Below are 57,671 nucleotides of genomic sequence, written 5' to 3' on the forward strand. Positions count from 1 at the left end.
GTTATTAAATACTTTTTTTTGTTTAAAATAATTCCAAACCAATGGAAATGTGGTAATTGCAATTAACGTTAAAATTATTGTTTCAATATGCTTCTTTAAATCTATTCCAAATTGTTCTAAGAAAAGGCTATACAAATAATGCCCTGCAAAAACCAATAAGAAAGACCACAACAACGAACTTAACACATTATAAAACATAAATTTACTTTTCTTCATGTGAACAATCCCAGCAATAATGGGTACAAAAGTCCTTATAATGGGTAAAAAACGTGCAAAAATAATTGCAATTCCACCATGCTTTTCAAAAAAAACTTGAGACTGTATTAGATATTTTTTCTTAAAAAAGAAACTATCTTCTTTTGCATATAAATAATTACCACTTCTAGCTCCAAACCAATACCCAAAAATATTCCCTAAGGTAGCCGCTATTGCAATGAGCAAAGAAAGCACCGTTACATTAGATAAATCGCTAGAAATAATGAAAAAAGTTTTAACTAATTCACGATTATAAATACCCGACAAAAACAATAAACTATCTCCAGGCAAAAAGAACCCAGCAAAAAGTCCCGTTTCAGCAAAAACAATAAATAACACCATGTAAATTCCTATTGGAACTCCATTTATTTCCATCATTATATAAAATTCAGGATTAAAAAGTTTTGTCCAGTGAAAATCATTCATCTAATATAGATTTTGTTTCCCATTTATCAATTACTGCTGTAGCTAAAGAATTTCCTAAAACATTAGTCATACTTCTTGCCATATCGCAGAAATGATCTATAGGTAAAATTAATGCAATACCTTCAGGAGGAATGTTAAACATTGCACAGGTTGCCACAATTACAATTAAAGAAGCTCTTGGAACTCCAGCCACTCCTTTACTGGTTAACATTAAAACCAACAACATTGTTAATTGTTCTCCAATGCTCATGTCTATTCCATACACTTGAGCAATGAAAATACTTGCAAATGTCATATACATCATACTCCCGTCTAGGTTAAATGAATAACCCAATGGTAAAGTAAAGGAAACTATTTTATTTTGACAACCAAATCTTTCTAATTCTTCTACTAATTTTGGAAAAACTGCCTCAGAACTTGTCGTAGAGAATGCAATTAATAATGGATTTTTTATACGTTTTAAAAGCACAAGCAAACGTCTTCCAAGAAACATATAACCTACCAATAACAAAATAAGCCAAAGAATTACAATTCCAATGGTAAAATCGATAAGATAATGCGTATATAATTTAAAAATCCCAAACCCATGCTTTGCAACTGCTGCAGCAACAGAACCAAAAACACCAAAAGGAGCCACCCACATGATATAGGTTACCATTTTAAGAATCACATGAGATAAAGTATCCAAAAGTTTGATTATTGGTTTCCCTTGCTTTCCTAATGTCGCTAAAGCTACTCCAAAAAGGATTGAAAAAATTACAATTTGCAAAATTTCATTAATTGCCATCGCTTCAAAAATACTTTTTGGAACAAGATGTTTCACAAACTCTTCTACAGAAAACGCCTGCGTTTTTTCAATTATTTCAGTAGCTCCATCTAATTCTTTTAAAGAAATTTCAGTTTTTTTCCCTGGCTTTAATACATTGACCAAAACCATTCCTAATAGCAAAGACACTAAAGAAGCAGAAATAAACCAAGCCATTGCTTTACTTCCAACTCTTCCAACCATTTTCAAATCGCCCATTTTGGCAATTCCAACAACTAAAGTAGAGAAAACCAATGGTGCAATTATCATTTGAACCATTCTAATAAAAACAGTTCCTAATAATTTTACGTTTTTAGAGAAATCTTCCTGATAGGAAGGATAATAATAATGACTGATTGCACCGGCAAAGACACCCAAAATCAAAGCTATAATTATAGCAACAAAGAGCTTGTTATTTTTCACTGAAATAAATTTATTTTTCAGTAAATGTATATAAAAAAGTAATTCGTTATTCTAGTTTATCAACAGACTTTGCAACAATCATAGAAACAGCAGCATCACCTGTAACGTTTACGGTAGTTCTACACATATCTAACGGTCTATCTATTGCAAAAATTAACGCTAAACCAGCCTCTGGAATTCCCGCTTGAGCTAAAACGATAACTAACATTACCATACCAGCACCAGGAACAGCAGCACTACCAATAGAAGCCAATGTTGCAGTTGCAATAATTCCTAACTGAATACCAAAAGACAAATCCATACCAAAAGCTTGAGCAATAAAAACTGCTGCAACTGCCTGATACAAACTGGTACCATCCATATTAATTGTTGCTCCAATTGGCAATACAAAACTAGCCACTTCATCATCTACACCTAAATTATCAACCACTCTCTCCATGGTAACAGGAAGTGTTGCCGCAGAAGAACTTGTAGAAAAAGCCAATAATTGCGCTGGGGCAATTCCGTTAAGGAAAAACTTATGATTTTTCTTCGTTAAAACCCTAACCAAAAACAGATAAAAAACAATTAAAATAAGCAACCCTAAAACCACGGTAATTCCATACATCCCTAATGCTTTAAACAAATCGAAACTTGGAGATTCGGCAACTAAAGATGCTAATAGTGCAAAAACACCAAAGGGAGCGGCTAACATTATTAAATCAATCATTTTAAGAATCGCTTCATTAAAACCATCAAAAAAAGCTTTTACAGGAGCCGCTTGGTCTACTGGGATTAATATTAATGCAATCCCAAAGAAAATGGCAAAAAAGATTACTTGCAACATATTTCCATTATCAGCAGAAGCACCAATAATATTACTAGGAACAATATCTTCTAATGCTTGCAATGGCCCAGCTTTCTTTTGATTTTCTGCTGCTTGAATTTTTGAATTTGCATCATTAGAATAATTCCCTACTAGTTCTATTCTTGTTTCTTCAGAAATAAAACTCCCTGGCTTTATTATATTCACAACAGCTAAACCGATTGACACAGCAAAAACAGTAGTCAAAATATACAAACTGATAGTTCTACCTCCCATTTTTGAAAGCTTTGAAATATCTTTCAAATCGGAAACTCCTTTTATTAATGACGCTAATATTAGAGGAACTGCAATTAATTTCAATAAATTAATGAATATATTCCCAAATGGTTTTACCCAGTTTACAATAATTTCCTTTCCAAAATCAAACTGAATTAAAAGTACAGCAAACAAAACTCCGAATACCATTCCTAACAATATTTGCCAATGCAACGCTAATTTTTTCATTTCAGGTGTGTTTCAAATTTTAAAAACGTGAAAATAAGGATATTTTTTTAAATACCCCTTTAAAATCCATTTTCAAAAAACAAAAAGCAAATAACGAATCTACATATATAACTAAGTAAAGACCTTTAAAAATGCATTTACTATAGTATTTTAACTATTTTAATATATAAACTGTAAAAATATTAAAAATAAATTATATATCTTTGACACGCTAAAAAACAAAACTATACAAATTATGAAACAAAAATTTCTTTTAATTGCAGCAATTGCAATTACAAGTTTCTCGTTTGCACAAAACAGAGAAACGTTTTGGAAAAAAACCTCAAAAAGTGATGCAGCCGTCTTTGAAAACAAAAGCTCGCTTTCAAACACTAACCTTTTCACTTTAGACATTAATAGCCTTAAACAAAGCATTAAAAGTGTTTCCAAAAGAGTTAATTTTAATGAAACCTCAAACACTATCATCTCAATTCCGAATAGAGATGGCAAAATGGAACGTTTTTCTATATTGGAAAACTCAAACATGGAACAAAGTTTAGCAGATAGATATCCAGAAATCAAATCTTATGTTGGATATGGTATCGACAATCCAACCGCTACAATTTATTTTAGTATTTCTCCATTAGGTTTTCAATCTATGACTTTATACGCTGACAAATCAGCTGAATTTATTGAGCCCTACACCAAAGATTTAAAAACATATGCAGTCTATAGAAAAGCGGATAGAAGAGCAGCGTTTTCAAAATTTGAGTGTAGTGTTGTTGACCATGCTACAAACAAAGCAGCATCTACTACAGCTTTACGACCAAATGCTGACGATTCTAAATTAAGAACTTTCCGTCTAGCCATGTCAGCAACAGGAGAATATACAGCCTATTTTGGAGGAACAAAAGCGCTTGCTTTAGCTGCAATAAACACTACAATGACACGTGTGAATGGTGTTTTTGAAAAAGATTTCAGCGCAAGAATGGTATTAATATCGAATACTGACGCAGTAATTTATACTGACGCTTCTACAGACCCATATACTACTAGCTACAACAGCCAACTACAAAGCACCTTAACTTCAGTTATTGGTGACTCCAACTATGATGTTGGGCATTTATTAACAAAAGCTGGAAATAATGGTAACGCTGGATGTATTGGTTGCGTTTGTAATTCTGGAAAAGGTAGCGGGTTTACATCGAGCACCATTCCTGAAGGAGACAATTTCGATATTGATTATGTTGCCCATGAAATTGGACATCAATTCGGAGCAAATCACACATTCTCAATGAGCAATGAAGGAACAGGCGTAAACATGGAGCCCGGTTCAGGATCTACTATTATGGGATATGCTGGAATTACTAGTCAAGATGTTCAACCACATTCTGACGCCTATTTTCACGCAGCAAGTATTCAACAAGTAACAAACAATATCAAATCTAAAACTTGTCCAACAGTAACTAACACAGGGAATGCAGTACCAACTGCTAATGCAGGAAGCGATTACACTATTCCAAAAAGCACACCTTTCATACTTACTGGTTCTGGATCAGATGCTAATGGCGACCCATTAACCTATGTTTGGGAACAATTTGATAATGCAGCTAGTTCTGCAACAGGAGCTAGTTCTGCTGCAAGTGCAACAAGAACTTCTGGACCAACATTCAGATCTTACAACCCAACAACTTCACCTTCAAGAATGTTCCCTAGACTAGAAAGCGTTTTAGCAAACTCTTCTACAACAACTGGAGCAGAAATTACCGTTGAAGCACTGCCTTCTGTTGCAAGAACAATGAATTTTAGATTTACAGTAAGAGACAATAGAGCAGGCGGTTCTGCAAATAATAGTGATGATATGGTTGTTACAGTAAGCGGTGCTGCTGGACCATTCAATGTTACTTCACCAAACACAGCAGTTTCGTATTCTGGTGGTTCTTCACAAACAATTACTTGGAATGTTGCAGGAACAACTGCAAATGGCGTAAACTGTGCTAATGTTGATATTTTATTATCTACAGATGGCGGAAACAACTTTGACACTGTTTTATTAGCTGGAACTCCAAATGACGGATCACAAGCGGTTACAATCCCAAACATCCCTGGAAACCAAAACAGAATTATGGTTAAAGGTACAAATCATATTTTCTTTGATATATCTAATTCTAACTTTACTATTACAACTGGAACTGGAGGAGACACAACTGCACCATCTGCACCAACTAACCTTAGTGCTTCGGGAACAACACAAACAACAACAAACTTATCATGGACGGCTTCAACAGATAATGTTGGCGTAACAGGATATGATGTTTTTCAAGGTGGTACTCTAATTGGATCAGCTACTTCAACTTCTTATGCTGTAACAGGATTAAGCCCTGCAACTACATATAGTTTTACTGTAAAAGCTAAAGATGCTGCAGGAAATATTTCATCATCAAGCAACACTGCAAATGTAACAACTTTAACAGGCACAACAGACCCTGTATATTGTGACTCTAAAGGAAATAGCGTAGCCGATGAATATATTGGAAGAGTTCAATTCAATACCATTGATAATTCTTCTACTGGAAATAATGGCTACACAAACTTTACAAACATTTCTACAAACGTAAGCAAAGGAACTTCATATAACATAACTGTTACACCAACATGGACAGGAACAGTATATAGTGAAGGATATGCAGTTTGGATCGATTACAATAAAGATGGCGATTTTACTGATGCTGATGAGTTAGTTTGGAGTAAAGCAGCAAGTACTGCAACACCAGCAAGCGGAAGTTTTACAATTTCAAATTCTGCAATTACAGGATCTACCAGAATGAGAGTTTCAATGAAATATAATGGAGTGCCGACTTCTTGTGAGACATTCTCATATGGAGAAGTAGAAGATTATACGGTAAACATTGGTGCTGGCGTTCCAGATACTACAGCTCCATCAAGCCCAACTGCACTTTCTGCATCGGGAACGACTCAAATTTCTACAAACTTATCTTGGAATGCTTCAACAGACAACGTAGGCGTAACAGGATACAATGTTTACCAAGACGGAACTCAAATTGGTACAGCAACTACAACATCTTTTGCAGTTACAGGATTAACCGCTGCTACTACTTATGCTTTCACTGTTAAAGCTAAAGATGCAGCAGGAAACATTTCATCATCAAGCAACACTGCTTCAGTAACTACACTTTCTAACACAGTTACTTATTGTTCATCGCAAGGAAATAATACTAACGACGAAAGAATTTCAAAAGTAGTTTACGGTAGCATAAACAACTCTTCAACAGGAACAGCAGGCTATGAGGATTTTTCTTCAATTGCAACAACTGTTTCAAGAGGTAATTCTCAAAGCATAACAATCACACCATTATGGACAGGAACTGTTTATAGCGAAGGCTATTCGGTATGGATTGATTTTAATCAAGATGGTGATTTTACAGATGCAGGCGAGCAAGTTGTTACGATTGGTGCAACAAAAAACACTCCAGTTAGCGGAACAATCACAATACCAACAAGTGCAAGTTTAGGAGCAACAAGAATGAGAGTTTCAATGAAGTATAACGGTGTACCATCTTCATGCGAGACATTCACTTATGGACAAGTAGAAGATTATACTGTTAACATTACTGCATCAGGCAAAGAAGAAGATTCAGATTCTTTTTCACAAGGAAATGAAATTGTTATCTATCCAAATCCAGCAACAACTTTATTAAATGTTAATTCAATATCTAATGAGGCAACTTTTAGAATTCACAATCTATTAGGGCAAACTGTTTTAGGTGGTAAAATTTCAAACAATTCAATTGACGTTTCTAGATTAAATGCTGGAAATTATATCATTGAGATTACCGATAAAGAAAAAACAACGAGTAAACAATTCATAAAACAATAAACTAAATCAATCACTAAAAAAGGTCCTCTAAAAAAACGAGGACTTTTTTTTTATTTGACAAGCAACACTTACGTTAATTTTAAAATAATTATTTTTAGGCATTATTATATAATAACAAACAATATGAAAAAAATAATTTTAATCTTAATTAGCATGGCCGGAATATCCTTAACTGCTCAAGAAAAAATGACTCCAGAATTACTTTGGCAACTTGGAAGAGTATCTCCAATAAGCATCACAAATGATTCTAACAGCATCATCTATAAAGTTTCAACTCCTTCAATTGAAGAAAACAAATTAATTTCAAAATATTACATAATTCCCATTGAAGGTGGAACACCTAAAGAAATTAAAGATTTTGACAGCCTCATTAAAGACAAAAACAAATCTAAAAACGGTTGGACACTATCACATAAAGAAATCAAAATTCAAGATGTAGATGGCAAAGACTTCTATCCTAATTTAGACAAAAGCGATGTTCAAATTTATAATAATTTAGATTATCGTCACTGGGACACATACAATACAGGAAATCACAATCATGTTTTCATTACAAATAGCAAAAATGAAGAAATAGACATCATGAAAGGAGAACCTTATGATTGTCCACAAAAACCATTTGGAGGAGATGAAGACTACATATGGTCGCCTGACGAAACAAAAATAATATACGTTTCAAAAAAGAAAAGCGGAACAGCATATGCTACAAGCACAAATACAGACCTATATGAATATGATTTGGCATCAAAAACCACAAAAAACCTCACACAAAACAATGAAGGCTATGATGTAGCTCCACAATTTTCTCCAAATAATGACTTGACATGGCTACAAATGAAGCGAGATGGATATGAAGCAGACAAAAACGACATCATTGTACATCATAAAGGCATTGACATTAATTTAACTTCTAATTGGGACGGTACAGTTGACAGCTTTACTTGGAGCCCTAATGGGGAAAAAGTATTCTTCCTAGCTCCTGTAAACGGCACAAAACAACTTTTTGAAGTTAATTTTCCAGGATTAACTAAAATTGCAGTAAAAGTACAACAAATAACAGAAGGACAATTTGACGTTAATCAAATTATAGGATTCAATAACAACTCAATACTATTAACACGTAGCGACATGAATCATGCTAATGAAATATTTAGCTATAATTTAAAAAGTAAAAACTGGAAACAAATTACAAATATCAACACTACAACTTATTCAAAAATAGCTTTACCTAAAGTTGAAAAAAGAATTGTTAAAACCACAGACGGTAAAGACATGCTTGTTTGGGTAATACTCCCTCCAAATTTTGACTCAAAAAAGAAATACCCAACATTACTGTATTGTCAAGGAGGTCCACAAGGAGCGTTATCACAATTCTATTCCTACAGATGGAATTTCCAACTAATGGCATCGCAAGACTATATTATTGTTGCTCCAAACAGAAGAGGAATGCCTGGACATGGTGTCTCTTGGAACGAACAAATAAGCAAAGACTGGGGAGGACAAGCAATGGATGACTATTTAAGCGCAATAGATGATATTGCTAAAGAATCATATGTAGATAAAAACAGACTTGGTGCAGTTGGTGCTAGCTATGGAGGCTATTCTATATTCTATTTAGCAGGTATCCACAAAAACAGATTTAAAACTTTTATTGCTCATGCAGGAATTTTCAACACCCAAAGCATGTATGGAACAACAGAAGAAGTATTTTTTACAAACTGGGATATGGGCGGTCCATATTGGGAAAAAGACAATAAACTAACACAAAAATCATATAATGAATTTAATCCAATAAACTTCATAAACAACTGGAATACACCTATATTCATCATTCAAGGAGCAAAAGATTATCGTGTTCCAATTGGACAAAGTCAAGAAGCATTTCAAGCAGCACAACTAAAAGGCATCAAAAGTAGATTTATGTTGTTCCCAGAAGAAAATCACTGGATATTAGCTCCACAAAATGGTTTAGTTTGGCAAAAAGAATTTTTTAAATGGTTAAAAGAAACGCTTTAAAAGCGTTTCTTTTACAATAATATTTTGAAACATGATGCCTTTTGAAGAAATAGAATTGACTATAAAAACATTTCATAATTTAGGAATGACGATAGAGGCTGCTGAATTTTTAATTAAAACATACAAATTAGAACACCCTAATTTTGATTATTTTGAATTAGCAAAAGATGCCGAACCTGAATTCATACTTATGCTGACAATTGGAGCACTAGGAAAACCTCAAAGAATTCAAATTCCTAAAAACGTATTCAAATACCCTTTAAATTTAGTCTTGAACCTTTTGGCTCACGAAATGCTACATGTAAAACAAAAAGCTTCAGAAAACCTTATAATTGACAAAAACGAAAGAGAATGGCAAGCATATTATGAAATGATTTTTCACAAAGAGTTTCCGCTAATACCAAATTGCTCTGACTATCATATAAAATTCTTTGGTAGCAAAGCCCTTGAGTATTACAAAAGAATGGGAGCAGGTTCCGAGTTACAATTAAAATATGCAGATCAGAAAAGAGAAGTCGAAAATACAATAAGCTCTATAAAACCATAAAAGAGGCTGTCCAAAAAGTAATGACAGCCTTTTTTTGTTGTATTTTATCTCTAAAATTAGTATCTTAGAGTTGACACAAAAATACACAATGGCTAAGATAGTTTTTAAAAATCAAACAGGCAATTCTCCAGAGTTATTTCCTATCAATATTTTCGATAGAATACCGCAAAACCATCCAGTTCGCTTAGTGGAACAAGTTGTTAATCAGTTAGATATAAGTGAAATTTTAAAACACTATAAAGGTGGAGGTACTTCTGCTTATCATCCAAGAATGATGGTTAAAGTATTGTTTTATAGTTATTTATCTAATGTATATTCTTGCAGAAAAATTGCAAAAGCACTTCAGGAAAACATTCATTTTATGTATATTTCGGGTAATTCAACTCCCGATTTTAGAACGATAAACGATTTTAGGGGTAAAGTTCTAAAAAATCACATTCAAACTCTTTTTGCAGAAGTGGTAAAAATGTTGGTTGAAATGAAATATGTAAGCCTAGATGTTCAGTATATTGATGGTACAAAGATAGAATCTAAAGCTAATAAATATACTTTTGTATGGAGAGGCTCCGTTGAGAAATATAAAGAAAAACTAGAAATTAAAATTAGTCATATTTTATCGACTATTGAAAACAGTATTCAATCTGATAATCAAGAACTAAATATAGAAGAATTACCAAAGTCGATTGATTCAGAAAGTTTAAAAGAAAAGCTTTCGATTCTTAATAAAAAACTCAAAGAACCTACCAAAAAACAGGCAAGAGAATTGCAAAAACTTCAAGAGGAACATCTTCCAAAGCTTGAAAAATATGAAAAAGACTTGGTTACAATGGGAAACAGGAACTCCTATAGTAAAACAGATCCCGAAGCTACCTTTATGAGAATGAAAGAAGATCATATGAAAAACGGTCAATTAAAACCTGCTTACAATCCGCAAATATCTACTGAAAACCAATTTATTACACATGTTTCTATTCATCAAACAACAAATGACACTACAACCTTAAGTTCTCATCTTGAAGGTTTTGAAAAAGCCTATCAAAAACAGAGCAAAGAAATCGTTGCAGATGCAGGTTATGGAAGTGAAGAAAACTATGAAATGCTGGAAGAAAAACAAGCTGATGCTTATGTGAAATATAACTATTTTCATCAAGAACAAAAAAGAAAGATAAAAAACAATCCTTTTCTTGTTCAAAATTTATTTTACAACAAAGAACACGATTTTTATGTTTGTCCAATGGGTCAAATCATGCAAAAAACAGGAGTAGGAAAACGTGAAACCAGTACTGGATATGAATCACAAATTACATATTATCAAGCCAAAAGATGCCAAGGATGTCCTTTACGAAGTCAATGCCATCAATCAAAAGGTAATAGAATTTTATCAGTCAATCATCGATTAAATGAATTAAAAGAAAAAGCAAGAAAGCTACTAATGAGTGAAAAAGGACTAGAACATCGAAGTAAACGTCCAATAGAGGTAGAAGCGGTTTTTGGTCAACTTAAAAGCAATAATAAATTCAATCGATTCACAATGAAGGGATTAGAAAAAGTAACATTAGAGTTTTTACTAATGGCCCTTGGACACAACTTTAGAAAAATGAATGCATTCAAGGCAGACTTGCTAAAATTTGTTTTCAAAACCAAAATTCACACTTATCTAGCCTATTTTAAAACTAAAATTTGCCTTGTTAAAGTAACTCAAAGTTATTTTGCTATTATTTTTTCTTCAAAACAAAATAGCTTAAAAATAGCTACATAAAAAAAAGCTGTCCTTTTCGGACAGCCCCTTTACATTAATTTTCTGACTCTAATTTATCTTTCATAACAAAAGATTCCATAAATTTTGTGGTATAATTTCCAGCTACATAATCTGGCTCATCCATTAATTGTCTATGGAAAGGAATTGTAGTTTTAATTCCTTCAATAACAAACTCATCTAAAGCCCTCTTCATTTTATTGATTGCTTCTTCTCTAGTTTGAGCTGTAGTAATTAACTTAGCAATCATCGAATCATAATTCGGTGGAATTGTGTAACCTGAATATACATGAGTATCTAATCTCACACCATGTCCTCCAGGTGTATGTAATGTAGTGATTTTTCCTGGCGAAGGTCTAAAATCATTATATGGATCTTCCGCATTAATACGACATTCTATAGAATGCAACATTGGGAAATAATTTTTTCCTGAAATTGGAATCCCAGCAGCCACCATTATTTGTTCACGAATCAAATCGTAATCAATAACTTGTTCGGTAATTGGATGCTCTACTTGAATTCGCGTATTCATTTCCATAAAATAGAAATTTCTATGCTTATCAACTAAAAACTCAACGGTTCCAGCACCTTCATACTTAATAAATTCAGCAGCTTTAACAGCAGCTTCACCCATAGCATTACGCAACTCATCTGTCATAAAAGGAGAAGGTGTTTCTTCTGTCAATTTTTGATGACGACGTTGCACAGAACAATCTCTTTCTGACAAGTGACATGCTTTACCATATGAATCTCCAATTACTTGAATTTCAATATGACGAGGCTCTTCAATAAGTTTTTCCATATACATCCCATCATTTCCAAAAGCAGCAGCAGATTCTTGTCGAGCACCTTCCCAAGCCTTTAATAAATCTTCTGGCTTCCAAACTGCTCTCATTCCTTTTCCACCACCACCAGCAGTTGCTTTAAGCATTACAGGATAACCCATTTCTTTAGCCAACTTCTCTGCTTGTTCAAAAGATTCCAGCAAACCATCTGAACCGGGCACACACGGAACTCCTGCAGCTTTCATTGTTGCTTTTGCAGAAGCCTTATCCCCCATTTTATCAATCATTTCTGGAGAAGCTCCAATAAATTTGATGCCATGTTCTTGACAAATTTTAGAAAACTTAGCATTTTCCGACAGGAAACCATAACCTGGATGAATTGCATCTGCATTAGTAATTTCTGCAGCTGAAATAATATTTGCCATTTTTAAATAGGACAAATTACTTGCTGCTGGCCCAATACAAACTGCCTCATCTGCAAATCTAACGTGTAAACTCTCTGCATCGGCAGTCGAATATACGGCAACGGTTTTAATCCCCATTTCCTTGCACGTTCTAATAACACGAAGAGCAATTTCTCCACGATTTGCAATTAATATTTTTTTAAACATATCTTGATTAATTAGATAATTAGACAATAAATAATAATAGAACTTAGAATAATAACTTCATTAACTGAATATTCATTCTGATTTCTAATTTCTAATTCCTTAAGATGGATTTACTAAAAACAATGGTTGATCAAATTCGACTGGAGAAGAATCATCAACTAAAACTTTAACTATTTTACCTGAAACCTCAGATTCAATTTCATTAAATAACTTCATTGCTTCAATAACACAAACAACATCTCCTTTAGAAATGGTGTCTCCTACTTCAACAAAAACAGGTTTGTCTGGTGCAGGCTTTCTATATAAGGTACCAATGATAGGCGATTTAACTGTTACATATTTTGAAGTATCTTCTGAAGCTTGAACCACTGGTGTAACTGGTGTTGTTGGTGCCACTGGCTGAGGGGCAGCAGCTTGAGGCAAAGCTGACGACACTGGAACTTGCTGCACATAAGTTGTAGTTGCTTCTGGCCCTTCATTTGTAGTTTTTATGGTGATTTTAAAATCATCCATTTCTAATTTTACTTCTGTAGCACCTGATTTTGCTACAAATTTAATTAGGTTTTGAATTTCTCTAATATCCATACTATTTGAAATTTGGTTTAGTTTATTATTTTTTGTCATATGCCCATTTTAGATAAACCGCACCCCAAGTGAATCCTCCACCGAATGCAGCAAAAATGATATTATCTCCTTTTTTTAATTGACTTTCAAAATCTGACAACAACAATGGTAAAGTTGCCGACGTAGTATTTCCATAACGATGAATGTTGACTAAAACTTTTTCTTCATCTAATCCCATTCTATTTGCAGTTGCATCAATAATTCTTTTATTCGCTTGGTGAGCTACCAACCAATTTACATCATCATGCGTAAGATTATTTCGTTGCATAATTTTTTCACTAACATCTGCCATTCCAGACACAGCGTATTTAAATACTGTTTTACCATCCTGAAAAACAAAATGCTGTTTATTTTTCACAGTATCTTCTGAAGGTGGTAGAATTGACCCTCCTGCTTCAATCTTAAGGAATTCCCTTCCTACTCCATCACTTTTTAGTATTTCATCCTGAAGCCCTAATCCTTCATAATTTGGCTCAAACAATACCGCACCTGCACCATCACCAAAAATAATACAAGTAGCCCTGTCAGTATAATCAATTATTGAAGACATTTTATCGGCTCCAATTAATAATACCTTTTTATACCTTCCAGATTCAATATAAGCTGAAGCTGTAGAAATACCATACAAAAAGCTAGAACAAGCTGCTTGTAGGTCATACGAAAAAGCGTTTGTAGCTCCAATTTGAGTTGCCACATAAACACCTGTTGAAGCAACAGGCATATCTGGTGTTGCCGTTGCCATAATCACCAAATCAATTTCTTTAGGATCAATTTGAGCTTTCTCAATCAAATTTTGAGCAGCTTTAATAGCCAAAAAAGAAGTTCCTTGACCTTCTTCCTTTAATAATCTTCTTTCTTTTATTCCTGTTCTTGAAGTAATCCATTCATCATTGGTTTCAACAAGTCCTTCTAACACTTTGTTAGACAATACATAATCAGGAACATAAGAGCCAATTGCAGTAATTGCGGCTGTAATTTTATTCATAAAAAATATTTTTCCTCATTAAACAAAATACCCTTTTAACGAGTGGTGGAAATTACAAAAAAAAAATCAAACCATAGAAAAAATAGAGCTTGTAACCAAAGAAAAGTCTTATTAACAAAAAAACTCCCACATCGTGAGAGTTTTTCTCTATTCTTCCAAAGTTTTAAGCTACTGCTTCTGCTTTATCAATTACAACCTGACCTCTGTAATACATTTTTCCTTCATGCCAGTAAGCTCTGTGGTATAAATGCGCTTCTCCAGTTACTGGACATGTAGCGATTTGTGGTACAGATGCTTTGTAATGTGTTCTTCTCTTATCTCTTCTTGTTTTGGAGATTTTTCTCTTAGGATGTGCCATTTTACTATATTATTTATCCGTTAATAGTTTTTTTAAATTTTCCCATCTAGGGTCAATATTTTCTTGTTCTTGTTCTTCTACTTTTGGAGAAAATTTCTCTAATGTTTCCAAAGCATCTGTCTTTAAAGTACCATCTTTCACCCCTGGATGAATTCTTTTAACTGGCACAGAAAGGACTATACCTTCATATATATATTGCGAAACATCAACTTGAAACTCACCATGCGGTAAAACAAGCAACTCTTCATTTTCATTATTAAATTCCTCACCAAAATTAACTATCAACTTCAATTTACCTTTAATTGGCAAATCAAACAGCTCATTTGTTAAATCGCAAGGTAGATTTACAACTCCTTTGTAATCAAAATCAAGTTCGAGCATTGTGTTTTTTTTCTCTAACACAAGAACAACCTTAACATCAACTTCATTAAACTCGTCATAATCAAAGCAATCAAAAAAAGATCTATCCAATTGATAATCAAACTGGTGCTTTCCTATTTTCAACCCAGCAAACTGAATTAAATATTCTTTCAATTTTTTCATAACAACAGTTTCACCCATCATTAATGGGATGCAAAGATATAAAATTATTATAAATTCAAACCAGTTATAAACATTTTTTTGTTTACAACTCTATTTATCTCACTTTCAAAGGCTTTTTTGTCAACTCCAAATACTCTTTTCTCTTCTTGAAAATATCAACAGCTGCATAAACCGCTTCTCTAAATGACTCAAAATTAGCCAAACCTTTCCCTGCTATTTCATATCCTGTTCCATGATCTGGCGAAGTTCTAATTTTTTCTAGACCTGCAGTATAATTTACCCCTTTCCCGAATGACAAAGTTTTAAAAGGAATTAATCCTTGATCATGATACATAGCCAAAACAGCATCATACTTTTCATACTGTGACGAACCGAAAAAACTATCCGAAGAATAAGGACCAAAAACCATCATTCCAGAATCAAACATTTTTTTTACAGTTGGCTTTATAACCCTCTCCTCTTCATCACCAATTACACCATTATCACCACTATGAGGATTCAAACCCAACAACGCAATTTTAGGCTTAACCACCCCAAAATCTTGCTCCAAAGCTTTAATTATTGTACTAACTTTTTTTACCAACAATTTTTCAGATAAATTTTTCGAAATCTCATTAACAGGTATATGATCTGTCAATAAGCCAACCCTAAACTTATCATGAATCATTAACATCAAAGCATCACCTTCTAACTGATTGTCCAAATAATCTGTATGGCCAGGAAACTTAAAATCATCTGATTGAATATTATACTTATTTATAGGTGCCGTAACAAGCACATCTACCAAACCTTCTTTCAAAGCTTCTGTTGCAGCTTGAAAAGATTTAATTGCATATTTCCCCACCACTTCATCATTCTTTCCATACTCAATATTCACACCTTCCTTCCAAACGTTTAGAACATTAATTTTCCCAACCACAATTTGGGATAAATTATCAATTCCAAACAAACTAGACTCCAAACTTAAATTCTTCTTTAAAAAAGAAAGGATTTTAATATTGGCAAAAATAACAGGCGTACACAACTCTAACATTCTATTGTCTTCAAATGTTTTCAAGACTACTTCTGGTCCAACTCCATTTAAATCTCCAATAGATATACCCACAATTATATTTTCTGCTTTTTTAACCATAATTAATCCTAATTAAATGCTTATTTTTGAACTGCAAATTTAGTAAAATAAAATTAGTTATGTTTACAGGAATCATTGAAACATTAGGAACCGTGAAAGAAATCACAAAAGATCAAGAAAACCTTCATATTAAAATAACATCAACCTTAGCCAGCCAATTAAAAATAGACCAAAGTGTAGCACATAATGGGATATGCCTTACAGTTGTAAACATACACGAAAACGAATACACAGTTACTGCAATTAGAGAAACTATCAACAAAACCAATATTAGCTTATGGAAAACAAACAGCTTAATCAACTTAGAAAGAGCCATGAAACTTGGAGACAGACTAGACGGACATATTGTTCAAGGCCATGTTGATCAAATTGCAACCTGCACCAACATTGAAGAAGATAAAGGCAGCTGGGTTTTTACTTTTGAATACAACGAAAAACTAAACAATATTACCATAGAAAAAGGCTCTATTACAATTAACGGAACAAGTCTCACAGTAATCAATTCAAAAAGGAATCAATTTAGCGTTGCCATAATACCATATACTTTTGAAAACACCAACTTCAAAAATTTCAAGATCGGGGAAATTGTTAACCTTGAATTTGACGTAATAGGAAAATATGTAAAAAGAATTCATGATTTACAAAAATAAAAAAAGCTCTAAATAGAGCTTTTTTTATTATATATATATTTTACTGAGTAAAACCCAAAAACAACCGCAACAATCAACAACAGCCATAATTCTCCACCTACAGGCACATCTCCAGGAGGCGGTGTTGGTGGTGGTGGTGGAATAGCTTGCGAAAAAACACCTTGAAAACTCAAGAACATCACCAAAATAAAAACTATTTTACTCACTATTAACTTCATGGTTATAAAATATAAAATTATTCCTTTTCTAATAAAGAAACAACAATTCATCAATATTTATCTACACGCTAAACATGTTAAAAAATAACAGAGCACTAAAATAATAATATTTTCTCACAAAACAATATTTTCACAAAAAATACTTAAATATTTCTTAAAAAAATAAAAAAAATAGCCTTTTCAGGCTATTTTAAGTTAGTGGTCCCACCTGGGCTCGAACCAGGGACCACCTGATTATGAGTCAGGTGCTCTAACCAACTGAGCTATAGGACCGGTTTTGAGGTTGCAATATTACGGCATTTTTTTAATCCATGCAACTTTTTTTTACAATTTATTTCACTTCCTGACAAAGCTCAATCAACACACCATTTGTACTTTTAGGATGAAGAAAGACAACTAACTTATTATCAGCACCTTTTTTAGGCAAATCATTCAAAACCACAAAACCCTCTCCTTTCAACCTCTCAACCTCACTCACAATATCTGAAACATCAAAAGCAATATGATGAATTCCTTCTCCTTTTTTTTCAACAAACTTAGCAATAGGACTCTCATCGTTTATAGCTTGCAATAACTCAATTTTATTCGGACCTTTCTTAAAAAAAGAAGTTTTCACTCCTTCACTTTCCACAACCTCTTCCTTATATGGAGCTTCCCCAAAAAGCTTTTCAAAAACCAAATTAGACGCTTCCAAGTTTTTTACCGCAATGCCGATATGCTCTATCTTATTCATCATGTTAATTATTATCATTCAAACAGCAAAATAACAAAAACTTTTACTTAAAAAAAATAACACTTAAAATATAACAATATTCCGTATTTTTGCAAAATGGAGACTAATAGACAAAAAAAAATAGGCACATTATTACAAAAAGACCTTGTAGATATACTTCAAGGTGAAATAAGAAAAAACAACCTAAACAACCTGATAATTTCTGTTTCAAAAGTAAACGTTACTTCAGATTTATCAATCGCAAAGGTGTTTTTAAGCGTTTTCCCAACAGAAAAAGCAGGAGAAATCCTTTCCGCAATAAAAAGCAACACCCCATTAATCAAACATGATTTAGCACAAAGAGTTAAAAACCAATTAAGAAAAGTACCAAATCTGATTTTCTACATCGATGACAGTCTTGACTATATCGAAAAAATAGACAACGCATTAACAGGTAAAGAAAACCCAGTAGCGAACCCAGATTTATTAGAAAAAAGAAAGAAATCATAAATTGAATTTCTCATTTTACATAGCAAAAAGATATGCAGTAAGTTTTAGCAAAAACTCTACTATAAATATCATTACTATAATAGCAACCATAGCAATTATTGCAAGCGCTATGGCATTATTTATTTTTCTTTCTGTATTTAGCGGGCTTCGAGAATTCACACTTAGCTACAGCAACACATCAGACCCCGATTACACAATTAGCCCAAGTCATGGAAAATCTTTTTTCATCACAGAAGAAGAAGAAGAAGAATTAAAAAAAAGCTCCAACTTCAACACCTATTCAAAAATAATAGAAGACAGAGTATTGTTTAGCTATGACAACAAAGAACAGATTGCCACAATAAAAGGAGTAGATATTTTCTTCACAAAAGTTAGCGCAATAGACAAACATCTATATGCAGGAAACTGGATTGAGCCAGAATCAAATGACGCCATAATTGGCGCAGAAATTTCAAAAAAACTCGCACTAGGACTATTCGATTATTACAACACCTTAAATATTTTTTCACCCAAACCTGGAAAAGAATTAATTGAAAATAACAACAACGCCTTCAACACTTCAAAACTTCAGCCTGTCGGTATTTTTAACATAAACGAAGAAATCGACAACAAATATGTTTTTTGCGACATATCAATCACAAAAAAACTATTCAATTTTAAGGAAAACCAAGTTACAAGCATCATACTTAAATCCAACAATGATACCACAGAAAAAGAAGCGATAAAAGAGCTAAAAACTATTTTCAAAAACAAAATAACCATAAAAACAAAAGCGCAGTTAAATGACTCACTATACAAAATGCTAAATTCTGAAAACTTATTCATATACCTTTTTTGCACTTTAGTAGTTATTTTAACCCTTTTTTGTTTAGCTGGTGCAATTGTAATGATAATAATCGACAAAAAAGAAAACATTTACACCTTATATAATATAGGACTAGGGTTTAATAATATTAGAAAAATATTTTTTATTCAAGGAACCATAATAACTTCATTTGGTTTATTGTTCGGACTATTATTAGGCACATTACTAATAATATTACAACAACAGTTTTCTTTACTGATGATAACACCAGACTTTCCGTATCCAGTAATATTTAAATTAAAAAACATTGGAATAGTTATCTTCACCATAATTCCACTAGGATTTATTTCTTCTTGGATAGCATCAGGGAGAATTAACAAAGAAATTTTAAAATAAAAAAAAAGCTTCAATTAATTGAAGCTTTTTGTACCTTGGGTGGGAATCGAACCCACACTCCGAAGAACACGAGTTTGAGTCGTGCGCGTCTACCAATTCCGCCACCAAGGCATTAAAGAAGACTATCAAATGACACCATTTATGATATCTTGTAGTTTCTGAGTGCAAATGTAATTAATTTTTTAAAAAAACATAACAAAATACTTGAAAAATTACTTTCAGAGTTAAAATTTATTCCTAAATTTGCACCTCGTTTGAACAACACAACACTAATCAACTACTAAACAATAAATTAAGATGTCATACAACGAGCCTGAAGCAAAAATATTTGCATGTTCTCAGAGTGTGTATTTAGCGGAAAAAATAGCAGAAAGCTATGGAACAACGTTAGGTAAAGTTACGTTCTCAAAATATAGTGACGGAGAATTTCAACCTTCTTTTGAAGAATCAATAAGAGGATTAAGAGTTTTTCTAGTTTGCTCTACTTTTCCAAACTCAGACAATTTAATGGAGTTATTATTAATGATAGATGCTGCAAAAAGAGCATCAGCACGTCATATAACTGCTGTAATTCCTTATTTTGGTTGGGCTAGACAAGATAGAAAAGACAAACCAAGAGTACCAATTGGAGCAAAATTAGTTGCAAAATTACTAGAAGCCGCTGGAGCAACAAGAATCATGACAATGGATTTACATGCAGACCAAATCCAAGGATTCTTTGAAAAACCAGTTGATCATTTGTTTGCCTCTACAATCTTTTTACCATACGTTAAAAGTTTGAACTTAGAAAATTTAACAATTGCATCACCAGATATGGGTGGATCGAAAAGGGCATATGCTTATTCAAAATTTTTAGAATCTGATGTTGTAGTCTGCTACAAACAAAGAAAAAAAGCAAATGTTATTGATACTATGGAATTAATTGGAGATGTTACAGGAAGAAATGTTATTCTTGTTGACGACATGATTGATACAGGAGGAACACTTGCAAAAGCAGCTGACGTAATGATGGAAAAAGGAGCAATTAGTGTTCGAGCAATATGTACGCATCCAATATTATCAGGCGAAGCCTATGATAAAATTGAAAACTCTAGATTGTTAGAGTTAATTGTCACAGATTCTATACCATTAAGAAAAGAATCTAAAAAAATAAAAGTTGTTTCGTGCGCAAATTTATTTGCAGAAGTAATGCATATGGTGCAAAACAACAATTCTATAAGTGGAAAATTTTTAATGTAAAAGACCATTTTAAGAAACATAAATTAGAATTATTTTTAATTAATTATATATTTACACAATGAAATCAATTACGATTAAAGGATCAGAAAGAGAAAGCGTAGGCAAGAAAGCAACAAAAGCCGTTCGCGATGCTGGAATGGTTCCTTGCGTTATTTACGGAGGAAATCAACCAGTACACTTTACAGCAGACGAAAGAGCATTTAAAGACTTGGTATATACTCCAAACGCTCACACTGTTGTAGTTGAATTAGAAGGCGGAAAAAAAATTGAAGCTATCCTACAAGACATTCAATTCCACCCAGTTTCAGACGCAATTTTACACATTGACTTTTTCCAATTAGATGAAGAAAAAGAAATTGTAATGGAAGTTCCTGTGAAAGTTGTTGGAAAATCTCCAGGGGTTATGGCTGGTGGTGTTTTACGTTTAAACCAACGTCGTTTAAAAGTAAAAGCTTTGCCTAAAAACCTTCCTGATTTTGTGGAAGCAAACATTACTCCATTAGAAATGGGTAACAAATTATATGTTACTAAATTAGAAACAAATAATTTCAAATTAATGCACCCAGACAACACTGTTGTGTGTCAGGTGAGAATCTCTCGTGCTGCTATGAAAGCTGCTCAAGAAGCTGCAAAAGCTGCAAAAGCTGCTCCAGCAAAGAAAAAATAATAACATTATTTTTAATATCTAGACAAAGCATCAGTAAAATGATGCTTTTCTTTTTTTAAACATATTCCAAATTAACATTAGACATTTGATTCAATAAAAAAGGATTAATTAAACTATTTTTGCACAATGAATTGGATTAAAAAATTGTTTAGCAAAAAAGAAAAAACACCAATGAAAAAATTTTTAATTATTGGACTCGGAAATATTGGACCAGAATACACTAATACACGTCACAATATCGGCTTTAAAATTGTAGATTACTTTGTAAACCAAGAAAAGAGCAGTTTTGAAACAGTAAAACTTGGGGAAATAGCAGAGATTAAAATAAAAGGAAGAACACTTCTTTTTTTAAAACCCAATACTTACATGAATCTTAGTGGTAAAGCTATTAAATATTGGATGGAAAAAGAAAACATTGAAAAAGAAAACATCCTTGTCATTACGGATGACCTAAATCTTTCATTTGGAAGCATCAGAATAAAACCAAAAGGAAGCGACGGAGGTCATAACGGACTAAAAAGCATACAACAATTATTAAACTCAACTGAATACCCAAGATTTAGATTTGGAATCAGCGATGAATTCAAAAAAGGGCAACAAGTAAACTATGTACTTGGAGAATGGACGGACGATGAAAAAGAAAAACTAAAAGAAAGACTGCAAATCGCTACCGAAGCAATAAAATCCTTTGCACTAGCTGGATTAAACAACACTATGAACTCTTTTAATGGGAAATAAAAAAGACAAATTCAGAAGTAAGCCATTGAAATCTCTATACTTCAATGAATAAAAATTTCAAGTATAAGTTTTTAAATATCTAAAAGAAAGTGAAGTTTAAATATGTTTTTTTTAATGCTTGATATAGTACCCATCAAATTGTCTCAAAAAAAATAGCAAACCCCGTTTTCAAGGTCTTTTGCTCAAAAAATGGAGTATAATTCAGAAGTAAGGAAGCTTTAAGCTTTAATTTTATTGATAAATTTTATTTGTGAATATACCAAAAAAAAGAGGAGCCTTTAAAACAAGACTCCTCTCTTCTATCGTTACATAAATTACTATTCAACAACAATCTTTTTTGTCGTTTTATTATCACCGTCAGAAACAGATACAAGATAAATCCCAGACTGAACCGTACCTAAATCAATATTTTGATTAAATGCTCCTAAATTAGAAAACGTCTTATCAAACACCAATCTTCCACTTACATCATGAACATTTACGAAAACTTGATTAGAACTAGTAAATAATTCTACATTAAAACTTCCTTTATTTGGATTTGGATACAACTTAAAGCCTTCGAATTCAAAAGAATCTGAACTTAATGAACTTGTTATCGTAAATTTAGTTGAATTAACACTGTAAAATAAATTACCAACCGCCTCAATCATAACCCTACAATTAGTTGAATTAATCCCATTAGGAATTGTTAGAACTTCTGAACCATCATTCGGAGTACTTGCAGATAAAACAATTGGAAAAGTAACACCGTTATCTGTAGACAAACTTATTTTAACATTTGCAGTATTTACATTATTTGCAGTAGTACCTGCAACATTCCACGTAAAGGTCTGTGTTGACAATCCTGCATAAGAGATACCTGTAGTGTTTTGAGAAGTCACAACAAATGGCCCCGCAACACCACTAACAGTAACCACAGAATTTGCTCTATTTGTTTGTCCCCCTAAAGGACTTCTATTATCTCTAACCGTAAGCGCAAAATTCATTGTTCTTCCGACACTTGGTGTCACTTCCCAAGTTGGAGTTAAATTACCTGCCACAACATTAGCCAAAGGAGGCATATAACGATTTGGCGAAGCAGAAGGCACCCTAGACTTATAGTTTGGGCCCCCAACTGCTGACTGAACAGGAGGTTGAGTTGAAATCTGAGTATCTGTTTGCTCCCAACAATAAGTAAGCGCATCACCATTAACATCTGTAGCACTACCCTTTAAAACAAAAGCAGTAGCCCTTGGAATGGTATAATTACCTCCCGCATTAACTACTGGAGGTGTATTTCCATTTAAAACTGTATTTGCACAAGTAGATACATCATTTATCATCTGAACCATTTCAGCAATACTAACTGCATGAAAATGAGCATCAGAATTATTTTGAACGTTTGGACCACATATTCCAGCATAAGCCATTATAGTACTTCCACTTCCAGGCTCAACAGCAGTCGAATTATTTCTATTTCCACTACAAGAATTATTAAATGTATGATTTGCTCCAAATTGATGCCCCATCTCATGTGCTACATAATCAATATCATAAGGATCTCCTACAGGAGCACCTGAACCTGTTATTCCGCTTGCTTTACTAGGATTATAACATGGAGCAGGACCCGCCAATCCACCACCACCAGTACTAACCGTATGACCAATATCAAAATTTGCAGCTCCTGCAATTGCAGTAATTTGAGCTTGACTTTCATTAATCAATGCATTTGCATCGTCATTAGAAAAATTATCATCATCTATAAAAATTAAAGGATCTTGATTTGCAATAAAAACCATACGCAATGACATATCTCTTTCATAAATACCATTAACTCTTGTCATTGTTACCGTCATTGCAGATAAAACAGCCGCTTTCTTTTGTGCCAAAGTACCACCATTCAAACCCGCAGCATTAACATGAAAAGCCGCATATTCAATAGTACAAGCCATAGCCAAACGAAAAGTCCTAAATCTCCCATCAGAAGCTTTTTGAACACTACTTCCTAATATAAAATCGGTTTTATTTAAACCTAATTCATCATTAACCAAACATTGAAAATGTCTAGACTGAGAAATATTATTCTTACTATAAACTATATAGTTTTTTTTGTCTTTAGTATAAGTATCAATATAAGCAACTGGTTCATCTGGTGAAAAAATCATAGCATGTAAACCAAAAAGTGTTATACTAAACCTCACTGTTTTTCTTGGATTATCAACCCCTCTTCCGATATACGATTTTATATCGCTATATCTTGCCGCCAATGCTTCTTCCATAATTGGAGCCTCAAATATCATGTATTTGTCCGATTCACCTTTGGAATTTGGAAAAGATATAAAAACATTAGATTCACTATTTTCCAAGTCTAAAGGTGCATTTGCCAAATCTAAATTCAATTTATTTAAATCAATCGTAAAAAGTTTATACTTAGAAGGAGTATTAATTCTTTCCATTTTTGGAAATTTCCTCAACTGACCTTCTGAAACCTCCTCCCAAGAGGCGTGTTGACCGTAAATTACATTCAATACCAAAAACGCAATAAATGTAGCAAGTGTTTTTTTCATTTTTTTATTTTTATTTAGTTACAACAAATATATAATATTAGTCTCTATTTATGAATAAAAAATAATTAAGACTAAACCGAAACAAAAAACATTAAATCACAAAAAAAGATTATAAAAAAACACAAAAATTAAAAAATATATTAATTTAATAACATTTTTTTAAAAAAAAAGTTAATTTTGCAGAAATTAAACCAACACAAAAACCATGAAAAAAATTACATTATTAGGATTATGCCTTGGGGTGTTTCTGTATTCACACGCTCAAGAAACTAAAAACAAAGCAAAACATTTTGGAAAAAATATTTCTTTTGAAAAAAGAACACCTACAGGGCTTATAAGATGTGCAACAGACGAATACGAAACAATTTTACAAGCTCAAAATCCGAAAAGAATGAATCGCAGTCAATTTGAAACATTCTTAAATCCTTTTCTTGAAGTCTATAAAACCAAACAGACATACGAAACCAATTCTGAAACCGGTGGAATTATTTATATTCCTGTTGTAGTTCATGTGATTCATGATGGAGACACCTATGGAACAGACGAAAACATTACAGATGAACAAGTTCAATCTCAGATCACAGTAATGAACCAAGATTACAGAAGAATGATAGGTACCCCTGGCTTTAATAACAATCCATTGGGTTCAGACATTCAAATTGAATTTGTATTAGCAAAAGTCGATCCTAACGGAAACCCTACAAATGGTATAAATCGAGTTAATTTATGTAAAAGCACTTACAATGTTGGCAACTTTAATGAAATTCAAGCTGAAATCGACACAAATGTAAAACCTCAAACAATATGGGATCCTACCCAATATATGAATATGTGGAGCGTTAAATGGGATGGATCTGGATTACTTGGCTATGCGCAATTCCCAAGCAACGGAAACACAACAGCAAATTCAGATGGCGTAGTAGCAGGACACACATTCTTTGGCTCAAGAACTATATACCCAGCAGGAAATTATAGTAATAACACATACGATAAAGGAAGAACCATGACGCACGAAGTAGGACATTTCTTAGGCTTATACCACACATTTCAAGGAGGATGTGCAGGAGAAAACAACACATCAGGAGATTATTGTGCTGACACCCCAGCTGTAGCAACAGCCAACTATGGATGCACACCTACCAACTCATGTCCTACTGGAGCAAGCGACATGATAGCAAATTATATGGACTATACTGATGATTCTTGTATGAATATTTTTACTATTGACCAAAAAGCAAGAATAATATCTGTTATGAACACCTTCCCAAGAAGACTAGAATTAAAAACTTCCACTAAAGATTTGCCAATTGCATTATTTGCTAACGATGCAGAAGTAAAAATTGAAAATTCATGTAATATACCACCGTCAACTTGCGCATCACCAAATCCAACTTCGGCAGCAAAATCGGTTTTACTTTACAATAGAGGAACTTCAAATTTAACATCTGCCACTATAAGCTACAATATGAATGGAGGAGCTAATTACAATCAAAACTGGACAGGAAATTTAGCACCAAATAAATATGCGGTTATCACTTTAACAAATACAACTACAAGTGGAACACTGAATGTTAGCATAGCTTCAACAAATGGAGTTACAGACCAAAGAACTACCAACAATACTGATTCAAAAACTTTCGGACAACCTTTAGGCTATGCAAATTCAACAACTTTTACTTTTAATCTTGTTGGAGACAGTTATAGCACGGAAACTACTTGGTCATTAAAAAACGAAGCAGGTACTACATTATATAGTGGCGGTCCTTATGGAAATATTGCTTCAGGAACACAGGTTTTAGAAAACAATACTGTTTGGAATTTACCCGCAAATGGTTGTTATTACTTAACTGTAAACGATTCTTGGGGTGACGGGTTATTTGATGGCGTTAGCCAAGGATACTACACTGTAACCGCTGGAACAACAACAGTTGTAAATGTTCCTGACTTTGTTGAATCTGGAAACCCAGATAACACACTAGTATCAAGAGTAAGTTATTTTACAAATAACGGAACTCTTTCAACAGACAATTTCAGCTTATTAGAAGATATCAACTTATACCCTAACCCAACTAAAGATATCCTTAACATTTCTATTCCTTCAGGATTGGGAAGTTTAAAAACGTATGAGATCTATAATAATTTAGGGCAGACAATTAAAACTAATAAACCAACAAATAACGATTTTGCAATATCAACTTCTGAATTTTCAAATGGTGTTTATTTTATCAAATTGAATTTTGAAGACACATCGAAAACGTTGCGTTTTGTTAAAAACTAAAAGAATATAAAAACAAATACATAAAGAGGATTGATAAATTTATCAATCCTCTTTTTTTGTCTAAAATTAAAATACTTACTTTTGTTATAAATATATTTCCATTGAAAATCTATAATTCTATCAATTCTTTTAGTTGCAAAAGAAAAACTGTAATAACCATTGGCACCTTTGACGGTGTGCATCTTGGTCATCAAAAAGTATTAAGTAAGTTAAAAACATCAGCATCAGAAAAAAATGCCGAGAGTGTACTGCTGACTTTTTTCCCGCATCCAAGAATGGTTCTTCAACAAGATTTAAACATAAAACTTCTAAATACAATTGAAGAAAAGAAGAATCTCATTTCAAAATTTGGAATAGAAAGCTTAATTATCCACCCGTTTGATTTGGATTTTTCAAGACTATCGGCTGAAGATTTTGTAAAAGAGATATTAGTAGATCAATTAAATATTTGTAAAATAATAATTGGTTATGATCATCGGTTTGGAAGAAATAGAACTGCAACTATTACTGACTTAATCGCATTTGGGAAAGAATATAATTTTGAAGTTGAACAGATTACAGCTAAAGAAATAGACGAAATATCAATTAGTTCAACCAAAATAAGAAATGCTTTACTAGAAGGCGATATTCAAACTGCCAATAATTATCTTGGGGAATTATATTCTATTACAGGTGAAGTTATTGAAGGTAAAAAAATTGGAAGAACACTGAATTTTCCAACTGCAAACATTAAAATTTCTGAAAATTACAAGTTAATACCTAAAGTAGGAGTCTATGTGGTTTCCATCGAAATATTAAATAAAAAACATTTCGGAATGATGAATATAGGTACTAACCCAACAGTATCTTCTGGAGAACAAAGCATAGAAGCACATATTTTTGATTTCAACGAATCTATTTATGGTGACACAATAAAAGTAAACCTTATTGAACGCATTCGAGATGAAAAAAAATATGACTCTTTAGACCAATTAAAAGAGCAACTTATACTTGACAAAAAAACAGCTATTGAAAAAATAATAAAACACCAATGATTTCTAGTTTATCTAAACCTGTTGATAATGCCCCCCTAATTGTTTTTAGATTCTTTTTCGGCCTTTTATTAGCCTGTGAAAGTTTTGGTGCGATAGCAACTGGTTGGGTAAAAAAAACATTAATCGATCCTCAATTCACCTTTTCATTTATAGGTCTAGATTGGCTTCAACCGTTACCAGGAAATGGGATGTATTTTTATTTCTCTATAATGGGAATATTAGGAATCTTAATAATGATTGGTTATCGCTATACCCTTGCCATTACACTTTACACAATTCTATGGGCAGGAGTTTATTTCATGCAAAAAACTTCTTATAACAATCATTATTATTTGTTACTAATTATAAGTTTCATAATGATTTTTCTTCCTGCTAACAAATCCAATTCTTTAGATGTAAAATTTAAACATACTACCGAGAATAATTTTATGCCAAAATGGATAATCATTATTTTTATAGTACAAATTTCAATTGTTTATTTATATGCTGCCTTTGCCAAATTATATCCTGATTGGTTAGACGGAACTTTTACAAAAATTTTACTTTCTAGCACAACTAAGAACAGCCATCTATTGGCACTTTTTTCTAAGAAATGGTTTTATCTTTTCATAGCCTATGCTGGTTTTTTATATGATTTATTAATCATTCCATTACTGTTAAACAAAAAAACAAGATCGTTAGCTATTCTTTTTTCATTACTATTTCATCTTTTTAACGCTGTTTTTTTACAAATTGGAATATTCCCTTTTTTCGCATTAAGTTTCGCTCTCTTTTTCTATCCTCCAGAAAAAATTAGAAAACTTTTCTTGAAAAAAACAAAAATCAAAACAAAAAATGAAAAAGCATTTAACTCTAAGATATTCATTCGTCTATTCATTCCATTCTTAATCATTCAATTATTATTACCCATTCGCCATTATTTTATTAAAGGTGATGTTTTATGGACAGAAGAAGGTCACAGATTAAGCTGGAGAATGATGCTCCGAGAACGTAGCGGTTATATCTCTTTTAAAGTTATCGATAATGACACGAACAAATCAAGTTATTATGATTATCATCAAGACTTATCCGAAAAGCAATCGAGACAAATTGCAACAAAACCAGATTTTATTTGGCAATATTGCCAAAAAATAAAAAAAAAATATAAAAATCGAGATATTTCCATTTATATAACATGTAAAAATGCCATCAATCGAAAAGAATATAAAACACTAATCGACCCAAATTATGATATGGCAAAAGCGAAATGGAATTATTTCACCCACAATGAATGGATATTATTAGACTAAACTCCAAAAATTCTAGTTGTGTAACTTAAAAATCCATCAATTTTATTTTATAAATTTAATAGAATAAAATTCTTTAAAAGAGCATTAATAACACATTTATAAAAATTTTAATGTACATAACTAATAGAAACACATTATTTTTTTAATGTTCTAAAGTAATTCGTTACTTTTGACACATAAAAGAATTTGGCATGAATACGATTAGATATAATTGGACAAAAGAAGAAATAATTGTTTTATACAACAAACCCTTAATGGATTTATTATATGAAGCTTCAACTGTACATAGAGAATTTCACAATCCTAATGTGGTTCAAGTTTCTACATTATTATCTATTAAAACGGGGGGATGTCCAGAAGATTGTGGATATTGCCCTCAAGCTGCGCGTTACCACACTAATATTGAAGGTAATGACCTTATGACTGTTTCTCAAGTGAAAGCACAAGCATTAAGAGCAAAATCATCTGGATCTTCAAGAGTTTGCATGGGTGCGGCATGGAGAAATGTAAAAGATGGTCCTGAGTTCGATCAAGTATTAGAAATGGTTAGAACCATCAACAAATTAGACATGGAAGTTTGTTGCACTTTAGGGATGATTACAGAAAACCAAGCAAAACGTTTAGCAGAAGCTGGTCTATATGCATACAACCACAACTTGGATTCATCTGAAGAATACTACAAAGAAGTAATTTCAACTCGTGGTTATGAAGATCGTCTTAAAACGATAGACAATGTTAGAAAAACCAATGTTACAGTTTGTAGTGGTGGAATTATTGGTATGGGAGAAAGCATTGAAGACAGAGCAGGAATGCTTGTTGCCTTAGCATCGTTAAACCCTCAACCTGAATCCGTACCAATCAATGCTTTAGTAGCTGTCGAAGGAACTCCTTTAGAAAACGAAAAACCAGTTGAAATTTGGGACATGATAAGAATGGTAGCTACGACTCGTATAGTAATGCCTGAAACGCAAGTTAGACTTTCTGCTGGACGAACTCAAATGAGCCGTGAAGGGCAAGCAATGTGCTTTTTTGCAGGTGCAAATTCCATCTTTGCAGGTGACAAATTATTAACAACTCCAAATCCTGATGTAAATGAAGATATGAAAATGTTTGAATTATTAGGATTGCAACCGCAAAAACCATTCATCAAAAAAATGCAACCAGAAACCGTTGAAGCTAAAGACTCACAGTTTCAGAACTTGGGTGAAAAGCCGAAATGGTCAAGGCCTGGACATACTATTGAAAGAAATCTAGAAGCGTCTGGAAAAGGAAAATAAAATTTAATTACTAATAAAAAATGCCATTCGTCTGAATGGCATTTTTTATTAGTAATTATTCATTTCTGTAAAATACTTATAAAATAAAGGAATAGTTTCAATCCCTTTTAAATAATTAAAAACACCAAAATGTTCATTTGGTGAATGAATAGCATCACTATCTAATCCAAAGCCCATAAGGATGGTCTTACTCTTCAATTCTTTTTCAAACAAGGCAACTATAGGAATACTCCCTCCAGAACGAACTGGAATTGCAGGCACACCAAAAGTCTCAGTATAGGCTTTATTTGCAGCTCTATATCCAACACTATCTATTGGAGTAACATAACCTTGTCCTCCATGATGTGGTTTCACAACTACTTTAACAGATTTTGGTGCAATACTTTCAAAATGTTTTTTAAACAACTCTGTAATCTCTTCCCAGTCTTGATTTGGAACAAGTCTCATAGAAATTTTTGCAAAAGCCTTACTTGCTATAACTGTTTTTGCTCCCTCACCTGTATATCCGCCCCAGATTCCATTAACATCTAATGTTGGACGAATTGAATTTCTTTCATTTGTAACATATCCTGTTTCTCCATGAACATCATCTATAGCTAATGCATTTTTATATTTCTCTAAGGAAAAAGGTGCTTTAGCCATTTCTGCTCTTTCTTCTGCAGATAATTCTTCTACTTTATCATAAAAACCAGGAATAGTAATATGATTGTTTTCATCATGAAGAGAAGCAATCATTTTAGTTAAAATATTAATTGGATTTGCAACAGCTCCACCATATAGCCCAGAATGTAAATCTCGATTTGGACCTGTAACCTCGACCTCAACATAACTCAACCCTCTCAAACCTGTTGTTATTGATGGTTGAGTATTAGAAATCATTCCTGTATCTGAAATCAATATTACATCGTTTGCTAATTTCTCTTGATTACGTTCAACAAACCAACCTAAACTTTTTGAACCAACCTCTTCTTCACCTTCAATCATGAACTTCACATTACAAGGCAATGTATTAGTCTCAATCATATATTCAAATGCTTTAACATGCATATACATTTGCCCTTTATCATCACATGCTCCTCTTGCAAAAATAGCACCTTCTGGATGAATATCTGTAGTCTTAATTACAGGTTCAAAAGGTGGTGATGTCCATAGTTCAATTGGATCAGCTGGCTGCACATCATAATGCCCGTAAACTAAAACTGTTGGTAAGTTTTTATCAATTATTTTTTCACCATATACGATTGGATATCCTGGTGTTTCACACAATTCTACAAAATCACACCCAGCTTTCTCTAAGCTAGATTTCACCATTTCAGCTGTCATTATAACATCATGAGCATAAGCACTATCTGCACTTACCGAAGGAATTTTTAATAATTCTATTAATTCTTGTAAAAATCGCTCTTTATTTTCTTGAACGTATTGTTTTATATTTTCCATTGTATTGTTTTGGATTGTGTTTCAAAGTTACAAAATATTATAATTACTAAAAAAATGAGCTGTCAATTCTAACAGCTCATTTTTTATATTATCATTCTATATTAATAAATTATCTTTTTTACAACCTTTTTACCACTAATCAATATTACTTGTAAAACTAGAGCGGAATTATTTTTAACAACTCTATCAATATTTAGCTCTTGACTATTAACTTTTTTATTCTCATAAACTCTCCTTCCTAGAACATCAAAAACAACTACCTCTTGAATCTCTTCAGAAAGTGATTTTACTTGAATATTTTCATTTAAAATAACAACAATTTGATTTTCTTCTGTAACAAAACCACTATTAGACAAAGTAGCATCTTTATATTTTAAGACAAATCTATCATTAAATACACCAATTGCTGCTGTAAAACTATAAGGACTAATTTTTAAATTATGAGAGACATTTAAAAGTAAATCTTCAATATAAATGTCTTGATTTTCAAAGAGACCATCTACTGCATGAATTGCAATAGAATGTATTCCATCATTCGTGATTTTAATACCTAAAGGCACTCTGTCATTATAATTAAAAGGAAAAGGTCTTCCTTGAATGCACATTTTTTCATCATTTATTAAAGAATAAATATTTGCAGTAGTTGCTTGTATGCCAATAGCATCATATAATCTATCTTTATCATAAGTCGCTTCATTTGTATAACCTACTAAAGTTCTAACAGATTCATTATTAACATCTATTAAATCTAACCAAATGCGATGTTTTTCAACTTGATTTACTGTCTTATTTAAAGATGATGTCTTAAAAAATTGACTGTTATCGTAAGTTCTACTTCTTAATGAGTTATTAAACGTTATATTTTGTGTAGTAGCAGGTCCATCATTCATAATTACAAAAAAACCTTGTCCTCCAGCAATTAAACCATTAAAGCCATTTGGACCACTCACAGTTCCTAATCCATTATGAACAATATAATCGTTTATGGTATAATTTGAATTAAAATCACCATAAAAAGGATCGGAAATAGCAGATGAAGGTAGCGTGCCATGTGTCCATAATCTAACAGCACCTTCAATATTCGTATTTAAATTTAAAAAATCTAATGCATTTATTGAGGAAGGATAAGGATTCCCTATTAGATTAAGATTATCATTCATGTTTGTAATAACAATACCATTCACCCCAAAATAATCTGCACCTGTAAAACCTCCTCGTGAAATAGGCACAGTGACAACTCCATTATTGGGTACTCCACTTGTAAAAGATGCCGTATAGGTTTGGAAAGAGGAATTAAAATTATTTGGTCCTCTAACAATATAACCAGTTCCGTTACTCATTATACTTCCTGCTGCATTTACCCAGTTACCAATTCCTCCATTGGTGTTTGGAATAGTAGGATTCCATTTAAAGATTAAATTAGTTGGTGAATTTGGAGAAATATTATTTACATTAAAACCTGAAATTGGTGATGACCAATATACATAATCTAATTTTCTCATTGAAGTTGCTCTTTCATAGCTAATATTGCCGACATTAATTCCAGCATCATTTACTTGGATTAATGAACCATTATTCAAAACAGACAAAGTTCCATCAATAGTTAAATCATTTTCTATTTGCACGTAATTATTAGAAGATACAGTTAAAACACGAGTTGGGTTAACAATTAAGTTCCCTTTGGCAATTATATTATTTGAAACTGAAGTTGTAAAATCATTATCAAGGACAACATTCGCAAAAACCTCTGTGCCTTCTGGAGCAACAGCACTAATTACTTGTGGAGATACACCTTCAAACAACACTGTACTATTACCTTCTTCAAAAGAAGCTTCATTCACATTATTTGTCCAATTACCATTTAAAAATATCTGACCATCTAAAGTAGCAGCATTAGAATCATCCATATCTAAAACACCTGTATTATCTATTAATAGATTCCCTGAGACTTTCAATTTGTTATTTGAATTGCCAGCTATTTCTAATTTACTTCCTAAAAGGCTAACATTATTTGCCACAGCTAAATCATTATATTCGTCTGAATATGCAGCTGTATAATCTACTTTAGCACTATTTAATGCAGAAGAGTTAATAATAACATCTGTAGTAGAACTAGGAACAGAAAGTCCTTCCCAGTTTGCACAATTAAACCAGTTTGTATCAATACCTCCTACCCATTGCCCTGAAGGATTACTTGGGCCAATTTGAAATGTCCTTCCTGCTCTTGTAGCTGTGTTACTTGCTGGGTTTAAAGTATATCTACCAGTGCTTAATGTCCAATTATTAGAAACATCAGCAACAGCATTAATTATTTGATTTAATGAAGCAATACCGTGCTCTTTGTCATTTTCATAATAACCACTTTCTGCACTTACACTAATACTTTCAACATTGAAACAGGTTAAAGATGAGGGTAACCTAGACTCTCTTGGGTTAGATGAAGATGACGAACTCGATCCGCTACAGGCATTTGCTAAAGGAACCCAAGCAGCTCTATTAGTCAACCCATGCAATAAATTCCCAGATAAATAATAATTTGCTTCATTCAAATCAACAACACCATCAGAAACAAAACTCCCTTGAACAAGAAATATTTGATCAGGAGAACTTGTTGAAATATTTGGAGAATTTAATATTCCTCCTGTAATAGCTCCTGAGAACTCGGAAGTTCTATTTGTCGAATTAGTCCCTGTAATTACAGAAACACTTCCAAACCAGTTTGAAGAACCATCTGTTCTTATTTGCAATATTGATCCCGCTGGTATAAGTGATGTTCCATTATATGTTATTACTGCTTCATAAGGAGCTTCACTTGGATCATCTCCTCCACCTCCCCATTTATTTGTTCTAACACCTGCATTTGCTCCTGCTTCATATCTTGAATTTACAATTGAAAAAATTGTACCTGGTAAAAAATCTACCAAAGTAGCCACCAAATACTCATCTTCTGCACCACTTCCATAAACTTGACCATCATACCCTACAAAAATGAGTTCTCCAGGACGAAAGCTTGTTCCTCCTACCGATGTAGATGAAGCAATAGCCATAATATCAAAATTATATAAGGATTCATTAGAGTCATCATTAATAACATTGATGGTGTTTGTAAACAACCCAGCGACTGCACTATTAAATTTAACAGTAAAAAAAGTAGAATTCCCAGGTGTAATTACGCTAACTGTTGGTTGTGTAATAATAAACTCTTGAGGCAAAGAAGTATCAGTTAAAACTATGGGTAATGACAGAGTTAAATCTGTAGTTCCATTATTTTCAATCACAAACGTTTTAACTATATCTGTTCCCAATGTTGTAAATCCAAAATTAGTATTATCTGAGGCTGTAGGACTAGTATCTCCATCTAAAATAGTAAAACCATTACCTGTTATATTGATTTCTGGACCAGACGGTGGTGTTCCACAAAATACTTTTACATTTTGCATATACCAAGGAGATGTTGTTGATGATTGTTTTCTAAATTTAATATAAACATTTGGAAAAGAAGCATAAGCAGACAAATCTACGGTGCACATAGTGGTACTTCCTGATGAAGTATTTCCATGATCAAATGTTGCAACGGTTGAATAAACCCCCATTTGAGTAGTAGTAGAAACCTCAACAAACATTGTTTTCAAACTTGAATTACTCGTTCTTCTTAAATCGAAGGTCAAAGAAGTAGGATAAGAAACTGCTACTGTATTCAACTCTCCAGTATGTGAGGCAAAATTTGCTTCATTCGAAGAATATGTAATATCCGTTTCTGACCATCCTGACGGTGTAACTGTAAAATTAGCTTCATTTAGACATGGGCCAGAACTAACAGTTAAATTAGCAATTGAAGAGGTTATTGTTCCACAAGGTGAATTACCTGAAATTATTACTCTATATTTATAACCATTCATTGACAATGTTGCATTAGAGATAGTATGAGTACTGGTATTTATACCCACATTAGTCCAAGAAATTCCATTATCTACAGAAACTTGCCATTGATAGGAAGCTGCATTATTAGCTACTACATCAAAGGTAGCAGATGTTCCTGTAATAGTTGATTGATTTAAAGGTTGGCTAACAACTAACACAGGGTTAAATATTGTTACATTTTGAGAAACTACACCATTTGACCAGCAGCTACCATCGAAGATTCTAACATAATAAGTTCCAGATGTATTTGCAGTAAAGGAACCCGTTGTTGGAAAAGATGTATCTGTACCAGTTGCACTTGTTTGCCAATAGGCAGTAGTGCTTGGCAACGAATAGGATAACTGAGCACTACCGCAATTTACTGTTGTAGTTATAGTTCCTGTCGGATTAGCAGGTGCAACACAAGCAGTATAGCTAGTCCAGGAAATATCGTCTATTTTAATTTGAGCCCCAGAAGTTCTTAATTCAAGATTCACATTCCCAGGAATATTAACTGGTTGACTGTGATTTACTACTGAATTAGATGATGACGAAACAGTTAGTGCTGTTCCAACTTGTGAACCATTTACCCAAATTTCAATATTTCGAGGACCTGTTCCTGTAAAAGCTCTAACATAAGAAAAACTCAAAACCCCCATTCCTCCTGCATAAGTTGGAGAGGAGACTACGGCTGATCCATTTGGACAAATAGCTTTTGAATTTAATGTTTGATCTGTTCTTGCTGAAGTTGCATTCCAAGAAACTCCATTTGTTCCGACCCATGTACGCAATAAATAAGTAGTAGAACTAGCTGTAGGAATATTTGAAAATTCTTCTAAACCTTGTGCACATACAAAACTCCCCATAAAAAGGGCTAAAAGTAATCTTAATTTCATTGGTTAATAGCTTTAAGACTTGGTTAATAGTTCAAAATTAGATGCGAAATATAGGTAATAATATTTGATTATGAGTATTTTTGCACACTAACTAATTGTTAAAAAATTGGAAAAAAAAGTTTTTACAAAAAGTGAATTACTCACGAAACTAGAGCAATATTGCACTTATCAAGAACGCTGTTTCAAAGAAGTTGAAGAAAAATTATTCTCATTAAAAGCTACTCAATCTGAAAAAGAAAGCATTTTAATTCATTTAATTGAGAACAATTATATTAATGAAGAACGTTTTGCAAAAAGTTTTGTTAGAGGTAAACACAATTATAAGAATTGGGGTAGAAATAGAATTAAAAATGAACTGAAATTTAGAAATATTACATCCAAAATTATAGAAATTGCCCTTCAAGAAATAAACAACGAAAATTATATTGAAAAATTTAATAAACTCGCAGAAAAAAACTGGGATTCTATTAAAGAAAAAAAAGGGCAAAAAAAGAACAAAAAATTTGTTGATTTTTTACTTCGAAAAGGCTTTGAAACCGACCTTATTTATGAAAAACTACAAGAATTAAATAATTAAAAAGATTAGAATATAAATTTTGATACTCTCAATAAAGTATCTTTGCTAAAAAAGAAATCTATGTTAGAAGATAAAAACCAGAAAAAGACAAGCATTGCAGAATTAGGAGAATTTGGTTTAATAGAGCATTTAACGAAAAACATACAGATTACTCAAGAATCTACAATAAAAAGCATTGGAGATGACGCTGCGGTTCTTAATTTTAATGACAAGAAAGTAGTTGTTTCTACAGATTTATTAATTGAAGGGGTTCATTTTGATCTAGCCTATATGCCTTTAAAACATTTAGGATATAAGGCTGTTGTGGTAAATATCTCAGACATTTGTGCAATGAATGCAACCGCTACACAAATAACTGTTTCAATTGCTGTTTCTAATCGTTTTCCATTAGAAGCTTTAGAAGAGTTTTACGAAGGTGTAAAACTGGCCGCTAAAACCTACAATGTTGACATCGTTGGTGGAGATACAACCTCTTCTCAAAAAGGACTAATTATAAGTATCACTGCGATTGGGGAATCTAGCCTTGATGAAATTACCTATAGAAACGGTGCGCAACCAAGTGATTTATTGGTTGTTACAGGAGATGTTGGAGCAGCTTATATGGGTTTACAAGTTTTAGAGAGAGAAAAACAAGTTTTCCAAGTTAACCCAAACAACCAACCAGACTTAGAACAATATTCCTATTTAATTGAACGACAATTAAAACCTGAAGCGCGAAAAGATATTAAAGAATTACTATCTAAATTAGAAATTAAACCTACTTCTATGATTGATATTTCCGACGGCTTATCATCTGAAATATTACACATTTGCAAACAAAGTGCTGTTGGGTGTAATTTGTATGAAGATAAAATTCCTGCAGATCCACAATTAATCAATGTTTGCGAAGAATTTAATATTGATATTACAACAATTGCTTTGAGTGGTGGTGAAGATTATGAGCTATTATTCACTATCAAAATGGACGATTATAATAAAATTAAAGCTAATCCTAACTTTACAGTCATTGGACATATCACAGAAGAAAAAGAAGGCGTTCATTTAATTACAAGAGCTAACACCAAAATTGCTTTAAAAGCAAGAGGCTGGAATGCTTTAACTGAAGAATAAAGAACACAAAAGCAAAGCCCGATTTTAAGATTAAAATCGGGCTTTTATACTTTAGTTATTACTAAAATTACATTTTCATTAACCAGTTTCTCATCGAAACTTCATTATTTACAATTCCTCTTAATTCACTAATAGCAACCCTCTGTTGCTCCATAGAATCTCTTTGACGAATTGTAACTGTTTTATCTTCTAATGTTTGATGATCTACAGTAATACAGAAAGGTGTCCCTAAAGCATCTTGTCTTCTATAACGACGACCCACTGCATCTTTCTCATCATAAGCAACATTGAAATCCCATTTCAAGTCTTCAATAATTTCTTTAGCAACTTCTGGCAATCCATCTTTTTTAACCAACGGCAAAACAGCTGCTTTTGTTGGTGCTAAAACCGAAGGCAAACGCAAAACTGTTCTTGTTGATCCGTCTTCAAGCGTTTCTTCCTCTAAAGCTTTAGAAAAAACTGCTAAAAACATCCTATCCAAACCAACTGAGGTCTCAACGACATAAGGCACATAACTTGAATTAGTATCATTGTCAAAAAACTGCAATTTCTTTCCTGAATACTGTTCATGAGCTTTCAAATCAAAATCTGTTCTTGAATGAATTCCTTCTAATTCTTTAAATCCGAAAGGAAAATCAAATTCTATATCTGCAGCTGCATTAGCATAATGTGCTAATTTTTCATGGTCGTGAAAACGATAATTTTCTTTCCCTAAACCTAAAGACAGATGCCACTTTAAGCGAGTTTGTTTCCAAAACTCATAATATTGCATTTCTTCTCCTGGCTTTACAAAAAATTGCATTTCCATTTGTTCAAATTCACGCATTCTAAAAATAAACTGTCTTGCAACAATCTCATTTCTAAATGCTTTACCCGTTTGAGCAATCCCAAAAGGAATTTTCATTCTTCCTGTTTTTTGAACATTCAAAAAATTAACAAATATACCCTGAGCCGTTTCTGGTCTCAAATATAAATCCATTGCTGTATCAGCAGATGCACCAATTTTTGTAGCAAACATTAAATTGAACTGACGTACTTCTGTCCAGTTTTTCGAACCAGATTCTGGACAAGCAATACCCAGCTCCTCAATCAAAGACTTTACATCTGCAAGATCATCATTTTCTAAAGAACGCGCTAAACGTTGTAAAATTTCGTTTTTTTGCTGCAAATATCCTTTAACACGCTCATTTGTTGTTACAAATTCCTCTTCGTTAAAAGCATCCCCAAAACGAGTTTGCGCTTTTGCAATTTCTTTTTGAGCTTTTATATTTATTTTTTCTGCATATTCTTCAATCAAAACATCTGCACGATATCTTTTTTTAGAATCTTTATTATCAATTAGAGGATCACTAAAAGCATCCACGTGTCCTGACGCTTTCCATGTTGTAGGGTGCATAAAAATTGAAGCATCTATTCCTACAATATTTTCATGCATTTGAACCATTGATTTCCACCAATATTCACGAATGTTTTTCTTTAACTCTACCCCGTTTTGTGCATAATCATATACTGCACTTAAACCATCATAAATTTCACTTGACGGAAAAATATATCCGTATTCTTTAGCGTGTGAAATTACATTTTTAAAAATATCTTCCTGTTTTGCCATAGCACAAAAATAAAAATAGGTTTTAAATAAAGAAAAGAAATTGTCGGAATAATTTAAAGATTATTCATATTCAAAAATTGCAGAGCCAATTTTTGAGAAGGAATTATAAATATTAATTAAATATTTACCTTTAATTGTCTTGTTTGACTCTAAATTAACATAAGTACAAACATCTAGATCTTTTTGATTATAAAAAGCATCAACCTTTGCACTGTAAAGTAGTTTTATGTCGTTTAAAGTTATTGAAGTATCCTCAACAGAGATAATTTGATTTTTCGGATTAACAACTTGAACATAGATATCTTTATTCCCTTGTCTTATGAATTCATTTCCTTGAAGGGTAAAACAAACTCTTATTTGTTGAATTTTACGTTCTCTCTTTTTAGAATACAAATCTGACAATATCTTTACTCCTCTAGCTGTAACATTTAAAGCAGATAATTTATCGTGAATTATTCTATTATCGTTGCTTTTTATTGATTCTAACTGATCTAATGTTTTTTTGTTTTTTAGAATTCTACTGTTAATTGCTACAATCTCTTCAGAGTCTTCACTGATTTTATTTTTAAGTTTTTCAATTTGACTTTCAAGACTTATATTTTGATATTTCTCCTCAAATTCGTCCTCAAAATTATTTGAACTTTCAATTGCCAATTTGATGGCTTCTTCTACTTCAATTAATTCTGCATTTTCAATTGTTAAATTTAACGAGTCATATTTTTTTAAAATCTCATCAAACTGGTTTTGCAACAATCGATTTTCTGTTTCAGATTTTTCAACGAAAGCCTTATGCTTCATGCAAACATTATAATACCCTAAAGAAGAAAACATCACAAAAATTGTTAATGCGGCAATCGATACTTTTAGAATATTTTTTTTATTTAGCGTCATTGAAAATATTTTTCATTAAATTAAGTAAATTTATATACTCTTTTAATTTATAATCGTTAAAATGCTAAAAAATCTGTTTAAATTATTATTTCCAAGTTTGTGTAGTGGATGTAATTCTCTCCTAATAAAAAACGAAAAAATTCTTTGCGCATCATGCATACATAATTTACCTTTCACTAATCATCATCTTTTAGAAAATAATGAAGCAAAAAATAAATTTTACGGATTAGTTGATCTTGAGTTTGCTTGCGCTATGCTAACCTTCTCACAAGATAGTGTTGTTCAAAAAATGATTCACCAGCTTAAATACAAGAACAGACAAGAAATTGGAAGTTACCTCGGGTTGATTTATGCTCCTACTATTAAAAGCCTAATAAAAAAACATAATATTGACTTTATTATCCCAGTTCCTTTACATCCTAAAAAATTAAAAAAAAGAGGCTATAATCAAGTCTCTACCTTTTGTGAGGCACTCTCAAAAGAATTAGAAGTTCCAATACACACTACAATTCTATTTAGAACGAAGAATGCGTTAACACAAACAAAGAAGAACAAAGAAGGCAGGCAATCAATGATTTTAAAATCGTTTGAGGCGAATAGTAGCAATGAATTTCACAAAAAGCATTTCTTGCTTATTGACGATGTAATTACAACAGGCTCAACTATTGAATCTTGCGCTAGAACATTATTAAAAATTCCAAACACAAAAGTTAGTGTTATTACTATAGCGAATACTTAATCATAAAAAAAACAAAAAATTATGTTTACATTAAATATAGTTGTTATTTTGTGATGATTTTTTTTTAAAAGATGAAAAACTTATATTTAATATTACTTTTACTGATTATTGGGACATTTACATTTACAACGAGTTGTGCCAAAAGAGGCACTATAAATGGTGGCTCAAAAGACACAATTGCTCCTAAAATAACCTCTAGTTCTCCCGATAATTTCAGCACAAATTTCTCTGGCAGAGAAATTAAAATTTACTTTAATGAACTCATTAAAGTAAAAGACATCAACAAACAATTAATTATTTCTCCTCCACTAGAGAAAAAACCCTTAATTATACCACAAGGTAGTGCTAGTAGATTTATTTCTGTTAAATTATTAGACGATCTAAAACAAAACACAACCTATAGTTTTAATTTTGGTCAAAGCATCACAGATAACAATGAGGGAAATCCCTATTCACAATTCAAATATGTGTTTTCTACTGGAGCCTATATAGATTCGCTAGTCTTGGCTGGAAGAATAAAGGACGCTTTTGAGAAAAAGCCTGATAATTTTGTATCTATCCAACTCTATGACGCTACAACTTTTCAAGATTCCACTATTTACAAGGAAGCACCACTCTATGTAACCAATACTTTAGACAGTCTAAAAGTATTTGCTTTAGAAAATTTAAAAGCTGGACAATACAAAATAATTGCTTTAAAAGACAAAAACAACAATTATAAGTTTGATCCTAAATCTGACAAAATTGGTTTTATAGATGAAACAATAACATTGCCAATTTATGAAACCGTTTATGAAATTGAACTCTTTAAAGAAGAACCAAAACTAAAGTTTGAAAGACCTATCCAATTATCTAACAATAAATTTATAATTGGTTTTCAAGGTGACGCAAAAGATGTAAAAATTTCTGCAAAAATGGGAGAAGAAAAAATCCCTTTACGAATTACTGAATTTCCAGAAAAAAACAAAGATAGTCTTCAACTATTTTTACCTATTTTAAAACCTGATTCATTAGAAATAATTGTAGAAAAGGGAGAATATACAAAATCTTTTAAAACAAAAATTAAAGAAAATAAGCTCACTGATTCTTTAGACATTAATCCATTTCAAAATAACGTCAGCTTTAGAGACACCTATAATCTAAAAACAAAAACACCAATAGATAAGATAGAGAAAAGCAAAATCATTCTTCTTAATAAAGACTCCATTGCTATTCCTTTTGAATATTCTTATAATGAATTTGAACAAAAAATCTCGTTTGATTTCAAGAAAGAAGAAAATCAAAAATATCAAATTGAATTATTACCTGGTGCTATTACTGATTTCTATAACTCCCAAAATGATTCATTACTTTTTACTTTTAGTACGCGTTCACTATCTGACTATGGCAATCTTAATATAATTACTAAAAATATAGACAGATTTCCTTATATAGTTGAAATAGTAACAGATAAAGGAGAAGTTATAGCAAGAGAAATAAAAAATGATGACCAACCTACTTTTTTTGAAGCTATAGAACCTAGAATATATACTTTGAGAGTAATATATGACGACAACAAAAATGGTGTTTGGGACACAGGGAATTATTTAGAAAAAAGACAGGCTGAACAAATTATTTATCTTTCAAAAGGTATCGATGTTAGAGCTAATTGGGATGTTGAACAAGAGTTTGATTTAGAAGAATAAATACCCTTCTAAATCAAACTAACACTATTAATAAAAAGTTATTTTTGTATTTTAAAAACATCTTTATCATTTAAGAAATTGAGTTTATTTCTTGTTCCAATCATTTCTTCTTTGCTAATTTCAACTATAAAAATTCCTTGCTCCTCTTTACAGTTTACAATTTCGTTTCCTAAACAATCATTCACTTGAGAGCTACCTATATACTCCAAATCGTTTGCATCAAAACCAATACGATTAACCCCAACTACATAAGAAATATTCTCAATTGCTCTTGCTTTTAATAAAGCGTTCCATGCATTAATTCTTGGTTTTGGCCAATTTGCCACGTAGATAAGCAAATCATAATTTTCAACGTTTCTACTAAAAACAGGGAATCTTAAATCATAACACACCAAAGGACAAATTCTCCATCCATTATATTCTACAATTAACTTATCTTTTCCTTTTTTATATACTTTTTCTTCTCCTGCAAGCGTAAATAAATGTCTTTTGTCATAGTATTCTATTTTACCATCTGGAAAAACAAACACTAGCCTGTTAAAAAAATCTCCATTCTCTTCAATAACTAAACTTCCAGTTATTGCGCAATTTCTATTCCTAGCATTTAATTGCATCCATTGAATAGTATCACCACTCATTGATTCTGCAACCACTTCAGGATTCATTGTAAAACCAGAAGTAAACATTTCGGGTAAGATTAATAATTCATACAAATCATCAGATGAATCAATATATTCTTGAATTAGATCTCTGTTTTTCTTTGGATTTTGCCAAACAAGTTTGGTTTGAAAAATGGCTATTTTCATATTTTGTCATAATATTACTCGATAAAAGTAGAAAAAAATACCTAAAATCAATTGCAAAAACTATAATTTTACTCTACTAACTAAACCAACACACAATTAAATAATGATTACAGCAATTCAGAGCTATTTCTCCGAAGAAATAATTTCTATTACACCACTAGGAGGTTATGACAACCTTAATTATATTATTGAAACACCCAACTCAAAATATATTTTTAAGACTTATATTTATGATGAATACACTTATGATTTATTAGTAGAAGAGAATAAAATTTTAATTTATCTTGAAAATTTTAAAAACATAGAAATCCCAATTCCAATTTCTTTTAATAACAAAGAATCTTTAGTAATTATACCTATCAATAATGAGAGAAGGATTTGTCGAGTTTTATCCTACATAGATGGAACATTTTTAGGAGAAACTACAACATGTTCTAAAGAAGTATTATTATCATTAGGTAAAACAATTGCAACTTTAAACAGTAATTTAATCCATTTCAAAAGTTATTTCTATAAAAGTCGAAAATGGGAATGGAACATTGAAAACTTACTTCTAAACAAGAAATACTTAGAAGACATAGACAAAGTTGAAAACAAAAGAGTTGCTACTTATTTTATGAATCAGTTTGAAATAAACATAATTCAAAAAGCTGTAGGATTAAGAAAAAGCATTATCCACAACGACATCAATGAATGGAATGTTTTACTTAAAGAAAATAAAGTCACAGGAATAATTGATTTTGGAGATGTTGCTTATTCCTTCACAATAACCGAACTCGCTATAGCTATAATTTATGCTACCTATAGCAACGCAGATTATCTAAAAAATGCCTTATTAATAATAAAATCATACCACGCAGTTAGTCCATTAAACGAAGTAGAAATAGATAGTTTGTATTATATTATTGCTGCACGATTAGTAATTAGTGTTTGTAATTCTGCACACTCAAGAAAAACAAATCCTGAGAACAACCACGCTTTAATTAGTGAAGAGAAAGCTTGGAAAATGCTACATTATTTAGTGGCAACAAATCCGATTTATTTTTCAAACACTATTAAAGAAGCACTTGGGTTTAAGGTTGAAAAAACTAAGAATATTGAAGAAGTAAAAAAAAGAAGACATAAACACATAGCTACAATTTTATCAATTAGCTATTCTAAACCAATTTATGTTGAAAAAGCAGCTTTTCAATATATGTATGATGCTTATGGAAACACTTTTCTAGATGCCTATAACAACATTCCACATGTAGGACACTCACACCCTAAAGTCGTAAAAGCAGGACAGGACCAAATGGCAAAATTAAACACCAACACACGGTACCTGTATGACATTCTGAATATTTATGCCGAAAAATTATTATCAAAATTTCCAGCATCACTTAATAAAGTTTTCTTTGTTACTTCTGGAAGTGAAGCAAATGATTTAGCCATTCGGATGGCAAAAAAACACACAGGACACAATAACATTATGGTCGTTGAACATGGTTATCATGGACATACACAAGCTGATATTGACATTAGCGACTACAAATTCAACAACCCAAAAGGACAAGGTCAAAAAGATTATGTAGTTAAAACCGAAATTCCAGATACTTATAGGGGACGATTTACTAAAAACGACGGAACAGCTGGTAAACAATATGCAGAAATTGCTATAAAAGATATAGAAACAAGTCCGAACAAGATTGCTGCATTTATTGCCGAACCTATAGTTGGTTGCGGAGGACAAGTTCCCTTAGCAAAAGGCTATTTAAAGCCCGTATACGAAGCTATAAGAGCTCAAGGTGGAATTTGTATTAGCGACGAAGTACAAACAGGTTTTGGGAGGCTTGGAGATTATTTTTGGGGGTATGAAGCAGAAGATGTTATTCCCGATATGGTAGTTATTGGAAAACCCATAGGAAATGGACACCCTATGGCAGCAGTAATTTGCACCGATGAAATTGCAAATTCATTTAACTCTGGAGTTGAATTCTTCACATCATTTGGTGGAAACCCTGTTTCTTGTGCCATTGGACTATCTGTTCTAGAAGTAATTGAAGAAGAAAACCTACAACAAAACGCAAAAGTTGTTGGCAATTATTACAAAGAACAATTTGGCAAACTTCAGAAAAAGTACCCTTGTATTGGTGACATTAGAGGATCTGGTTTGTTTTTAGGTTTTGATATTGTAAAAGAAAACTCAACACAACCCGACACTAAACTTGCTCACCATATTAAAAACGAATTAAGAGAGCGTAACATTTTAATTAGTACAGATGGTCCTGCCGACAATGTTTTAAAAACAAAACCACCTTTACTTTTCACAAAGAAAGACGTAGATACTGTCGTTAAAAGTACAGAGTTAATACTAGAAAATTATTATAATAACATTTAAGAAAACAAAAGGAGGCTGTCCAAAAAGTAAGGACAGCCTTTTTTTGTTGTATTTTATCTCTAAAATTAGTATCTTAGAGTTGACACAAAAATACACAATGGCTAAGATAGTTTTTAAAAATCAAACAGGCAATTCTCCAGAGTTATTTCCTATCAATATTTTCGATAGAATACCGCAAAACCATCCAGTTCGCTTAGTGGAACAAGTTGTTAATCAGTTAGATATAAGTGAAATATTGAAAAAATATAAAGGAGGTGGTACTTCAGCTTACCATCCAAGAATGATGATTAAGGTTTTGTTTTACAGTTATTTATCTAATGTATATTCTTGCAGAAAAATTGCAAAAGCACTTCAGGAGAACATTCATTTTATGTATATTTCGGGCAACTCGACTCCTGATTTTAGAACGATAAACGATTTTAGGGGTAAAGTTTTAAAAAATCATATCCAAACTCTTTTTGCAGAAGTAGTAAAAATGCTTGTAAAAATGGGATATGTTAGCTTAGACATTCAGTATATTGATGGTACAAAAATAGAATCCAAAGCTAATAAATATACTTTTGTATGGAGAGGCTCCATTGAGAAATATAAAGAAAAACTAGAAATTAAAATTAGTCATATTTTATCAACTATTGAAAACAGTATTCAATCTGATAATCAAGAACTAAATATAGAAGAATTACCAAAATCGATTGATTCAGAAAGTTTAAAAGAAAAGCTTTCGATTCTTAATAAAAAACTCAAAGAACCTACCAAAAAACAGGCAAGAGAATTGCAAAAACTTCAAGAGGAACATCTTCCAAAGCTTGAAAAATATGAAAAAGACTTGGTTACAATGGGAAACAGGAACTCTTATAGTAAAACGGATCCCGAAGCTACCTTTATGAGAATGAAAGAAGATCATATGAAAAACGGTCAATTAAAACCCGCTTACAATCCGCAAATATCTACAGAAAATCAATTCATTACACATGTATCTGTTCATCAAACAACAAATGACACTACAACCTTAAGTTCTCATCTTGAAGGTTTTGAAAAAGCTTATCAAAAACAGAGCAAGGAAATCGTTGCAGATGCAGGTTATGGCAGTGAAGAAAATTATCAAATGCTTGAAGAAAAAAAGGCTGATGCTTATGTGAAATATAACTATTTTCATCAAGAACAAAAAAGAAAGATAAAAAACAATCCTTTTCTTGTTCAAAACTTATTCTACAACGAAGAACACGATTTTTATGTTTGTCCAATGGGGCAAATTATGCAAAAAACAGGAGTAGGAAAACGTGAAACCAGTACTGGATATGAATCACAAATTACATATTATCAAGCCAAAAGATGCCAAGGATGTCCTTTACGAAGTCAATGTCATCAAGCAAAAGGTAATAGAATTTTATCAGTCAATCATCGATTAAATGAATTAAAAGAAAAAGCAAGAAAGCTACTAATGAGTGAAAAAGGACTAAAACATCGAAGTAAACGTCCAATAGAGGTAGAAGCAGTTTTTGGTCAACTTAAAAGCAATAATAAATTCAATCGATTCACAATGAAGGGATTAGAAAAAGTAACATTAGAGTTTTTACTAATGGCCCTTGGACACAACTTTAGAAAAATGAATGCATTCAAGACAGACTTGCCAAAATTTGTTTTCAAAACCAAAATTCACACTTATCTAGCCTATTTTAAAACTAAAATTTGCCTTGTTAAAGTAACTCAAAGTTATTTTGCTATTATTTTTTCTTCAAAACAAAATAGCTTAAAAATAGCTACATAAAAAAAGCTGTCCTTTTCGGACAGCCCCCTTTTACTTAAAATTTTAAAATCTTTAGATAAGACTAGCTTTTAAATATTCTCTATTCATTCGAGCAATATTTTCTAATGAAATTCCTTTTGGACATTCAATTTCACAAGCTCCTGTATTTGTACAGTTACCAAATCCTTCTTCATCCATTTGACGAACCATGTTAAGAACACGTTGTGTAGCTTCAACTTTTCCTTGAGGTAATAATGCATATTGTGAAACTTTTGCACCAACAAACAACATTGCAGATCCATTTTTACACGAAGCAACACAAGCTCCACATCCAATACAAGCAGCTGCCATAAAAGCTTTATCTGCATCGTCTTTAGGAATTGGAATAGAATTTGCATCAATTGTATTACCAGAAGTATTTACAGAAACGAAACCACCAGCCTGTTGAATTCTATCAAAAGAAGAACGATCTACAACTAAATCTTTAATTACTGGAAAAGCTTTACTTCTCCATGGTTCAATATAAATTGTATCTCCGTCTTTAAACTTACGCATATGCAACTGACAAGTTGTTGTTCCGGTTTCTGGGCCATGCGATCTTCCATTAATATATAATGAACACATTCCACAGATACCCTCACGACAATCATGATCAAATGCGACAGGCTCTTTTCTTTCGTTAATTAATTGCTCGTTTAACTGATCTAACATTTCCAAAAACGAACTAGCTGTAGAAACATTATCTAATTTGTATGTTTCTATACCTCCTTTTTCATTAGCGTTTTTCTGACGCCAAATTTTTAAGGTAATATTTATATTTTTAGCTGAAGACATAATCTTGTTTTTTAGAGTGACTAGCTTTAGTAAATAGTGATAGTTTTTATTCACTTTATTACTGTTTACTATTCACTAATTACTGTTTACTATTTATAATTACGAGCTGCAATTTTAATGAATTCGTATTTCAAATCTTCTTTGTGAAGTTCTGCTTTCGTTGTATCTTGACCTTTATATTCCCAAGCACTCACAAAAGACATATTAACATCGTCACGAAGTGTTTCTCCTTCTGCATCTTGATATTCTTCTCTAAAATGACCTCCACAAGATTCTTTACGTTGTAAAGCATCCATTGCCATTAATTGCCCAAGTTCTAAGAAATCTGCTACACGAAGCGCTTTCTCAAGCTCTGGGTTTAATTCTTCTGCACTTCCAGGAACATAAACATCTTTATAGAATTCATCACGAATTTGTCCAATTTCTTCGATTGCTTCTTTCAATCCTTTTTCATTACGAGCCATACCTACCTTATTCCACATAACAAGTCCTAACTTTTTATGGAAATAATCTACAGATTTTGTACCGTTATTATTTAAGAATTTATCGATAGCATCTTTAACATTCTTTTCTGCTTCAGCAAATTCTGCAGCATCTGTAGAAATTTTACCAGTACGAATTTCATCTGCTAAATAGTTAGAAACTGTATAAGGCAATACAAAATAACCATCAGCTAAACCTTGCATTAATGCAGATGCTCCCAACCTGTTAGCTCCATGATCAGAGAAGTTTGCCTCTCCTGCCACGAAACAACCAGGAATTGTAGATTGTAAATTATAATCAACCCAAACTCCACCCATAGTATAGTGAACTGCAGGATAAATTTTCATTGGAGTTTCATATGGATTTTCGTCTGTAATTTTTTCATACATTTCGAATAAATTTCCATATTTTTCTTCAATCCATTGTTTTCCTAACTTAACAATTTCTTCGTCTGATGGATTATGATTTCCTTGAGCATAAGCCACTTCTTTTCCTTTACTTTTAATTTCAGAAGAGAAATCTAAATAAACACCTTCATTTGTGTCATTTGCTTCAATTCCATATCCTTCGTCACAACGTTCTTTTGCAGCACGAGATGCTACGTCACGAGGCACTAAATTTCCAAAAGCTGGATATCTTCTTTCTAAATAATAATCTCTATCTTCTTCTGCAATTTGAGTTGGTTTCAATTTACCTGCACGAATTGCTTCTGCATCCTCTTTTTTCTTAGGTACCCAAATGCGTCCTGAATTACGTAATGATTCAGACATTAAGGTTAACTTCGATTGATTTGTTCCATGAACAGGAATACACGTTGGGTGAATTTGAACATAACATGGATTTGCAAATGCAGCACCTTGCTTATGAATTTTCCAAGAAGCAGTTACATTACTACCCATTGCGTTTGTAGATAAGAAATACACATTTCCATATCCTCCAGAAGCAATAACAACAGCATGTGCAGAATGTCTTTCTAATTCTCCTGTAACTAAATTACGTGCGATGATTCCTCGTGCTTTTCCATCAATTTTTACCAAATCTAACATTTCATGACGATTATACATTTTAACACGCCCTAAACCAATTTGGCGAGACAAAGCAGAATATGCACCTAACAATAATTGTTGCCCTGTTTGTCCAGCAGCATAAAAAGTACGTTGTACTTGTACACCACCAAATGAACGGTTATCTAACATCCCTCCATACTCACGAGCAAAAGGAACTCCTTGAGCCACACATTGGTCGATAATATTACCAGAAACCTCTGCTAAACGATGAACATTTGCTTCACGTGCACGGTAATCACCACCTTTAATAGTGTCATAAAATAAACGGTAAATACTATCGCCATCATTTTGGTAATTTTTTGCTGCATTAATCCCACCTTGTGCAGCAATTGAGTGAGCTCGACGAGGAGAATCTTGAAAACAAAAAGCCTTAACATTGTATCCCATTTCTCCAAGTGAAGCAGCAGCCGAAGCACCAGCTAAACCTGTTCCCACAACAATAATATCAATCTTAGGGCGGTTGTTTGGAGCAACTAATTTTAAATGATCTTTATAATCGGTCCATTTTTTTGCCAATGGCCCTTCTGGTATTTTAGAATCTAACTTCATATTATATCTGATGTTGATTATTTAGTAAAGTGAATATATAATGGAATAATTGCAAATAATAAAGGAACTACAACAGCAAAGCCTCTTCCTAAAAGTTTGATCACTGGTGTAAATTTATTATTTATTCCTAAAGATTGGAAAGCACTTTGAAAACCATGCCATAAGTGAAATGCTAAAGCTAACATGGCTAAAACATAACCTATTGTAAACATTAAACCAAATTTTGCATCTCTAAAGAACGCAAAAGTTATCTTGTGTAAATCTTTATACAAATCAGCAGTTTTTACATCTACTTGTGAGTAGTATAATTCTGTTCTGTTTTTAACTTGGAATTGTTTAGGAGCATGATTGTGTCCATCTGAATGCACACCTATTTCAACTTGATCAACTGGAAAATATTGTCCTGTTTGAGTTCCCACATAAAACTCTTGAACTTGACCTGGTTGAGTTTCAATTGTTTTGGTCATTAAAGGCATTTTCGCATCAAAATGCATCTTCGCCCAAAAATTAACCATGTGCGTAACAATAAAAACTAAAATAATAGTCCCTAAAACCGCCATGTTGCGTGAAGCAAAGCTGCTGTTTGCAGAAGGTTTTGAATACGCATAATTCACAGGTCTAGCCGCTTTATTTTGAAAAGCTAACAAAATTCCATCAATAGCATGGAAAAGAATTGAAATGTACGTTAAATAAGAAAGTAATTTTACTGCCGGATTAGTGGTCATAAACAATGCATACTCGTTAAATTGTAATGCATTACCAAAAATCAATTGAAGATTTCCAGCTAAGTGACCAGCTAAAAATAAGCATAAAAATAAACCCGTAAGAGCCATCCAGTATTTTTTAGCAATAGATGACTTTAGAAGTGCTGATTTTGCCATAATTTTATTTGATTATTCTAGTTTTTAAAAATCAACCAAAAATACTGCATATTAATTTTAAGTACAACCTTTTAAGGCTTATTTATAATGAATTTAAAAAAGAAAACTGTACAATTCGAACAGAAACCATATCACCACATAGCCTACTTAGCTAGTAATCAAATCTCTTAAAGCCTTAGGTGCAAATTTTCCCTCAATTATAGTTTCCTGTTTTTTGGTATAATCACTTCTTCCTATTCCTTTTTCTTTATCATATAGACAAAGTAAAAACAACATTTTCTATTTCTGTATCATTTTCAATTAAATTCAAACATTATAACCAGCAAATCAAAACACTTCAGACCAAAAAAGATGTTAACTATATTTCTCAATATATTTATTCACGATTAAACTAGTATTTTCATTACGGATTTTTTGCTCTATTTGAATTGGAGCAGCAGCTCTTAGCGAACAATTTTTAACTGCACAAGTCTCACAAGTTACACCAACAACTTGCTTAACAATAGAGTCATTATCAATAAATTTGAATTTCTTTTTTAAAGTTGGTGTAATTAGAATACCAACAGAAATACTTCTTATGTGATTTTTTTTAAATGGATCTGGTGTTGCCGATGAAAAAACCAAATATTCATTTTTACTATTTTCATAACACGAAATCTGAGCGTCAAAAAAATGTGTTTTATTTTGTTTTAAAGACTCAATAATTGTTCGCACAGAAACCCATCTTCTACAATAATGTTCATTCATCTCATTTGCATGTGGTTCTTGTTGGTTGGTAATGTGTAGTTCTTTTTTTATTTTGTAATTATCACTCCCTATCCTGTGCGACATTCGTAAAAAAAATAAATTTTTCAACTGAAAATCTTTCGGAAGCAAATTGGTTAATCTTTGATAAAATGATTCTGGAGAAACCTTAAAATCATTAATTAAATCTACAAACTCTTGCGGTTTTGGATTTTCTTTGGCCACAAAATCATTTAATCGCTCATTCATCTTTTTTCTAGGCAACAACAAAGCACCTGCAAAATAAGAGGCGTAAAAATTATTTAAAACCTGATCAAAATTCTCAAATTTTATCCAACTAAAAGTATATAATCGCTCTTGAATTTGCAAATAATTATATGCAATTTCTTTAGCAAAAATAAATGCTCTTTGAGAATCATCTACGTCATTAGAAATTAATAATGTTTTACTTTTTGCAACAAAAATTGAACGTAAATCACCTAATTCCTTTTGTTCGTTAAAAATTAACTCTTCAATTTTATAATTATATTCTTCAACTAAAATAGCTTGCAATTCTGTCAAAGCAATATCAGCATCTAAATCGATATGAAAAGCTTTTGCAAAATCTAAAACTTTTTGCTCCAAATCTTCAAAATAATTATTTTGAGCTTCTTGGTAAGAACGCAAAGAAGCAAGAAAAAAACTTTCCCTACTTAAATTATAATGTTGAGCAATTTCAATTATTGTACTAATAAAAGCATTGACTTTAGCAGGTGCATTAGCAATAATATCTATTAAATCATTTTCTTGAATACCAAAAAGATCTAGCGGAATTTCTTTTAAAATTCCTGAATTTAAAATTTCACCAATTGGAGCCAAATTATTATCTAATTTCAAAGAAACCATATTGTCATAGGGCACCTCCAATTTTTCCGAAAGCAGTATAATTTTGTCTGTTTTTGGATATTTTTTTCCTTTTTCAATCTCATTCAAATAGGATTTTGACAACCCTGTTATTTTCGCTAAACCAAATAACGACAAATTCTTATTGGTCCGAACCTGCTTCAGTTTCAAACCAAAAATCAACTTAATATAATCTCTCTCTAAATTCATATTTTCAAATATACGCTATTTAATAAAATAGTAAAAAATATTTTTTTTAACTTTTAGCGTACGTTCGCTTGTTTTGTAAAAAACTTTTTTATAATATTGTGACAACAAAATATTTAACAAATGGAAAATCAAATAGAAACTTCAAAAAAAGCTTTTACAACCATAAAAAAAGCACAAAACACATATCAAGATATTTTAACTGAAAAAGCATTAGTGTTTCTACAATCGCTTCACACAAATTTCAATGCAAAGCGGTTAGGGATTTTAGAAGACAGAAAAGCACAACAACAAAAATTCGATGATGGCGAACTTCCAAAATTTCCAGTTGAAACAAAGGATATAAGGGAAAGCGAATGGATTGCTTCTCCAATACCAGAAGACTTGCAAGACAGACGAGTAGAAATAACAGGCCCAGTGGACAGAAAAATGGTTATTAACGCATTAAATTCTGGTGCAAAAACATATATGGCAGATTTTGAAGACAGTACTTCTCCTACTTGGGACAACATAATGCAAGGACAACAAAATTTAAAAGAAGCTAACGAAAAAACAATATACCTGTACGATAATAAAAAAAATAAAGAATACAAATTAAACAATAAAACTGCTGTATTAATAGTTAGACCCAGAGGACTACATCTTAATGAGAAACACATCAGCTTTCTTCAAGAAGAAGCATCGGGTTCATTAATCGATTTTGGTTTGTATATTTTTCACAATCATGAAAAATTAAAAGAAAACAACACAGCTCCTTACTTCTATTTACCAAAACTGGAACATTATTTAGAAGCTAGATGGTGGAATGAAGTTATTGAATTCACAGAAAACTACCTAAACATCCAACCAGGAACAATAAAAGTAACGGTACTAATTGAAACTATTACAGCAAGTTTTCAACTCGATGAAATTATTTATGAATTGAAAAATCATATTGTTGGACTCAATTGTGGTCGTTGGGATTACATATTCTCTTACATCAAAAAACTTAGAAATAACGACAAATTTATTGTACCTGATAGAGATCAAGTTACAATGACAAGTCCTTTTATGAATGCCTATTCACAGCTAGTCATTCAAAGGTGTCATAAAAGAAACATTCATGCCATTGGAGGAATGGCCGCCCAAATCCCAATTAAAAACAACATTGAAGCAAACACATTAGCATTTAATAAAGTAAAAGCAGACAAAGAACGAGAAGTAAAAAACGGCCATGATGGCACTTGGGTAGCACATCCTGACTTGGTTCCTGTTGCTATGAAAATTTTTGATGAAAATATGCCCACAAAAAATCAGATTCACGTTAAACGTAATGAGTTAATTATAACAGAGGAAAACCTGCTAGAAATACCACAAGGAACCATTACAGAAGCAGGCGTTAGGAAAAACATAAACATTGCTGTGCTCTATATTACTTCTTGGTTGAATGGTCAAGGGGCTGCTGCTTTAAATCATTTAATGGAAGATGCGGCTACAGCAGAAATTTCTCGTTCTCAATTATGGCAATGGTTACGAAATGGTATAACACTAGACAACGGTAAAGTATTGACAGAAAAATATTATGACAAAATTGCCATGGAAGAATATGAAAAAATCAGAAATGAAGTAGGCGATGAAAACCATGAAAAATACAACTATAAGTTAGCAGAACAAGTACTTGACATACTAGTAGTTAACTACAATTTTATAGACTTTTTAACCTTAGTTACATATAAACACATATAACAATTAATCACAACACAATATGAAAACAGTAGAAACAAGAACTCAAGAATTAATAACAGACTGGTTAACCAATGCCAGATGGAAGGGTGTAGAAAGACCCTACTCTGCAGAGGAAGTAGTAAAACTACAAGGATCTTATAAAATAGAACATAGTATTGCAAAACTGGGAGCTGAAAAACTTTGGAAAAAACTCAATTCACAAGATTTTGTAGCAGGATTAGGTGCTTTAACAGGAAACCAAGCAATACAAGAAGTAGATGCTGGACTAGAAGCTATTTATTTAAGTGGTTGGCAGGTAGCAGCAGATGCAAATTTAGCAGGAGAAATGTATCCTGATCAATCTTTATACCCTGTTAATAGTGTACCAATGGTTATTAAACGAATAAATAACGCACTACTTAGAGCCGACCAAATACAAGTTGTAAATGAAACACCTGAAAAAGACAGAAAAGATTACTTAGTACCTATAGTAGCAGATGCAGAAGCAGGATTTGGCGGTAATTTGAATGCCTTCGAATTAATGAAAGCCATGATTGAAGCTGGGGCTGCTGGAGTACATTTTGAAGATCAATTGAGTTCTGCTAAAAAATGTGGGCATTTGGGTGGAAAAGTATTAGTTCCAACACAAGAAGCAATCAATAAATTAGTTGCCGCTCGCTTAGCAACAGACGTTATGGGTGTATCTACATTAATTGTTGCCCGAACTGACGCAGATGCAGCCAATTTATTAACTAGCGACATCGACCCAAGAGACGCAAAATTTATTACAGGAGAAAAAACAAGTGAAGGATTTTTTTATGTTAAATCTGGAATTGAACAAGGAATTGATCGTGGACTTAGTTATGCTCCATATGCAGATTTGATTTGGATGGAAACAAGTAATCCTGACTTAAAATACGCAAAACAGTTTGCCGATGCCATTCATGCAAAATACCCTGGAAAAATGTTAGCTTATAATTGCTCACCATCTTTCAACTGGGCAGCGAAATTGAGTGTAAAAGAAATGGAAACTTTTAGAGAAGATTTAGCCGCAATGGGGTATAAATTCCAATTTATCACTTTAGCTGGTTTTCATGCTCTAAACACAAGCATGTTTGAATTGTCAAAAGCTTATAAAGAAAGAGGAATGGCAGGGTATTCTGAATTACAAGAAAGAGAATTTACACTACAAAAAGAAGGATTCAAAGCAGTAAAACATCAAGGATTCGTAGGAACTACTTATTTTGATGCTGTTCAAAATACCGTTACTAACAATAGATCTTCCACTACCGCAATGAAAGATTCTACTGAGGTAGCGCAATTTTAATTTTTAAGCAAAATTTGGTTGACGAAAAGAAGCTGCCCTTTTGGGACAGCTTCTTTCTTATAAAATCATTTGTTTTTATTTTTCACTAGTAAACCTTCTCGAAACATCAGTCCAGTCGATAACATTGAAAAAAGCCTCAACATAATCTGGTCTTCTGTTTTGATAATTTAAATAGTAAGCATGTTCCCAAACGTCTAATGCTAAAATAGGAGCACCACCACAACCAATACCTGGCATAAGTGGATTATCTTGATTTGCAGAACTACATACTTCTAGTTTTCCACCTTTGTGAACACACAACCAAGCCCATCCTGAACCAAAACGAGTTGCTGCAGCTTTAGAAAATTCAGTTTTAAAAGCTTCGAAAGAACCAAAAGCAGTATCTATTGCTGCTGCAAGTTC

44 protein-coding genes and 2 tRNA genes (2 of these 46 only partly in view) are annotated in these 57,671 nt (G+C 32.3%); 22 read left to right on the plus strand and 24 right to left on the minus strand.

Annotation, left to right across the window (positions count from 1 at the left end):
* The 3 genes in view from ACZ49Z_RS05435 to ACZ49Z_RS05445 are tightly spaced (at most 46 nt apart) and all read right to left on the minus strand, a layout consistent with a single transcriptional unit that may run on beyond the window.
* On the minus strand, nucleotides 1–681 hold the 5' portion of the coding sequence (locus ACZ49Z_RS05435) for a DedA family protein (RefSeq protein WP_464307172.1). Its footprint begins 12 nt before the window's first position; the window shows 681 of its 693 coding nt (coding positions 1–681); its start codon is at nucleotides 679–681; its stop codon lies beyond the left edge, outside the window.
* Nucleotides 674–1,909 (minus strand): dicarboxylate/amino acid:cation symporter, encoded by a 1,236-nt coding sequence (locus ACZ49Z_RS05440; RefSeq protein WP_464307173.1) that lies wholly within the window; start codon nucleotides 1,907–1,909, stop codon nucleotides 674–676. The genes ACZ49Z_RS05435 and ACZ49Z_RS05440 overlap by 8 nt, the downstream gene beginning before the upstream one ends.
* 46 nt (nucleotides 1,910–1,955) lie before the next feature.
* On the minus strand, nucleotides 1,956–3,218 hold the full coding sequence (locus ACZ49Z_RS05445; protein ID WP_464307174.1) for a dicarboxylate/amino acid:cation symporter: 1,263 nt from the start codon (nucleotides 3,216–3,218) through the stop codon (nucleotides 1,956–1,958).
* 235 nt (nucleotides 3,219–3,453) lie between these two features.
* Here ACZ49Z_RS05445 and ACZ49Z_RS05450 point away from each other — a divergent pair, with 235 nt between their 5' ends.
* The 4 genes from ACZ49Z_RS05450 (at nucleotide 3,454) to ACZ49Z_RS05465 (ending at nucleotide 11,417) form a co-directional block, all read left to right on the plus strand.
* Nucleotides 3,454–7,095: a reprolysin-like metallopeptidase gene (locus ACZ49Z_RS05450; RefSeq protein WP_464307175.1), complete on the plus strand. Its 3,642-nt coding sequence runs from the start codon at nucleotides 3,454–3,456 to the stop codon at nucleotides 7,093–7,095.
* 123 nt (nucleotides 7,096–7,218) lie between these two features.
* Nucleotides 7,219–9,111: a S9 family peptidase gene (locus ACZ49Z_RS05455; protein ID WP_464307176.1), complete on the plus strand. Its 1,893-nt coding sequence runs from the start codon at nucleotides 7,219–7,221 to the stop codon at nucleotides 9,109–9,111.
* A 31-nt stretch (nucleotides 9,112–9,142) separates the two neighbouring features.
* Nucleotides 9,143–9,658, plus strand: coding sequence for a hypothetical protein (locus tag ACZ49Z_RS05460; protein WP_464307177.1), 516 nt, complete (start codon nucleotides 9,143–9,145; stop codon nucleotides 9,656–9,658).
* An 88-nt stretch (nucleotides 9,659–9,746) separates the two neighbouring features.
* On the plus strand, nucleotides 9,747–11,417 hold the full coding sequence (locus ACZ49Z_RS05465) for an IS1182 family transposase (protein WP_464307178.1): 1,671 nt from the start codon (nucleotides 9,747–9,749) through the stop codon (nucleotides 11,415–11,417).
* Between the two features lie 34 nt (nucleotides 11,418–11,451).
* On the opposite strand, the gene accC is transcribed toward ACZ49Z_RS05465, so the two are convergent.
* The 6 genes from accC to pdxA form a co-directional block, all read right to left on the minus strand.
* Nucleotides 11,452–12,810 carry an acetyl-CoA carboxylase biotin carboxylase subunit gene (gene accC, locus ACZ49Z_RS05470; protein ID WP_464307179.1) on the minus strand — a complete coding sequence of 453 codons (1,359 nt, stop codon included), beginning with the start codon at nucleotides 12,808–12,810 and terminating at the stop codon, nucleotides 11,452–11,454.
* A 99-nt stretch (nucleotides 12,811–12,909) separates the two neighbouring features.
* Complete coding sequence (accB, locus tag ACZ49Z_RS05475) at nucleotides 12,910–13,395, minus strand: acetyl-CoA carboxylase biotin carboxyl carrier protein (protein ID WP_464308048.1); 486 nt, start codon at nucleotides 13,393–13,395, stop codon at nucleotides 12,910–12,912.
* 25 nt (nucleotides 13,396–13,420) lie between these two features.
* The gene (locus ACZ49Z_RS05480; RefSeq protein WP_464307180.1) at nucleotides 13,421–14,419 is read right to left on the minus strand and encodes a beta-ketoacyl-ACP synthase III; all 999 of its coding nucleotides are present in this window, start codon (nucleotides 14,417–14,419) and stop codon (nucleotides 13,421–13,423) included.
* A gap of 163 nt (nucleotides 14,420–14,582) precedes the next feature.
* Entirely contained in the window at nucleotides 14,583–14,777 is a 195-nt protein-coding gene (gene rpmF / locus ACZ49Z_RS05485) for a 50S ribosomal protein L32 (protein WP_464307181.1), read from the minus strand.
* Between the two features lie 9 nt (nucleotides 14,778–14,786).
* Nucleotides 14,787–15,320 carry a YceD family protein gene (locus tag ACZ49Z_RS05490; RefSeq protein ID WP_464307182.1) on the minus strand — a complete coding sequence of 178 codons (534 nt, stop codon included), beginning with the start codon at nucleotides 15,318–15,320 and terminating at the stop codon, nucleotides 14,787–14,789.
* 94 nt (nucleotides 15,321–15,414) lie between these two features.
* Entirely contained in the window at nucleotides 15,415–16,452 is a 1,038-nt protein-coding gene (gene pdxA, locus ACZ49Z_RS05495; RefSeq protein WP_464307183.1) for a 4-hydroxythreonine-4-phosphate dehydrogenase PdxA, read from the minus strand.
* A 59-nt stretch (nucleotides 16,453–16,511) separates the two neighbouring features.
* Here pdxA and ACZ49Z_RS05500 point away from each other — a divergent pair, with 59 nt between their 5' ends.
* Nucleotides 16,512–17,102 (plus strand): riboflavin synthase, encoded by a 591-nt coding sequence (locus tag ACZ49Z_RS05500; RefSeq protein ID WP_464307184.1) that lies wholly within the window; start codon nucleotides 16,512–16,514, stop codon nucleotides 17,100–17,102.
* Nucleotides 17,103–17,110: 8 nt separating this feature from the next.
* Here the strand turns inward: ACZ49Z_RS05500 and ACZ49Z_RS05505 are convergent, their stop codons facing one another.
* The 3 genes from ACZ49Z_RS05505 to mce form a co-directional block, all read right to left on the minus strand.
* Nucleotides 17,111–17,320 carry a hypothetical protein gene (locus tag ACZ49Z_RS05505; protein ID WP_464307185.1) on the minus strand — a complete coding sequence of 70 codons (210 nt, stop codon included), beginning with the start codon at nucleotides 17,318–17,320 and terminating at the stop codon, nucleotides 17,111–17,113.
* Nucleotides 17,321–17,519: 199 nt separating this feature from the next.
* Nucleotides 17,520–17,593, minus strand: a tRNA-Ile gene (locus tag ACZ49Z_RS05510).
* 58 nt (nucleotides 17,594–17,651) lie between these two features.
* Complete coding sequence (gene mce, locus ACZ49Z_RS05515) at nucleotides 17,652–18,053, minus strand: methylmalonyl-CoA epimerase (RefSeq protein ID WP_464308049.1); 402 nt, start codon at nucleotides 18,051–18,053, stop codon at nucleotides 17,652–17,654.
* A gap of 96 nt (nucleotides 18,054–18,149) precedes the next feature.
* Here mce and rbfA point away from each other — a divergent pair, with 96 nt between their 5' ends.
* Nucleotides 18,150–18,542, plus strand: a complete 393-nt coding sequence (rbfA, locus tag ACZ49Z_RS05520; protein ID WP_464307186.1) for a 30S ribosome-binding factor RbfA — start codon at nucleotides 18,150–18,152, stop codon at nucleotides 18,540–18,542.
* A 1-nt stretch (nucleotide 18,543) separates the two neighbouring features.
* Nucleotides 18,544–19,743 (plus strand): ABC transporter permease, encoded by a 1,200-nt coding sequence (locus ACZ49Z_RS05525; RefSeq protein ID WP_464307187.1) that lies wholly within the window; start codon nucleotides 18,544–18,546, stop codon nucleotides 19,741–19,743.
* 31 nt (nucleotides 19,744–19,774) lie between these two features.
* On the opposite strand, the gene ACZ49Z_RS05530 is transcribed toward ACZ49Z_RS05525, so the two are convergent.
* Nucleotides 19,775–19,854 (minus strand) — tRNA-Leu (locus ACZ49Z_RS05530).
* A 186-nt stretch (nucleotides 19,855–20,040) separates the two neighbouring features.
* Between ACZ49Z_RS05530 and ACZ49Z_RS05535 the strand changes: the two genes are divergently transcribed.
* The 3 genes from ACZ49Z_RS05535 (at nucleotide 20,041) to pth (ending at nucleotide 22,387) form a co-directional block, all read left to right on the plus strand.
* Nucleotides 20,041–20,982, plus strand: coding sequence for a ribose-phosphate pyrophosphokinase (locus tag ACZ49Z_RS05535; RefSeq protein WP_464307188.1), 942 nt, complete (start codon nucleotides 20,041–20,043; stop codon nucleotides 20,980–20,982).
* A gap of 58 nt (nucleotides 20,983–21,040) precedes the next feature.
* Nucleotides 21,041–21,649 carry a 50S ribosomal protein L25/general stress protein Ctc gene (locus tag ACZ49Z_RS05540; RefSeq protein WP_464307189.1) on the plus strand — a complete coding sequence of 203 codons (609 nt, stop codon included), beginning with the start codon at nucleotides 21,041–21,043 and terminating at the stop codon, nucleotides 21,647–21,649.
* A 171-nt stretch (nucleotides 21,650–21,820) separates the two neighbouring features.
* On the plus strand, nucleotides 21,821–22,387 hold the full coding sequence (gene pth, locus ACZ49Z_RS05545; RefSeq protein WP_464307190.1) for an aminoacyl-tRNA hydrolase: 567 nt from the start codon (nucleotides 21,821–21,823) through the stop codon (nucleotides 22,385–22,387).
* A 317-nt stretch (nucleotides 22,388–22,704) separates the two neighbouring features.
* Here the strand turns inward: pth and ACZ49Z_RS05550 are convergent, their stop codons facing one another.
* Nucleotides 22,705–24,933 (minus strand): zinc-dependent metalloprotease, encoded by a 2,229-nt coding sequence (locus ACZ49Z_RS05550; protein WP_464307191.1) that lies wholly within the window; start codon nucleotides 24,931–24,933, stop codon nucleotides 22,705–22,707.
* 205 nt (nucleotides 24,934–25,138) lie between these two features.
* On the opposite strand from ACZ49Z_RS05550, the gene ACZ49Z_RS05555 reads away from it, so the two are divergent.
* From ACZ49Z_RS05555 to bioB, 4 genes are all read left to right on the plus strand, one after another.
* Entirely contained in the window at nucleotides 25,139–27,211 is a 2,073-nt protein-coding gene (locus ACZ49Z_RS05555) for a M43 family zinc metalloprotease (protein WP_464307192.1), read from the plus strand.
* Between the two features lie 101 nt (nucleotides 27,212–27,312).
* A complete protein-coding gene (locus ACZ49Z_RS05560) occupies nucleotides 27,313–28,245 on the plus strand; it encodes a bifunctional riboflavin kinase/FAD synthetase (protein ID WP_464307193.1) in 933 nt (310 codons plus the stop codon).
* Complete coding sequence (locus ACZ49Z_RS05565) at nucleotides 28,242–29,534, plus strand: HTTM domain-containing protein (RefSeq protein ID WP_464307194.1); 1,293 nt, start codon at nucleotides 28,242–28,244, stop codon at nucleotides 29,532–29,534. Before ACZ49Z_RS05560 ends, ACZ49Z_RS05565 begins: the two co-directional genes overlap by 4 nt.
* Nucleotides 29,535–29,725: 191 nt before the next feature.
* Nucleotides 29,726–30,811 carry a biotin synthase BioB gene (bioB, locus tag ACZ49Z_RS05570; protein WP_464307195.1) on the plus strand — a complete coding sequence of 362 codons (1,086 nt, stop codon included), beginning with the start codon at nucleotides 29,726–29,728 and terminating at the stop codon, nucleotides 30,809–30,811.
* Nucleotides 30,812–30,859: 48 nt separating this feature from the next.
* Here the strand turns inward: bioB and ACZ49Z_RS05575 are convergent, their stop codons facing one another.
* The gene (locus ACZ49Z_RS05575; RefSeq protein ID WP_464307196.1) at nucleotides 30,860–32,251 is read right to left on the minus strand and encodes a dipeptidase; all 1,392 of its coding nucleotides are present in this window, start codon (nucleotides 32,249–32,251) and stop codon (nucleotides 30,860–30,862) included.
* A gap of 101 nt (nucleotides 32,252–32,352) precedes the next feature.
* The gene (locus ACZ49Z_RS05580; RefSeq protein WP_464307197.1) at nucleotides 32,353–37,047 is read right to left on the minus strand and encodes a choice-of-anchor D domain-containing protein; all 4,695 of its coding nucleotides are present in this window, start codon (nucleotides 37,045–37,047) and stop codon (nucleotides 32,353–32,355) included.
* Nucleotides 37,048–37,153: 106 nt separating this feature from the next.
* On the opposite strand from ACZ49Z_RS05580, the gene ACZ49Z_RS05585 reads away from it, so the two are divergent.
* Both ACZ49Z_RS05585 and thiL read left to right on the plus strand, forming a co-directional pair.
* A complete protein-coding gene (locus ACZ49Z_RS05585) occupies nucleotides 37,154–37,624 on the plus strand; it encodes a regulatory protein RecX (protein WP_464307198.1) in 471 nt (156 codons plus the stop codon).
* Nucleotides 37,625–37,684: 60 nt separating this feature from the next.
* Nucleotides 37,685–38,734: a thiamine-phosphate kinase gene (thiL, locus tag ACZ49Z_RS05590; RefSeq protein WP_464307199.1), complete on the plus strand. Its 1,050-nt coding sequence runs from the start codon at nucleotides 37,685–37,687 to the stop codon at nucleotides 38,732–38,734.
* A gap of 67 nt (nucleotides 38,735–38,801) precedes the next feature.
* Here thiL and ACZ49Z_RS05595 read toward each other — a convergent pair whose 3' ends face one another.
* Both ACZ49Z_RS05595 and ACZ49Z_RS05600 read right to left on the minus strand, forming a co-directional pair.
* Nucleotides 38,802–40,343: a glycine--tRNA ligase gene (locus tag ACZ49Z_RS05595; RefSeq protein WP_464307200.1), complete on the minus strand. Its 1,542-nt coding sequence runs from the start codon at nucleotides 40,341–40,343 to the stop codon at nucleotides 38,802–38,804.
* Nucleotides 40,344–40,403: 60 nt separating this feature from the next.
* A complete protein-coding gene (locus ACZ49Z_RS05600; RefSeq protein WP_464307201.1) occupies nucleotides 40,404–41,234 on the minus strand; it encodes a hypothetical protein in 831 nt (276 codons plus the stop codon).
* Between the two features lie 61 nt (nucleotides 41,235–41,295).
* Here ACZ49Z_RS05600 and ACZ49Z_RS05605 point away from each other — a divergent pair, with 61 nt between their 5' ends.
* Together ACZ49Z_RS05605 and ACZ49Z_RS05610 are read left to right on the plus strand one after the other, a co-directional pair.
* A complete protein-coding gene (locus ACZ49Z_RS05605; protein WP_464307202.1) occupies nucleotides 41,296–41,973 on the plus strand; it encodes a ComF family protein in 678 nt (225 codons plus the stop codon).
* Between the two features lie 71 nt (nucleotides 41,974–42,044).
* A complete protein-coding gene (locus ACZ49Z_RS05610) occupies nucleotides 42,045–43,658 on the plus strand; it encodes an Ig-like domain-containing domain (RefSeq protein WP_464307203.1) in 1,614 nt (537 codons plus the stop codon).
* Nucleotides 43,659–43,696: 38 nt separating this feature from the next.
* Here the strand turns inward: ACZ49Z_RS05610 and ACZ49Z_RS05615 are convergent, their stop codons facing one another.
* Entirely contained in the window at nucleotides 43,697–44,464 is a 768-nt protein-coding gene (locus ACZ49Z_RS05615) for a nitrilase family protein (protein WP_464307204.1), read from the minus strand.
* A gap of 103 nt (nucleotides 44,465–44,567) precedes the next feature.
* On the opposite strand from ACZ49Z_RS05615, the gene ACZ49Z_RS05620 reads away from it, so the two are divergent.
* Both ACZ49Z_RS05620 and ACZ49Z_RS05625 read left to right on the plus strand, forming a co-directional pair.
* Complete coding sequence (locus ACZ49Z_RS05620) at nucleotides 44,568–46,844, plus strand: aminotransferase class III-fold pyridoxal phosphate-dependent enzyme (protein ID WP_464307205.1); 2,277 nt, start codon at nucleotides 44,568–44,570, stop codon at nucleotides 46,842–46,844.
* A 97-nt stretch (nucleotides 46,845–46,941) separates the two neighbouring features.
* A complete protein-coding gene (locus ACZ49Z_RS05625) occupies nucleotides 46,942–48,612 on the plus strand; it encodes an IS1182 family transposase (protein ID WP_464307206.1) in 1,671 nt (556 codons plus the stop codon).
* Nucleotides 48,613–48,663: 51 nt separating this feature from the next.
* Here ACZ49Z_RS05625 and ACZ49Z_RS05630 read toward each other — a convergent pair whose 3' ends face one another.
* The 4 genes from ACZ49Z_RS05630 to ACZ49Z_RS05645 all read right to left on the minus strand — a co-directional run bounded on the left by ACZ49Z_RS05630 (nucleotide 48,664) and on the right by ACZ49Z_RS05645 (nucleotide 54,241).
* Entirely contained in the window at nucleotides 48,664–49,425 is a 762-nt protein-coding gene (locus ACZ49Z_RS05630; protein ID WP_464307207.1) for a succinate dehydrogenase/fumarate reductase iron-sulfur subunit, read from the minus strand.
* 89 nt (nucleotides 49,426–49,514) lie between these two features.
* Complete coding sequence (locus ACZ49Z_RS05635) at nucleotides 49,515–51,524, minus strand: fumarate reductase/succinate dehydrogenase flavoprotein subunit (protein ID WP_464307208.1); 2,010 nt, start codon at nucleotides 51,522–51,524, stop codon at nucleotides 49,515–49,517.
* Between the two features lie 17 nt (nucleotides 51,525–51,541).
* On the minus strand, nucleotides 51,542–52,405 hold the full coding sequence (locus ACZ49Z_RS05640; RefSeq protein ID WP_464307209.1) for a succinate dehydrogenase cytochrome b subunit: 864 nt from the start codon (nucleotides 52,403–52,405) through the stop codon (nucleotides 51,542–51,544).
* A 354-nt stretch (nucleotides 52,406–52,759) separates the two neighbouring features.
* A complete protein-coding gene (locus ACZ49Z_RS05645; RefSeq protein WP_464307210.1) occupies nucleotides 52,760–54,241 on the minus strand; it encodes a helix-turn-helix domain-containing protein in 1,482 nt (493 codons plus the stop codon).
* Nucleotides 54,242–54,361: 120 nt separating this feature from the next.
* Between ACZ49Z_RS05645 and aceB the strand changes: the two genes are divergently transcribed.
* Together aceB and aceA are read left to right on the plus strand one after the other, a co-directional pair.
* The gene (gene aceB, locus ACZ49Z_RS05650) at nucleotides 54,362–55,963 is read left to right on the plus strand and encodes a malate synthase A (protein WP_464307211.1); all 1,602 of its coding nucleotides are present in this window, start codon (nucleotides 54,362–54,364) and stop codon (nucleotides 55,961–55,963) included.
* A 19-nt stretch (nucleotides 55,964–55,982) separates the two neighbouring features.
* Entirely contained in the window at nucleotides 55,983–57,269 is a 1,287-nt protein-coding gene (gene aceA / locus ACZ49Z_RS05655; RefSeq protein WP_464307212.1) for an isocitrate lyase, read from the plus strand.
* A 75-nt stretch (nucleotides 57,270–57,344) separates the two neighbouring features.
* Here the strand turns inward: aceA and ACZ49Z_RS05660 are convergent, their stop codons facing one another.
* A protein-coding gene (locus ACZ49Z_RS05660; RefSeq protein WP_464307213.1) for a superoxide dismutase crosses the window boundary here: on the minus strand, nucleotides 57,345–57,671 show its 3' portion. The gene runs 282 nt beyond the window's last position; only the last 327 of its 609 coding nucleotides appear in the window; the start codon falls outside the window, past its right edge; the stop codon is at nucleotides 57,345–57,347.

The sequence above is a fragment of the Flavobacterium sp. KY-23415 genome, assembly GCF_055384985.1.

Coding starts and splice junctions, on each gene's coding strand:
- ACZ49Z_RS05445 (WP_464307174.1), bottom strand. CDS start 3,218: ATGAAAAAATTAGCGTTGCATTGGCAAATATTGTTAGGAATGGTATTC.
- ACZ49Z_RS05450 (WP_464307175.1), top strand. CDS start 3,454: ATGAAACAAAAATTTCTTTTAATTGCAGCAATTGCAATTACAAGTTTC.
- ACZ49Z_RS05455 (WP_464307176.1), top strand. CDS start 7,219: ATGAAAAAAATAATTTTAATCTTAATTAGCATGGCCGGAATATCCTTA.
- ACZ49Z_RS05460 (WP_464307177.1), top strand. CDS start 9,143: ATGATGCCTTTTGAAGAAATAGAATTGACTATAAAAACATTTCATAAT.
- ACZ49Z_RS05465 (WP_464307178.1), top strand. CDS start 9,747: ATGGCTAAGATAGTTTTTAAAAATCAAACAGGCAATTCTCCAGAGTTA.
- accC (WP_464307179.1), bottom strand. CDS start 12,810: ATGTTTAAAAAAATATTAATTGCAAATCGTGGAGAAATTGCTCTTCGT.
- accB (WP_464308048.1), bottom strand. CDS start 13,395: ATGGATATTAGAGAAATTCAAAACCTAATTAAATTTGTAGCAAAATCA.
- ACZ49Z_RS05480 (WP_464307180.1), bottom strand. CDS start 14,419: ATGAATAAAATTACAGCCGCAATTACTGCAATTGGCTCTTATGTTCCT.
- rpmF (WP_464307181.1), bottom strand. CDS start 14,777: ATGGCACATCCTAAGAGAAAAATCTCCAAAACAAGAAGAGATAAGAGA.
- ACZ49Z_RS05490 (WP_464307182.1), bottom strand. CDS start 15,320: ATGAAAAAATTGAAAGAATATTTAATTCAGTTTGCTGGGTTGAAAATA.
- pdxA (WP_464307183.1), bottom strand. CDS start 16,452: ATGGTTAAAAAAGCAGAAAATATAATTGTGGGTATATCTATTGGAGAT.
- ACZ49Z_RS05500 (WP_464307184.1), top strand. CDS start 16,512: ATGTTTACAGGAATCATTGAAACATTAGGAACCGTGAAAGAAATCACA.
- ACZ49Z_RS05505 (WP_464307185.1), bottom strand. CDS start 17,320: ATGAAGTTAATAGTGAGTAAAATAGTTTTTATTTTGGTGATGTTCTTG.
- mce (WP_464308049.1), bottom strand. CDS start 18,053: ATGAATAAGATAGAGCATATCGGCATTGCGGTAAAAAACTTGGAAGCG.
- rbfA (WP_464307186.1), top strand. CDS start 18,150: ATGGAGACTAATAGACAAAAAAAAATAGGCACATTATTACAAAAAGAC.
- ACZ49Z_RS05535 (WP_464307188.1), top strand. CDS start 20,041: ATGTCATACAACGAGCCTGAAGCAAAAATATTTGCATGTTCTCAGAGT.
- ACZ49Z_RS05540 (WP_464307189.1), top strand. CDS start 21,041: ATGAAATCAATTACGATTAAAGGATCAGAAAGAGAAAGCGTAGGCAAG.
- pth (WP_464307190.1), top strand. CDS start 21,821: ATGAAAAAATTTTTAATTATTGGACTCGGAAATATTGGACCAGAATAC.
- ACZ49Z_RS05550 (WP_464307191.1), bottom strand. CDS start 24,933: ATGAAAAAAACACTTGCTACATTTATTGCGTTTTTGGTATTGAATGTA.
- ACZ49Z_RS05555 (WP_464307192.1), top strand. CDS start 25,139: ATGAAAAAAATTACATTATTAGGATTATGCCTTGGGGTGTTTCTGTAT.
- ACZ49Z_RS05565 (WP_464307194.1), top strand. CDS start 28,242: ATGATTTCTAGTTTATCTAAACCTGTTGATAATGCCCCCCTAATTGTT.
- bioB (WP_464307195.1), top strand. CDS start 29,726: ATGAATACGATTAGATATAATTGGACAAAAGAAGAAATAATTGTTTTA.
- ACZ49Z_RS05575 (WP_464307196.1), bottom strand. CDS start 32,251: ATGGAAAATATAAAACAATACGTTCAAGAAAATAAAGAGCGATTTTTA.
- ACZ49Z_RS05580 (WP_464307197.1), bottom strand. CDS start 37,047: ATGAAATTAAGATTACTTTTAGCCCTTTTTATGGGGAGTTTTGTATGT.
- thiL (WP_464307199.1), top strand. CDS start 37,685: ATGTTAGAAGATAAAAACCAGAAAAAGACAAGCATTGCAGAATTAGGA.
- ACZ49Z_RS05595 (WP_464307200.1), bottom strand. CDS start 40,343: ATGGCAAAACAGGAAGATATTTTTAAAAATGTAATTTCACACGCTAAA.
- ACZ49Z_RS05600 (WP_464307201.1), bottom strand. CDS start 41,234: ATGACGCTAAATAAAAAAAATATTCTAAAAGTATCGATTGCCGCATTA.
- ACZ49Z_RS05605 (WP_464307202.1), top strand. CDS start 41,296: ATGCTAAAAAATCTGTTTAAATTATTATTTCCAAGTTTGTGTAGTGGA.
- ACZ49Z_RS05610 (WP_464307203.1), top strand. CDS start 42,045: ATGAAAAACTTATATTTAATATTACTTTTACTGATTATTGGGACATTT.
- ACZ49Z_RS05615 (WP_464307204.1), bottom strand. CDS start 44,464: ATGAAAATAGCCATTTTTCAAACCAAACTTGTTTGGCAAAATCCAAAG.
- ACZ49Z_RS05620 (WP_464307205.1), top strand. CDS start 44,568: ATGATTACAGCAATTCAGAGCTATTTCTCCGAAGAAATAATTTCTATT.
- ACZ49Z_RS05625 (WP_464307206.1), top strand. CDS start 46,942: ATGGCTAAGATAGTTTTTAAAAATCAAACAGGCAATTCTCCAGAGTTA.
- ACZ49Z_RS05630 (WP_464307207.1), bottom strand. CDS start 49,425: ATGTCTTCAGCTAAAAATATAAATATTACCTTAAAAATTTGGCGTCAG.
- ACZ49Z_RS05635 (WP_464307208.1), bottom strand. CDS start 51,524: ATGAAGTTAGATTCTAAAATACCAGAAGGGCCATTGGCAAAAAAATGG.
- ACZ49Z_RS05640 (WP_464307209.1), bottom strand. CDS start 52,405: ATGGCAAAATCAGCACTTCTAAAGTCATCTATTGCTAAAAAATACTGG.
- ACZ49Z_RS05645 (WP_464307210.1), bottom strand. CDS start 54,241: ATGAATTTAGAGAGAGATTATATTAAGTTGATTTTTGGTTTGAAACTG.
- aceB (WP_464307211.1), top strand. CDS start 54,362: ATGGAAAATCAAATAGAAACTTCAAAAAAAGCTTTTACAACCATAAAA.
- aceA (WP_464307212.1), top strand. CDS start 55,983: ATGAAAACAGTAGAAACAAGAACTCAAGAATTAATAACAGACTGGTTA.